Here is a 56,931-nt window from a genome sequence, read left to right on the forward strand (position 1 = left end):
AAGCCGCATATATAACGTTGTAAACCGAGCCGCCGACAGGCCGCGCCGCCCCTCCCGGCCCCGGTTCCGTACCCACGGAACACGTCGAGGACAGGCAACCGGCATCAGCCCCGCATGAGCTGATGCTTCCTCAGAAACAGCCCGACCGCACGTGGTTCCGCGTGCCGTCATCCCGCCCAAGGAGCGTCCCGCGCATGATGATCCAGCGCCGATCCCGTACCCTCGCCGCGGCCTGCGTGCTCGCCGCCACCGCAATGCTCACCGCGGCCGGCTGCTCGAAGTCGGAGACCAACGACACCGCCTCCTCCTCCGACGCGGGCCAGGCCGCCCAGGAGGCCACCACGGCCCCCGCCGGCAGCTCCGGCTCCGGCTGCTCCCTCCAGACCTACGGTGCGCCCAAGCTCGACCTCAAGAACGCGATCGTCGGCTTCTCCCAGTCGGAGAAGGAGGCCAACCCGTTCCGTATCGCCGAGACCCAGTCCATCAAGGACGAGGCGGCCAAGATCGGCGTCAAGAAGCTGCTCACCACCAACGCCCAGTCGCAGCTGTCGAAGCAGATCAGCGACATCCAGGACATGCTCTCCCAGGGCGCGCAGTTCCTCATCGTCGCCCCGCTCAACTCCGACGGCCTGGAACCCGCGTTGAAGGCGGCCGCGGCCAAGAAGGTCCCGGTCCTCACCGTCGACCGCAAGCTCAACGCCACCGCCTGCAAGGACTACGTGGCCTTCCTCGGCTCGGACTTCGTGGAGCAGGGCAAGCGCGCCGCCGACGCGATGATCAAGACGACCGGCGGCAAGGGCAAGGTCGCTATCCTCCTCGGCGCCTCCGGCAACAACGTCACCACCGACCGCACCAAGGGGTTCGTGGACGAGCTCGCGGCGAAGGCTCCGGGTCTCGAGATCGTGGCCCAGCAGACCGGCGAGTTCGCCCGTGACAAGGGCCAGCAGGTCATGGAGCAGCTGATCCAGTCGAAGCCCGAGATCACCGCCGTCTACGCCGAGAACGACGAGATGGGCCTCGGCGCCGTCACCGCGCTCAAGGCCGCCGGCAAGAAGCCGGGCAAGGACGTCAAGATCGTGTCGGTCGACGGCACCCGCAACGCCGTGCAGGCCGTCGTGAACGGCGACTACAACGCCGTGATCGAGTCCAACCCGCGCTTCGGCCCGCTGGCGTTCCAGACCGCGCAGAAGCTCTACGGCGGCGAGGAGATCCCCGAGAACGTCATCATCTCGGACCGCGCGTACGACGAGACCAACGCCAAGGCGTCGGTCGGCGGCGCGTACTGATCCGTCGTCCCGGCGGACGGTCAGGCGGTGTCCGCCGAGCCTTGGCCAGGGGCCCGGCGACCAGCAAACGGCGCCCCGCCGGGTTGCCGGAACGCCCGAATCGCTCCGCGACGAGGAGGTTCCAGCGCCCTGCGACGCACCGCACCGGACGCCGCGCCCTGACCGGCCGTGACTCGCCGGACGTGGCCTGAGGCCCTCCCGCGGCCGCCGTGGCGCGAACCACGCCACGGCGGCCGGGATGTCCGTCGCCCACCAGTACCGGGGCCCCCGTCCCCGTACCCGCCCTTTCGGCACCTTGGAACTTGGAAGGCCAGGATTCATGGCACCACCCGAAGCAGTAACCCAGCCGCCCGAGCCCGCAGCGTCCGTCCCGGGCCCCGCCCAGGAAACCGGCTCGGTCCTCGAAGCCCGCGGCGTCAGCAAGCGGTTCCCCGGCGTCGTCGCCCTGGACGACGTGTCGTTCTCCCTGCGGGCGGGGGAGACCCACGCCCTGGTCGGTGAGAACGGCGCCGGCAAGTCCACCCTCATCAAGGTGCTCACAGGGGTCTACCGGCCCGACGGCGGCGAACTCCGGATGAACGGCGCGGCCGTCCGCTTCGCCCGGCCCTTCGAGGCACAGCAGGCCGGCATCTCCACCATCTACCAGGAGGTGAACCTCGTCCCGCTGATGAGCGTGGCGCGGAACATCTTCCTCGGACGCGAGCCCAAGAACCGCGTCGGAATGATCGACTTCGGCCGGATGCACCGCGAGACGACCGAGCTGCTCGACGGCTTCGGCGTCCGCGTCGACCCCAAGCGTCCGCTGAACACCCTCGGCATCGGCACCCAGCAGATGGTCGCGCTCGCGCGTGCCGTCTCGGTCAACGCCCAGGTCGTCATCATGGACGAGCCCACGTCCTCGCTGGAGCCCCGCGAGGTCGAGACGCTCTTCCGGGTCATCGCCAACCTCCGTGAGCGCGGCATCGCCGTCCTCTACGTCAGCCACCGCATGGACGAGCTCTACCGGATCTGCGACCGGGTCACCGTGCTGCGCGACGGCCGTCACATCCACACCGGCGACCTCGCCGACCTGAACCGGATGCAGCTCGTGTCGATGATGCTCGGCCGTGACATGGCCGAGGTCAAGCGGTCGGGCCTCACCAACTTCACCGAGGGCGGTCACGACGCCACCCGTACGCCGGTCCTCACCGCGTCCGGTGTCTCCAGCCGCCACCATCTCCACGACATCTCCCTGGAGCTCTACGGGGGAGAGGTGCTCGGACTCGGCGGGCTCCTCGGCTCCGGCCGCAGCGAGACGGCGAAGGCCCTCTCCGGCGCACTGCCGGTCGACGCGGGGAACATCGCCGTCGACGGCAGGAGCCTCGGCCGGCTCACCCCGGCCGCCGCCATCAAGGCCGGGATCAGCCTCCTCCCCGAGGACCGCAAGGCCGAGGGCATCATCCCCGGTCTGTCGGTGCGCGAGAACATCGTGCTCGCCGCGATGCCCCGCCTCTCCCGGGCCGGAGTCGTCTCCCGCGCCAAGCAGGACCGGGTCGTCGAGATCTTCATGAAGCGCCTGCGCATCAAGTGCTCCAGCCCCGAGCAGAAGGTCGGCGAACTCTCCGGCGGCAACCAGCAGAAGGTGCTGATCGCCCGCTGGCTCTGCCTGGAGCCCAAGGTCCTGCTGCTCGACGAGCCCACCCGCGGCATCGACGTCGGCGCCAAGGCCGAGGTCCAGAGTCTCATCGACGAACTCGCGGGGGAGGGCCTGGCGGTGCTGCTCATCTCCTCCGACATCGAGGAGCTCATCGAGGGCGCCGACCGCATCGTCGTCCTGCGCGGCGGAGCCGTGGCGGGCGAGCTCGCCGGCGACGAGGTGGCCGAGAGCCGGCTGCTCGAAGTGCTCGCCGACCACGCCCCGGACGCGTCGCCCACGAACGCGCCGGCCACGCCGGAGAAGACCCCGGTCGCACAGGAGGAACCCCGATGACCCAGGCCACCCTGGCCCCGCCCGCAGCGAACCCGCTGGCCCGGCTGCGCACTCCCGCGTGGTGGCAGGAGTACGGCGTCTACGCGGCCGTCGCCGTGCTGCTGCTCTTCAACGCGCTCTTCACCGACCACTTCATGACGACCGACAACCTGCGTACGCAGCTCGTCCAGGTCGCCCCGATCGTCATCGTCGCCCTGGGCATGGCCCTGGTCATCGGCACCGAGGGCGTCGACCTCTCCGTCGGCTCCACCATGGCGGTGGCCGCGGCCCTCCTCCCGCTCTACCTGGGGTACGGCCTGGTACCGGCGCTCGGCATCGCCCTGCTCGCCGGAGCCGTCGTCGGAGCGGTCAACGGATCGCTCGTCTCCCTCGTCGGGCTCCAGCCCATCGTCGCCACCCTCGCGCTCTTCGTGGGCGGCCGCGGCCTCGCCCTGGTGATGGCGGACGGCCAGCTCAAGCAGATCGAGAACCCCGACCTGCTCGCGCTCGGCACCGACTCCTTCCTCGGCATCCCGCTGGTCGTGCTCATCGCCGGCGTCCTCGCCGTCGCCGTGGCCTTCCTGGTCCGGCGCACCACCTTCGGCCGTCAGATCGTCGCCGTCGGCGGCAACCGCGCCGCCGCCGGACTCGCCGGACTGCCCGTCAAGCGCGTCCTCATCGGCGTCTACGTGCTCTGCGGCGTGCTGGCCGCGCTGGCCGGCGTGCTCGCCACGGCCCGGCTCACCGCCAGCGACCCGTCCTCGCTCGGCACTCTGATGGAGCTCTCCGCCATCACCGCCGTCGTGGTCGGTGGAACCCCGCTCACCGGCGGTTCCGTCCGCGTGCTCGGCACCGTCGCCGGAGCCCTGCTGATGCAGCTCCTGCGCGCCACCCTCGTCAAGCACGACCTGCCCGACTCCACCGCCCAGATCGCCCAGGCTGCCATCATCATCGCCGCCGTCTACGTCGCCCGGGAGCGCCGGTCCCGATGAACGAAACCTCCTCCGCCCCGGTGGCCCGGACCACGGCCCCGCAAGCGACCCCCGCTCCGGCCAAGGCGCCCGAGCCCCGTCCCCGGGACGGTGCCGGCTCCACCGGCCCCACCGCGGGACAGCGCGTCCTCGACATCCTCCAGCGCCAGGGCGTCCTCGCCGTGCTGGTCGCGGTGATCGTCGTCGCTTCCGTCATCTATCCGACGTTCCACAGCCTGGACAACGCCCGCGGCGTCACCGTGCAGGCGTCCTTCCTCGCCGTGGTCGCCCTCGGCATGACCATGGTCATCATCACCGGCGGCATCGACCTTTCGGTCGGCTCCGTCTTCGCCCTCGGCGGTGTCCTCGCCGCCTGGGCATCGCAGTACGGCTTCCTGCCCGCCCTGCTCGTACCGCTCGTGGTCTGCTCCGCGATCGGCCTGCTCAACGGGTTCCTCATCGCCCGCGCGGGCATGGCCCCCTTCATCGTCACCCTCGCCACCCTGCTCGGCGCCCGCGGTCTGCTGCTCTCCCTCACCGACGAGGGCGGTACCACCTACCTCGTACCCAAGGACTCGGCCTTCGCCGACCTGGGACAGGGCGCGGTCTGGGGATTCGGGTACCCGCTCCTGATCGCCCTCGTGCTCTTCGGGATCGGCGGACTCGTGCTCCAGCGGACCTCGTTCGGACAGTCGATCTTCGCCGTGGGCGGCAGCAGCGACGCCGCGACCCTGATGGGCCTCCCCGTCGCCCGGACGAAGATCCTCGTCTACACGCTGAGCGGTCTGCTCGCCGGCCTCGCCGGCGCGCTGAACGCGGCACGGCTCACCTCCGGCGTCACCATCGTCGGCGTGGGCATGGAGCTCGACGCGATCTCCGCCGTCGTCATCGGGGGAACGCTGCTGGTCGGCGGCGCCGGATCGATCAGCGGAACCCTCTGGGGCGTGCTGCTGCTCGCCGTCATCCAGAACCTGATCAACCAGATCGGTACCCTCAACTCCTCCTACCAGTCGGTGGTCAGCGGCGGCTTCCTTATCGTTGTCGTGGTGGCGCAGCGCTATCTGGCGCGCAACCGCAGAACCACGTGAGCGGAGCCGTTTCCCATAGCCGAACCGAGTGAAGGAGTGCCGTGGGCGTCAGCCTCAAGGACGTCGCGCAGCGGGCGGGCGTGTCGATCAAGACCGTGTCCAACGTGGTCAACAACTACCAGCACGTCACCCCGAAGATGCGGGCCAAAGTGCAGCAGGCGATCGATGAACTCGGCTACCGGCCGAACCTCACCGCCCGCCACCTGCGCAAGGGCCGTACGGGCATCATCGCGCTGGCGGTCCCCGAGTTCGGCAACCCGTACTTCGCCGAACTGGCCGGAGCCGTCGTCGACGCCGCCGCCCGGCACGACTACACCGTGCTGGTCGACCACACGGCAGGGCTCCGCGAGAAGGAACTGCTGGTCAGCCAAGGGTTCAGGTCGCACGTGATCGACGGGCTCATCATGAGCCCGATCCATCTGGAGACCGAGGACCTGATGGCACGCGAGGAGACCGCCCCCCTGGTCCTGCTGGGGGAGCGGGAGTACGAAGCGCCCTACGACCACATCGCGATCGACAACGTCGCCGCCGCCCGCACCGCGGTACGCCATCTCCTCGATCACGGACGCAGCAGGATCGCCTTCCTCGGATCCCGGACCGGCCGCGAACGCCAGCCCGCGCACCTCCGCTTGCGCGGCTGGCGCGAGGAACTCACGGCCGCCGGCATCGAACCGGACGAGGCCCTGGTCGTGGTCACGGACGGATTCGGGCGTGAGGACGGGGCCATCGCGATGGCGTCCCTGCTCGACCGGGGCGAACGGCCCGACGCGGTCTTCGCCTACAACGACCTGATCGCGATCGGCGCCATGCGCACCGTCACCGCGCGCGGGCTGTCGGTCCCGGACGACATCGCCTTCGTCGGCTTCGACGACATCGAGGAAAGCAGCTACGGCACCACCACCCTCACCACCATCGCCCCCGACAAGGAGGCCATCGCCCGCCTCGCCGTCGACAGCCTCGTCGAGCGGCTCGCGGGCGAACCGGTGACCGAACCGCGGCGTCCACGCCCCGGCTACCGGCTCGTCGTCCGCGAGTCGACGGTACCCCGGCCGCCCGGCCCGGCCGCCTGAAAGGCCGCCCGGCCGGGCGCTCCACCGGCACGCACCGGGGCACCGGGCCCCGGCGGCGCGGGCCGCCCTGCCGGCTTGCGCCGGGCCGCGCGGCCACCCACCCGTCCACGACGGCCGTCGGCCGCCGTCCCTCCGGCCGACCGCTGCGCCCACCCGCACCGGCCGGCCGCTTCCACCAAGGAACGCCGATGCCCCGCCCCACCGCGCACCGCACCCCCTTCGGCTCCGCTCCCGGGAACGCCGAAGCAGACCTCTGGACGCTGGATTCCGGCACCGGAGTGCGGGCCGAAGTCCTCACCTACGGGGGCGTCCTGCACCGTCTCACCGTGCCGGACACCCACGGCGAGAGCCGACAGATCGTCAGGTCTCTTCCGACGATGAACGAGTACGGGAAGGACCACCCCTACTTCGGGGCGCTCGTGGGCCGTTACGCCAACCGCATCGCACACGGCAGGTTCGTACTCGACGGCACCACCCACGAGATCCCCGTCAACGACCGCGGCCACGCGCTGCACGGCGGACCCGAAGGCTTCAACACCAGAATGTGGGAGGCGTCAGGCAGGGAGGACGGCGACACCGCCTTCGTCGACCTGCGCCTGCACAGCCCCGACGGCGACATGGGCTTCCCCGGCGCCCTCGACGTCCGCGCCACCTACGCCGTCGACGCCTCGGGTACCTTCTCGCTCGACTGCACCGCCACCACCGACCGGGCGACCGTCGTCAACCTCACCCAGCACGCCTACTTCAACCTGGGCGACGACGACATCCTCGGGCACACCCTGGAGGTCGACGCCGACCACTACCTCCCCGTGGACCCCGAGGGCATTCCCGAGGGAGACCCGGCCGAGGTGCGCGGCACCCCGTTCGACCTCACCACCCCCAAGGTGCTGCGCGAGCGCCTCGCCCTTCCGCACGACCAGCTCGCCTCGGCCGGCGGGTTCGACCACTGCTGGGTCCTGCGCGACGAGGCCTCCGGCGCCGGCGGGCTGCGCCGCGCCGCCCGGCTCACCGCGCCCGACGCCTCCCGCGTGATGGAGGTGTGGACCACGGAACCCGGCATCCAGGTCTACACGGGCAACCTGCTGGACGGTACCTTCACCGACGGCGAGGACCGTGTGCACGACCGCCACGGCGCGGTCTGCCTGGAGACCCAGCACCTGCCCGACTCGCCGAACCGCGCCGGCTACCCCACCACGGTCCTGCGCCCCGGCCAGACGCTCCGCACCCGCACGGAATGGCGCTTCCCGCACCTGAGCACCGGCCGCTGACCACCTGGCCGCCCCGCACCCCGCACACACGAGAGCGCCGGTGCGGGCCCCGCGGACGGGCCCGCACCGGCGCTCACCGGCGTCCTACTTCAGGTACGGACCGGCGGTGCCCACCTGCCCGGGAGCGGCGTTCCTGCCGCCCAGGTCGAGCACGTACACCCGGAGGTTGCCCTTGCCCGGCGCGGCCACCGTGAGCGTGCCGTCGGACACCGTCCGGACGTCCCCGGTCACCGCGTCCTTGTAGGTGCCGTTCGGGATCCCGGTGTACGAAGCGCCTCCGGTGACGGTCACCAGGGCGAAGGAGTCGACCCCGCTCGCCGCGTCGGTGTACCGGCGCTTGTACGCCATCGAACCGCTGATGCCCTCGGTGGAGTACTGGCCCGTCTGGAGCGCCGGGACGGCCCGTCGGATCTGGTTGAGCCGCTGTACGTGCTTGACCAGCGGCTGCGCGAGGGTGTCCGCGACCGTGCCGCTCGCGGAGGAGACCTTGCTGAAGTCCGAGGCCGTCACGGCACCGGCGACACGGTCGCCGAAGTACGCCCGCCCGGTGGTCGCCAGCGGGCAGGTGGGCCCGCAGTCGATCTTCTTCCCCGCCTGGAACTCGACCTCGGAGCCGTAGTACAGCGTCGGGATGCCGCGGAACGTCCACATCAGGGCCATGTTCTCCGCCCACGCGTCCGTACCGCCCGCGTACCGCTCGCTGCTCTTGTTCGGCCCGTAGTCGTGGCTGTCGACGTAGACGACGTTGTAGGTGGCGTCGTTGTAGCTGTCGTCGGAGTCCTTGCCGTTGCCGTAGGCGTTGTTGGCGTCGCCGAAGTTCATGTGCATCCGCATGTCGATGACGTTCATCCCGGAGAACTGGCTGTGGTCCGGGGTGTGGTAGGCGTTCCCCTTCAAGAAGGCGTTGTCGGAGACCGGCTGCTGTCCGGTGCCCAGCTGCTCCTCGTAGGTGTACATCTCCAGGGAGGCGGCGGCGTCGTCCGCGCTGTAGTCCTTGCGCTCCTTCCAGGTGTAGAACTGCGCGGAGTGGTTGACCGAACCGCGGTTCCACTTGTCGTTGACGAAGGCGCCGACCTCGCCGAAGACGAAGAAGTTCTTCGCGGCTTCGGCACCGAACCGCGAGGTGACACGCTCCTGGATCGCCGGCAGGAAACGGCGGTTCCAGGTGGTGCGGGGGATGTGCACGGCGGTGTCGATCCGGAAGCCGTCGACGCCCATGTCGATGTACTTGTCGTAGGCGCCGATCAGGTAGTTCTGCACCGGGGCGCTCTCGGTGTTGAAGTCCGCGAGGTCTTCGTGGAGCCAGCAGCTGCGCGAGTCCTCGCCCTCCCAGTTGCCGATCCAGCAGTTGTGGTAGTACACCGTCGGAAACATTCCGGAAGTGGCGTTCGGCCACTGGCAGTTGTATACCTTGTAGCCCTCGGCGGACGTACTCCCGGTGGGCTTTCCCCAGTTGAGGCAGGTGTTGCCCGCCGGTTCGGCGGTCGACCACAGGTCGCCGTTGTAGTAGGACTTGCCGGACTTCGTCTCGACCGTCAGCCCGTCGTACTCGAAGCCGTCGTTCTTCTCGTCGTAGTACCAGCTCCACTGGGAGTCCCGCACGCCGTACACCGTCGGGGTGAACAGCCCCTTGGCGCCCCACCGCGAGGAGTGGTTGTAGACGACGTCCTGGTAGATCTTCATCCCCTTGGCGTGCGCCGCGTTGATGAGGTCCTGGTACGAGGCTCCGGCGGACTCCAGGCGCGGGTCGACCTTGTAGAAGTCGTACCCGTGGTACCCGTGGTAGTCGTAGTCCGATCGGTTGAGCACCACGGGGGTGATCCACACCGCCGAGAAACCCAGTCCCTTGATGTAGTCGAGCTTCTGGACCAGGCCCTTGAAGTCGCCCCGGAACATGGGGTCGTTGTTGGCCGCGTTGCCGGACTTCACGTCCTGGCTGCCGCCCCGGTCGTTCGTGCTGTCACCGTCGTTGAAGCGGGCGGTGAGAACGAAGTAGATCGGGTCCTTGCGGGGATCGGTGCCCAGCGGCTGCCCGGAGGCCGCGGCGGGCGGCCTGTCGCCGGTGGTGGCGGTCGCCGGCGCCGAGGCCGTCGAGACGTTCCCGGCCGCGTCCACCGCCCTGACGGTGTAGCTGTACGCGGTCCGCTCCTCCAGCCCGGTGTCGGAGAACACCGTGGAGCCGGTGTCCGCCACCAGAGTGCCCTTCGTCCCGCCGGTGCGGGTCACCTGATACTTGATCACCTTCGTTTCGTCCGTGGAGGGTTCCCAGGTGAGGACCACCGAGACGCCGTCCGCGGCGGCCGCCGCCTTCGCCGGAGCCGTCGGGGCCGTGGTGTCCGGGACCGCGGCGGCGCACGGGTCGGCCGCGTTCGCGGTGACCTTGTGATCCTGAACGGTGGTGCGCCCGGTCTTCAGGGCGTAGTCGGCCCCGTTGTTGTTGTCCCACACACCGTTGCCGTTGTTGAACGTGGCGTTGAGCCCGGTGGCCGTACCGAGGTCCACGGTCCGCCGGACCCATCCGGTGCAGGCCGCTTCCATGCCCGCCCCGGGTACGGTGGTCCACGCGCCGCCCACCGGCTGGTAGTGGAGGTTGGTGGTGGTCCAGCCCACCGTCGCGGTGGAGTAGTAGACCTCCGCGCTGTTCGTCCCGGTGGGGGAGGGGCTCGGAGTCGTACCGCTGTCCGCGCACGGGTCGCTGTGGGCCACCACGCCGTCCTTGACGGTGATGTCGCCGGTGCCCAGCGCGTAGTTGTTGCCCGAGTTGTTGTCCCAGACGCCGCTGCCGTTGTTGAAGGTGGCGGCCAGGCCGCCGGCGCTGCCGAGCGGGACGGTCAGCTTCACCCAGTCGGTGCAGGCGGCGGTCATCGCGGTCCCGGGCACGGTGGTCCACGAACCCCCGTCCGGTGCCCAATGGAGCTTGTACGCCGACCAGTTCTTCGTCTTCGTCCAGTAGAAGACGGTCGCCGAGTTCTCGGTGGCGGCGACCGGCGTCGCGGACGGCAGCTGCTCCGGCGCGGGTATCGCGGTAAGCAGGCCGAGCAGTGCGGCCGCCGCGACGGCCGCCGCCACGGGCCGTCCGAGCAGCCGCAGGGGGGAGCGTTTCATCATGTCTCCAGGGGGAGGCCGTGGCGGGGGAGGCCGCGGCTGCCGACAACACCGGTGCCCGGTACGGGCATCGGCCGAGATCCCGCCGGAGAACCCGGACGCGCCTCGGGGTTCGGGCGAGCGGAAGGATGCTGACGGCAATGGCTGTCAGAATCTTTCTGCAATCTCTTGCGTGCAGGAAATTACCCGTGCGTGTCAGGCACGTAAAGAGTTCTCACAAGGAAGGACCCGGGAGGGTGCCGTCCGCTGTCGTGCTTCCCGGGTTCCCGTCAACTCCTTTCGCAGAAGCCTCAGTCGTCCAGCAAGCCTGCTCCGAGCCTGTCGCTCGCGCCCTTCATGCCGGGCAGCAGGGAGAAGTGGCCGCCGCCCCGGGTGACGCTGAAGTCCGCGAGGGGCTCGCCGTCCGGGCGCGCCGCCGCACCGCCTCGAACTGCCGCCCGACGTCCCGCTGGTAGCGGCAGAGGTTCAGCCCCATGCCGAGCGCGCCGTCCGGCGCCGGGCCGCGGTCGACGTGGGAACTGCGGCGCGGCGGAAGTGAGACGGCCATCTCGGGCGTCCTTGGGTTCGCCCGGCGGATGTGCGGGTCGAAGGAGATCTTCCGGCCGTCCGGGTCCGACCGGCAGTCGGGAAAATCCGTCTCCTCGGTGCCGGTCGGCGGAGCGCCCGCCACCTCGTTCCGGCCGACGGCTCGCTCCTGCTCGGACACCGTCAGCCGGTCCCACGCCTCGACCCGCAGCCGGGTCGTCCGCGGTGCCTGGTAGCAGCAGCCCCAGGCCCGGGCGGGCGCTCCGCTGCGCGAACGCCCAGGTAGCCCGGCCCTGCCGGCGAGGCGTGCGCGCGGGCGCACATTCATGCGCGTGGGTCACCGGCCGTGCGCCCTTCGGGCAGGCGCGCCCCGAGCGCATCCCCTGATCGGCTGACTACACAGCGTGTTTAACATGTTTCATAGGGTAAGGGGAATATAGCCGGGGTCCGGTCCCGGTCGGGGGCGGACCTGACCTTCCATCAGCAGGACCGGTCCCTGGGAGAACCTCGGTGGAGAACACGGAAACCGTACGCAGCTGCCCCTTCGACTTCGCGCACCAGCTGGAGTTCGACCCCCAGCTCAAGGAGTTGCTGACCACCGCACCGGTGTCCCGCATCCGGATGCCGTACGGAGAAGGGGACGCCTGGCTGGTCACCCGGTACGACGACGTCCGGACGGTCACCACCGACCGGCGCTTCAGCCGCAGCGCCGTGACGGGACGGGACTTCCCCCGGATGACCCCCGAACCCATCGTCCAGGACGAGGCCATCAACCTCATGGACCCGCCCGCCAGCAGCAGGCTCCGCAGTCTGGTGGCCAAGAGCTTCACCACCCGCCGCATCGACGCCATGCGCGTGGGCACCCAGCGCATCGTCGACGGACTGCTCGACACGATGGAAGACGGCGGAACCCCGGCCGACTTCATGGCGGCGGTCGCCGCGCCCCTGCCGCTCGTGACCATCTGCGAAGTGCTCGGCATTCCCGAGCCGGACCGGCCCTGGCTCCGCTCCCACGCCCTCACCATGATGAACGTCGGGGCGGCCGGCAAGGAGGACGCCGTCCGCGCCAAGGCGGAACTGCGCGCCTACTTCGGCGAACTCACCGCACGCCGCCGCCGGTCGCCCGGCGAGGACCTCATCTCCACCCTCGCCACCGCGCGGGACGGCGACGAACTCCTCGGTGACGACGAGCTGACCGTCATGGCCATGGTCCTGCTCATCACCGGACAGGACACCACCACCTACCAGCTCGGCAACATCGCCTACTCGCTGCTCGTCCGCCCCGAACTCGCCCGGACCCTGCGCGACTCCCCGGAGCGCCTGCCCCGCACTCTGGAGGAACTCCTGCGCCACATCCCGTTCCGCAAGGGCGTCGGCATCCCCCGCATCGCCCTGGTCGACGTGGAACTCGGCGGCGTCAGCATCCCGGCCGGCGACGTGGTGCACGTCTCCTACCTGACCGCCAACCGCGACGCCGAGAAGTTCGAGCGTCCCGACGACCTGGACCCCGACCGGCCGTCGATCCCCCACATGACCTTCGGCTGGGGAGCCCACCACTGCCTGGGGGCCCCGCTCGCCACGATGGAACTGGAAACCGCGTTCTCGTCCCTGCTCCGCCGGTTCCCGCGCCTGCGCCTCGACGCACCGGCGGAGGACATCCGCTGGAACACCACGTCGATCTGGCGCTACCCGCTCGCCCTGCCCGTCACATGGTGACGTGAGCCTCCACTCCCAGACACGAGGAGAACCCATGGCGACCCTGTGCCGCCCGGCCATCGCTGTGCCCGAACACGTCATCACGATGCAGCAGACCCTGGACCTCGCCCGCGAGACCCACGACGGCCACCCCCAGCGCGAACTGGTCCTGCGGCTCATCCGGAACACCGGTGTGCAGACCCGCCACCTCGTCCAGCCGATCGAGGAGACGCTGCGCCACCCCGGCTTCGAGGTGCGCAACAGGGTGTACGAGGCCGAGGCCAAGAAGAGGGTCCCCGAAGTCGTGGGCCGGGCACTGGAGTACGCCGAGGCCGATGCGGCCGAGATCGACCTCATCGTCTATGTCTCCTGCACGGGCTTCATGATGCCGTCGCTGACCGCCTGGCTGATCAACACCATGGGTTTCCGGCCGGAGACCCGGCAACTGCCGATCGCCCAGCTCGGCTGCGCCGCGGGCGGGGCGGCCATCAACCGCGCCCACGACTTCTGCCGGGCCTACCCGCGGTCCAACGTCCTCATCGTGTCCTGCGAGTTCTGCTCGCTCTGCTACCAGCCCACCGACATCGGCGTCGGATCCCTGCTCTCCAACGGCCTGTTCGGTGACGCCGTCTCGGCAGTCGTCGTCCGGGGCGAGGGCGGCGCCGGGATGCGACTCGAACGCAATGGCTCGCACCTGGTGCCCGACACCGAGGACTGGATCTCCTACGCGGTCCGCGACACCGGATTCCACTTCCTGCTCGACCGGCGGGTTCCCGGCACGATGGAGATGCTCGCCCCCGTGCTCCAGAACCTGGTCGATGTGCACGGATGGTCGGTGCAGGCCATGGACTTCTTCATCGTGCACGCGGGCGGCCCGCGCATCCTCGACGACCTCTGCCACTTCCTGCAGCTGCCGCCGGGGATGTTCCGCTACAGCAGGGCCACTCTCACCGAGCGGGGGAACATCGCGAGTTCGGTGGTCTTCGACGCGCTGGCCCGGCTCTTCGACGACGGCGGCGCGGACGACGACGCGCAGGGCCTCATCGCCGGATTCGGCCCCGGCATCACGGCGGAGTGCGCGCTCGGACGCTGGGTGCGCCGGTCCGACCACGAACTCGGCCGGGCGGACGAACACCTGGCGTCGGGCGGAGCGCTGCCCACGCCGGACGGTGCGCTGCTCGGCTGAGCGGGCGCGCCGAGAGTCCGGGGGAGCGAGGCCGCCGCGTCGGCGGTGCCCCGTTCCCGTCGTCCAGCCGGACGCGTGTCGGGACCGTGCCGCGCACGCGAGCCCGTGCGGTACCTCCACGGCGCGGGCGGCACGGCCCCGCTTCCACGCGGCGACGCGGGACACTCACTCGAAGCGGGTGGTGTCCCCCGCCCCCTTGCGCACGACCGTGACCTCGCCGTCCGAGAAGTCGATGACCGTGGTCGGTTCCGTCCCGCAGTCACCGGAGTCCACCACCGCGTCCACCTCGTGGTCGAGCCGCTCCTTGATCTCCCACCCCTGGGTCAGCGGCTCCTCCTCGTCGGGCAGCAGCAGCGTGCTGGAGAGCAGCGGCTCACCCAACTCGCCCAGCAGCGCCTGGACCACGGCATGATCGGGGATGCGGACGCCCACGGTCTTCTTCTTCGGGTGCAGCAGCTGGCGCGGCACCTCCTTCGTGGCGGGGAGGATGAAGGTGTAGCTGCCCGGCGTCGCCGCCTTGATCGCGCGGAAGACGTCGTTGTCGATCTGGACGAACTGGCCCAGCTGGGCGAAGTTCTCGCACACCAGGGTGAAGTGGTGGCGGTCGTCGAGACGCCGGATCGACCGGATGCGGTTGATCCCCTCCCGGCTGCCCAGTCGGCACCCGAGGGCGTAGCAGGAATCCGTGGGGTACGCGACCAGGGCGTCCGAACGGATGAGATCGGCCACCGTGCTGATCGTGCGTCGCTGAGGGTTCTCGGGATGCACGTCGAAATACTTAGCCATCCGCCGAGTCTACGGGGTGCTTCCGGGCCGCCCCGTGAGGCCGGTACGACGCCACGCTCCGGCGGCGGCCCACCGGGTGCTGCGGCAGAGTGGCGGTATGAACGACCTCAACGCCCTCGCGGACGAGCACCTCGCCGCGGCGCGCAGCTCCCCGCACGGGCGCAGCGCGCACCGTCTGCTCCAGCAGCCCCCGCTGCGGCAGACGGTGATCGCCCTCACCTCCGGCTCCGCGCTGGACGAGCACAACGCGCCGCTCGCCGCCTCCCTGCTGGTGCTCCGCGGCGCGGTCCGCATCACCGCGCCCTCCGGCGACGTGGAGCTGACGGCCGGCGGTCTGGGACCGATCCCCAGGGAGCGGCACGGGCTGCTGGCGCTGGAGGACGCGGTGGTCCTTCTCACGGCCGTCAACGACTGACGGCCCGGGCGGCGGGCCCGGCGGCCGGGCGTGCCCCCGCCGCTCCCTCGGGACCGGCCGCGCCCGAGCCGGGGGCAATGGCCCCGGCGGCGGCCGGAACCGGGCTCCCGGGGTGGCGGTGTACTCCCGCGAAACCGAGGCATGAGACAAAGGACGGCACCGGCGGCGTGACCGTGCGACCAGCACGGGCGTCCCGCGTGCCCCATCCCGTCCACGTCCCCCGGAGCGACGCGTGTTCCGCAAGTCCGTTGCCCCTGCCCGCGAGGCGGGCGACGCCCACCCGGCCGGCCGGGTCGCCGCCTGGTCCGCCGCGCTGCGACGGACCCCCGTCTCGCTGTGGAACGACGACATATCCGACTGGGCCGCCGCTCAGACGTACTACGCCATCCTCGCCCTGCTGCCCGCCCTGCTGGTCACCGTCTCCGTCATCGGCCTGGCCAGCCCCGACGCCACGGCCGCGCTGATCACGGACATCACGGCCTTCGCCCCCGCGGAGTCCGGCGCTGCGCTGCGCCAGCCGCTCATGGCCGCCACCGAGCAGCGCGCCGCGGGCTGGGTCCTGGTCGCCACCGGAAGCGTCAGCGCCGTCTGGTCGGCCTCCAGCTATCTCGCGGTCTTCCGCCGCGCCCTGCACGCCATGCACCACGAGCGCGACACCCGTCCGGCGCTGCGCAACGCGCACACCATCGTCGCCTCGGCCATCGGCCTGCTCCTTCTGATGCTGACCAGTGCGTTCGTGCTGGTGCTCACCGGTCCGCTCGCCCGCTGGGCGGCCCGGCGGCTCGGGCTCGCGGAGGCGGGACAGGCCCTGTGGTGGTTCCTCAAATGGCCGGTCCTGCTGGTGCTGGTCACCTGTCTCATCACCGTCCTCTTCCGGACGGGACCGCGCTCGGTGCGCGGCACGCGGCAAGGGCTGCCCGGCGGGGTGCTCGCCGCCGTGCTCTGGCTCGTCGCCTCCGCGGGATTCGCGCTCTACGCCACGCACGTCGGCACCTACAGCCGGTTGTACGGCTCCCTCGCGGGGCTCGTCGTCTTCCTCATCTGGGTCTGGTTCACCAACCTGGCCCTGCTCGCCGGAGCCCAGTTCAACGCCGAGCTGGCGGCGGAGCGGAAGTCCCGGGGGCCACGGCCCACGGTGCCGCGGCAAGGGGGCGGCGAGGAGGCCGACGAGGGGTCCGGGGGAGGTGACTGACCAGGCGGTGCAGGGTGCCCGCCGGATCCGTCGGGCATGGCCGTACGGACCTTGTGGGAGCGCTCCCAAGGTGGCATGCTCCCGGCCATGGGACAGCCCGCGTACGTACGCTCCTACCGCCCCGGCGACCGTGCCGCGCTCGCCGACATCTGTGTCCGGACCGCCGACAACGGCGGAGACTCCCGGCACATCTACGCCGATCCGGAGCTGATGCCCAGCCTCTTCGCCGCGCCGTACGCCTACCTCGAACCCGACCTCGCTTTCGTGCTGGACGACGGTTCGGGCCGGGCGGTCGGATACGTGCTGGGCACGGCCGACACCACGGCCTTCGCCGCAGCCTTCCGGGAGCGCTGGCTGCCGCTGGTGGCCGGCCGCTTCCCGGCCTCCGACGCGCCGCCCAGCACGCCCACCGAGGAGATGATCGCGCTCCTGCACCGCCCCGAGCACATGCTCGGCCCGCACGTCGCCGCGTACCCGGCGCATCTGCACATCGACCTGCTGCCGTCCTGGCAGCGCAAGGGCCACGGGCGGGAGCTGATGCGGTCGTTCCTCGACGCGCTGCGGGCCAAGGGGATCACCGACGTGTACCTCTCGATGCTGACGGCGAACAAGCCGGCCAGGATCTTCTACGACCGGCTCGGATTCCACGAGATCGACGTGCCCGACCCCGGGCCGCTGACCTACCTGGGCCGGACCACTGACAGCGCCGGTCTCTAGGGCGTGTATCGAAAGTCCCGCCTGTCCGACGGCGCCCGGCACGCACGCTCGCCGCGTTGTCGGGATCACCCCGATACATCCAGTATCGGGGCGACCCTCCGCCTTGCGATCGCACGCACCGGACGTCGCCGGACCCGCCCTCCGGGCGAACGGCGCCACTTTCGACACACGCCCTAGAAGACTCGTGAAGATCTTGGGCTTCTGGCCGGAGGTCTTCGAGGTGGTGGCCGGCCGGCTCACGGGGCGGCGCGGTACCCGGCGACGATCGGCATCGTCTCCCGAAGCACCCGGGTGCTGTCGTTGGCCGTGTCCCCGAGGCGGCGGCCCTTCCAGGTGCCCCGGGCGCTGGAGAAGCGGCTGACGCGGTGACAGTGCCCACCGCAGGCCGAGCGGTAGGCCATGATCGTGTAGTACGCGCGGTCCTCGGTGACCCAGCCGGTGTTGTACGGGCGGGTGCTGCTGACCTCCATGGCCCCTTCGGACCCCTCGTCGAGCGTCGTACGGTCGTGGGCCAGGCCCAGGTTGTGGCCGATCTCGTGGCTCGCCGAGTCGAGGGGAATGCCCTGGACGTCCACGACCGCGTAGGCGTACGCGTCCGAGTCGGCGGTGAGCCGTGGTGTGTAGTCCCCGGTGCCGCCGCCCCGCCCGGACGCGTCCACCACCAGGGTCACCAGGTCCGCCCCGAAGCGGTCCCGGCGCTGTCGCGCGGGCGGCCCGAGGGCGGGGTCGGTGCCCTCGCGGAGCCCCTCGTACGCCGCGTCGAACTCGTCGGAGCCCTCGTACCCCTTCGCCGTGTACGGATGCACGATCCGGATGGAGCCGCAGACCCCGCTCGCGAGCAGGGACTCGTTCATCCGTGTGGCGATCTCCTGCGCCGACACCGGCACCCGGTGCACACCGCCCACCGCCGCCGCTGCCTTCGGCGTGTACACGGTGAGTACGTCGACCACCGGGCAGGCCGCGGCCGGCCTGCCGGCCACCTCGCGGGGGCTGTCCGGCGCGGCCACGGGGGCCGTGCCGCGCGCCGACGGCGCGAGGCCGAGGGCGGCGAGGAGGGGCAGGGCCAGGGCCGCCTTGAGAGCGGTCGTGGGCATGGGGGCGTCCTTCCGTACGGGGTGGGGCGTTCCGGTCGCAAGGAGTGTTGCTTCATCGAAGCCGGGCGAAACCGGGTTACGCCCGCGTGAAGACGTGCGAGACGGCTTCCCGTCGGCGTCCGGAGCGCCCTGTCGGGGGACCGTGGACGCCGGGCCGGGGACGAGGGGTGCGAGGGTGAGGAGTTGGGCAGGTACATCTGTGCGAAGGGGGCCAGCGGCCGGCGGACGAGCGCGGATCAAGGGGTGGGGAACGTGACGGAACAGGGCGGGTGGCGCTTCTCGGACGACCGGGGCCGGGCGTCGGAGGCCGGGCGGACCCCTTCGCGGGTGCTGGCGTACGTCCAGGCGGGCGCCACTCTCTGGGACTTGGGCGTCCGGTCCTACGGTGTCTTCGGCTCCGGCCACGACGGCGCCGGGATCGATCCGGCGAAGAGCGGGGAACTCCCGCCGGACGAGGTGGCCTACCTGGGGGCGGGCGCCGCGCTCGACGCCGACACCCTGCTGCGTGACGCGCCCGATCTCGTGGTGGCCGTCAGTTACGGCGGCGGCCAGGTGTACGGCCTCGACCCGGACACCGCCAAGCACCTGGAGGAGCAGGTCCCGGTCGTCGTGATCGACGTCGGCCGGTCGCGCACGCTGGCCGGTACGTCCGACCGCTTCGCCGAGCTGGCGCGCTCGCTGGGTGGGGGCGAACTCCCCGGGGCCGAAGAGGAGTTGAAGGCCGCACGGGCCCGGCTGCGTGCCCTCGCGCCGGGCGGTGACGCCCGGGTGGCCGCGCTCTCCCCGGCCGACCTCGACCAGGCCTACGTCGCCCGCCCCGCCCTGTGGCCCGAGCTGGCGGCCCTGGACGAACTGGGCGTCGGCCTCGTCGACCCGCCCGCGGGCCCCGGCGTCAGCTGGCACACGGCCCCTTGGGCCGAAGTGGCGGCGCTCGCGCCGCACGTGCTGCTGACGGACGTGCGCGTCAACGCGGCGCCGCTGGAGAGCCTCCGCGCCCAGCCGCACTGGGCCGCGCTGCTCGACGCCGGAGCGCTCGTCGTGCCGTGGAACCCGGAACCGCTGTGCAGCCCGCACGCGCACGCGCGCTTCCTCTCGACGGTCGCCGACGCGCTGGAAACCGTGCGCGAGGGCTGAGGGGAAAACCCGTTCGACGCAGGTCGGTGCCGTACACGATCATGCGCTCATGCCCCTTGCAGAGACACTTGCCCGGGTCGACGCGGACCTGGCCGTCGGCCGGATCCCCGTCGCGCGCCAGCGCCTGCGCGGTCTCGTCTCGTCCTTCCCGCACGACCTGACACTCCGCCGTCGCCTGGCGGAGGTGTACCGGCTCTACGGTGACGCCACCGAGGCCGGACGCTGGATGTACCTCGAAGAGGACCGGAACGCCGACGAGACCGCCGCCTTCGAGGCCCGCTACGGGTCTCCCGGGCGGCGGATGAAGGCCCTCGCCTGGCGCGGTCCCGAGGCGACGGCTGCCACCGCTTTCGCGGAGGGACAGCTGGTCGCGGTGCGCACCGCCTGTGCCGGCGAGCTGGGACATCACGTCGACTGGGACGACCCCGCCTCGTACCGGGGTGGCGGGGGAGGCGAGTCCACCGAGCCGCGCACGGCCGGCGGCGTGCTGGCGGGTGCCGGCTGCCTGGTGGTGGTGCTGGCAGCCCTTGCGATCTGGGTGAACGGACTCGTCGCCCTCTTCGGCTGAGGGAGTCCGGCCCCTTGAAGGCCGGACTCCCTCAGCCGTGCCACCGGCTGTCGGCCGGTCAGCCGGTCGCCCTCCAGGGACCGTTCGGGTCACCGGGGACCTGGTCGCGGGTGTACCACTTCGCCCGGTACGCCGTTCCCCGGTAGACCGCCACGTCGTCCGTCCGGAAGATCCTGGACGGGGTCCAGACAGCGGTGCCGTCCTCGGTGACGCCGATCTCCTGCCAGGGTCCGTACGGGTCGCCCGGGGGCTGGTTCCGGGTCCACCAGGACGCCAGGTACCGGGCGCCGTGGAAGGTGACGGTGGCGCCGGTGTCGTAGGTCCCGTCGGGGGTCCAGACCGCGGGCGGGACGCCGTCGATCGCGACGGTGGCGGGCACGGCCGCGGTGAACCCCCAGACGTCGGTGGCGGTGACGGTGACCGGATAGCGGCCGGGCGTCAGGGCTTGGACGGCCGTCAGGTCGACGCGGACGGTGCCCGGGACGTCGAGGACCGGTTGCAGCCCGGCCAGTACGGCTGCCTCGTCCACGGTGTCGCCGACGGTGAAGGCGGCGGTCGTGGAGGACAGGACCAGGCCGGGTCGCGGTGCCACGCGGACGGTCTCCGCCACCGGGTCCGACGTGGAGCGGCCGTGGGTGGCGGTGATCAGCACGGTGTACCAGCCGGGCGTGCCGAAGTCGACGCCGGAGAGGTCGGCACGCAGGACTGCGTCGGCCGGGTCGGCGGTGGCCCCGGCGTCGGCGAGGAACACGGCGGTGCCGGCGGGCCCGTGCCCGGCCTGGTAGGCGACGGTCCGCTCGGCCACCGAGACGGTCGGCGGCTCCGGGACGGGGGCGGTGGAGCTCTCGCCGAGGGTGAGGGTCGTGACCGCGCCGGCGTGGTCGGAGGCCCAGGAGTTGGCGGCCACGTCGTCTTCGGAGGGCCAGCCGACCGTCAGGGCGTGCGCCTCGTCGACATGCAGGCCGCCTCCGGCGTACCAGACGTAGTCGACGCGGTCCTGCGGCTCGTCCTCGCCGTTGGGGTTGGTGGAGACGAGGGGCGACCAGGTGTTGCCCGGGTCGGTCTCCGGGCTGGGGTTGACGGTGCGGAAGGAGTCGGTCAGGCCGAGGCCGGCGAACACGTCCGGCACCGGCCAGTCCACGGCGCCGGCACCGCAGTGCGAGTCGCTGGTGGCCCCGGTCCAGTCGGCGGACGAGGGCGAGGCCAGGTCGCCGAGGAGCAGCACCGGGGCGTCGCCGGAGAGGTCGGCCGCCATCTCCCCGGCCACGGCGCGGGCCTGGGCGTACCGCGTGGTGGTCCGCTCGTGCGCCGCGAGGTCGGTGGCCGCGTCGAAGCAGGCGCGGTAAGGGCCGTAGTCCGCCTCGTCGAGGCGGGCGTTCCAGACCCGGACAGGAGTACCGGCCACGTCCAGGGTGACGGCGGCGGCCGGGGCGGCGTCGGTCGGGGCGACCCGGTCCGCGTCGCCGATCGGGTAGGCGGAGACGACGCCCAGATCGCCGGTGGCGTAGACGTTCCAGCCGAGGGCGGCGCCGACCTCGCGGGCCATCGCCGCGCCGCCGTCCTGGAACCCGGCCAGGGTGATGCCCTGGGTGGCGATCACGGCGACGTTCTTGGCGACCGCGCCGGTGACGTGGCTGCCGCCGTCCCAGGCGTTCCAGGACGCGGTCTGCAGCTGCGGGGCGGCATCGGCCGCCGCGACCGGGACCTGGAGGAGGAGGCGGGCCGTGGTCGTGCCGTCGGTGGCCTCGACGGTGAGCGCGCCCTCGTTCTGCGGGACCTCGGCGGGCGCGGTGCCGGTGACGACGCCGTCGGCGCGCACGTCCAGCCAGGGGTCACCGGAGACCTTGGCGAAGACGACCCCGGCTCCGCCCGGCCGTGTCCAGCCCGCCTGCCACAGTCCCGCGAGCGGCTGCCGGACGGCGGAGGAGACGGGGGTGGCGGGCAGCCGGAAGGTGTCGGTCATGAAGCCGGTGGTGGACAGCGGGCCCAGCTTGGTGAGCCGCACGTCGTCGAAGGAGACCGTCGCGGAGTCCAGGACCAGGCCCAGGACACCCGTGGCGGTGCGGGGGAGCGTCACCCCGGAGAGGACGAGCCGGTCGTCGACCAGGAAGTCGGCGGTCGTGCCGTGCACCTCCAGCGCGAGGCGCGCCTCGGTGCCGGTGCCCAGGTCGGAGCCGGACGGGGCGCCGGTGAGGGCCGAGACGGCGGTGGGCGACTGGACGAAGGCCCGGACGCCGTCGGGTGCCGTGGTGCCGCTGCGGACCGCGAACGCCGGGTAGGGGCGGACGCCGTCGACCGGAGTGTCCGCGATCAGCGCGAACCACGGGTCGTCCGGCCGCAGCACCCCGTCGAAGCGGGCGGTGGTCTCGAAGAGGTAGTCGTCCAGGTGCGGCCCGAAGGTCAGCACCGGCTGGTCCCCGGCGGCGGGGGAGCGGCCGGTGAGCCGTCCGCCGGCCACCGTCCAGGGCTCCGATCCGGTGGCCTGGTTCCAGCAGGCGACCGCGTCGGGCGCGGAGAAGTCCTCGTCCAGGACGACCGTGCCGGCCGGAGCGTCCGCGGCGTCGGCGACGCCGTCCTGGGACGCGGCGCAGTCGGGCGCTCCGGCGGGAGGGGCGCTGTTGCGCCCGGAGAAGGCGGCGACCTGATCGGCCGTGAGCGCGTGGCTCCACACGTCGGCGGTGGAGATGCTGACGGGCGAGGGGGTCTCGATGCCCCCGGCGGCGGCCGAGTCGGCGCCCAGCGTCCAGTTCTGCGCGCCGGACGCGGGGACGGTGAGCGCACCCGCCGCCGCGGTCTCCGAGGCGAGTACTCCGTCCACGTACAGCTTGACCGCCCGGCCGTCCCAGGTGGCCACCGCGTCGTACCAGCGACCGGGGACGACCGGGGCGCGGGTGTACGTGTAGCCGCCGACGTTCACCGAGAACGCGAGCCGTCCGCTGTCGATCTGGAGATCCGCCCCGCCGGACTGGGCGTTCGAGCAGATCGCCTTCTGCCCGGTGGCCGGGACCGTCGCGCCGTTCCAGCGGAAGCGGCACCCGACGGAGAAGCCTTTGGTGAGTCTGGACCACTGGCCGGCGAACGGATAGGTGTACGCGTCCGACGTGCCGTTGAAGGTGGCCACCGGCTTTCCGGCGCCCGGGTCCCCGGTGATCTGCGGTACGCCCTTGACGGTGGGCGCGAGCCCCTGGGCGCGGTCGGCGGGGGTGCGGTCCGTGAAGTCGACGGCGAGGACGTCCGGGGCGGGCACCTCCGTGGCCGCCGCGAGGGCGGGGGCGGCCACGGAGGCGGGCCCGGTGAGCAGGGTGGTGGGGGTGAGCAGCAGAGCCAGTGCGGCCAGTCGGGCCGCGAAACGGTGGGTGCGCGGTCTCATGCCCCCGCCCCTCGGACCGTCGCCACGCGGCCGGCGTACCGCTGGGTCCAGCCGGTACCGGTGTCGGCGGTGATGACGACGTCGTAGTACCCGAGCCGGGTCGGCCAGTCGACGACGGTCGCGGCCCCTCCGGCGACGCTGTGGCTCTGGGTGCCGCCGAGGTGGTCGTGGGCGGTGAGGGTGTAGCGCACCGGCTGGGTACCGTCGTTGCGCAGGGTGAGGCGGACCCCGGCCCCCGCGCCGGGGACCAGCTCGGCGTCGACGCGCGGGACGGGGATGTTCCTCTGGGCCGCGGGGACGAGCCGGCCGGCGAAGGAGCGCACGAAGCCGTCGGGACCGTACACGGAGAACGCGTACTTCCCGTCCGTCCTCCTCGCGTCCCAGGTGTGCAGGCGCGGGGCCGCGGCGGAGACCGTGTACGGGGTGTTGGTGAACGGCAGGTACGAGTCGGGGAAGACCTGGAGGCTGACCGCCTTGCCGTCCGGGCCGCCGGAGAGCGTCATGGCGGCGGTCACCGTGCCCGCCGAGCGGTTCTCGGTGAGCGTGGCGTGCGGATGGAAGGAGAGCCCGCGCGGCTTCATCCCGTCCGGGGACATCGGCGGGGGTGTGCCGTTCACCGGGTCGGCGATGTCGGCCGGACCGGGCTGCGGATGGGCGAAGTCGATGGCGCTGGTCAGGTCGCCGGAGACGGCGCGCCGCCACTCGGTGATGTTCGGGCAGGTGAACGGCTTGCCCAGGTGGGTGGCCCAGGTTTCCAGGAACTTCACGGTCGAGGTGTGGTCGAAGACCTCGGAGGCGACGTATCCGCCGCGCGTCCACGGCGAGACCAGCAGCATCGGCACCCGCGGCCCGAACCCGTACGGCGTGGTGCCGGAGAACTCGCCGGCCGTGCCGGGCTCGGGGCGCGGCGGCAGGACGTGGTCGAACTTCCCGTCGTTCTCGTCGTAGGTGATGATCACCAGGGTGTGGTCCCGGACGGCGGGGTTGCCGTGGAGGATGCGGAGCACCTTGTCCATGTAGCGCTCGCCGTGCACGGTGTCGAAGTTGGGGTGCTCGCTCCACGCGGCCGGCATCACCACCCACGAGACCTCCGGCAGAGGGTGCTCCGCGCCGGGCTCGCAGGCGGCGGCGAGATCGCGCAGGACCGCGTCGAGGTTCGCGTCGGAGTCGTCGTTCGGTGTCGTCGTGCCGGAGTACAGGAAGGAGTTGGCCTTCCAGACCTTGCCGGTGCCGGGCTCCAGGTCCTCGGGCGCGGCCGAGCGGGGGTCGAAGGCCCGGAAGCTGTTGGTGACGTTGCAGCCGTAGTCGCCGACGAAGCCGCTCTGCAGGGCACCTCCGGGGCCGTTGCCGCTGTTGTCGCTGTAGACCCGCCAGTCGATGCCGGCCTGCTGCAGCTGCTCCGGCACGGTCAGCCAGCCGCGGCTGTAGTCGTTCTGCCCGGCGTTGGAGGTCTCGCCGTGCGAGGTACCGGTCATCAGGTAGTAGCGGTTGGGGATGGTCGGGCCGTGCAGCGAGCTGAAGTTCATGTCGCAGACGGTGTACTGGCTCGCCAGCGAGTACATCCACGGCATGTGGTCGGGGGTGTAGTAGCGCATGCAGCTCGCGCCCTTGTCCTGCACCCAGGTGTTCCAGCGGCCCTCGTTCGCGCCGTAGAAGTTGTGGTTGTCGCCCCAGGTGGCGGTGGAGGCGGACGGCGCGACGACCGTGCCGTCGGCAGCCCGTTGCTGGAAGACGCTCGTGCCGTCCTGGAAGGTCAGCGCCTGCTTGTCGTCGTGCCCGCGCACGCCGGGGAGTTGGCCGAGGTAGTGGTCGAAGGAGCGGTTCTCCTGCATCAGGATCACCACGTGCCGCAGGTCCGACATGTCGCCGCTGTAGCCCCGGGGCAGGACGTACTCGGCCGCCTCGGCGGTGGGCGCGGCGGCTACCCCGGCGGCGGATCCGGTGGCGAGTGCGCCGAGCGCGACGGCGGCACCGCGCAGCATCAGCCGCCGGGAGAGCTGGAGTTCGGCGGCGGGCGCCGTGAAGACCGGGGCGTCCGGTCCTCCGGTCCCGTCCTCGGGCGGCCCGTCCGTGAACCCCTGACCCGCGCACCCCGATTCCGCGAGCGCGTGTTGCGGCGGGAGGAGCGCGGGAGGCGGCAACTCGGCAGTCGTGAGCGTCATTTCAAGGGCCTCCGGGGGGAGAGGAGTTCGGCCGTGGGCACGCTTCGTGGGACCGTCGGGCGCCCGGGCCGGTCCGCGAGGTGTGCCCGCGAGAACGTAGCCCGACGAGGTGAACGCCGGGCGACCACGCGCGGATGACCGGCGCACCCCCTGGTGATGATCACGTCGGGTGTCGGGTGTCGGGTGCCGTGCGTCGGGTGTCGGGTGTCGTGCGGTATGTGTCGTGCGGTGTGTCGTGTCGGCGGCACGGCCCGCGGCTCCGGGCCGGTGCCGGTCCGACGTCGGTGCCGCGTCCCGGGGCCGTGCGCACCCGGGCGCCCGAACCGTGACAGCCCCGGCCCGCGCCCCGTACGGGCGGCCAGGGATCGCGTGCCCGGGCCGGGCTGGGGAAAGTGGTCGGAACCGGCATCCGTCCCGCCCGCTCCAACGGAAGAGGAGGGAGGGGGCCGGCCCATCCGTCCCACCCCCCCAGGAGCCAGCCATGCAGCAGGACAAGCACCCCGACTACCGGCCCGTCGTGTTCCGGGACCGGTCGGCCGGATACGCCTTCCTGACGCGTTCCACCGCGTCCAGCGAGCAGACCATCGACTGGGACGACGGCCGGAGCTACCCCGTCGTCGACGTCGAGATCTCCGCCGAGAGCCACCCCTTCTACACCGGCCACGCCCGTGTCGTCGACGCGGAGGGACAGGTCGCCAAGTTCGAACGGCGGTACGGAGAATCCGGAGATGACGACGGTTCCTGACGCTCCGCCCCGCGCGCTGCCGGGCGGCCCGGGAGTTCCGTGGGCGAGACCGGGGCAGGTCCGCAGAGGGAATGGTGACCGGGCCGCAGGCCGCCACCGGTTGGGCCGATCTCCACTCGCACAGGTGAACGTCAGTCACCCGTTCGGCGGTGTCGAATGCATCCGCGCTGTGTGTTGCGCCGTTCGCATGACAGGGTACGGGCCGATCAGGGGAGCGGGGCGACGGGTGACGAGCGGACGGGCGGCAACGGGCGCCGGTGGCGGCGTACGTACGGCGGTGCTGGAAGGCGTCGCGGGATGGGTGCCGGGAAAGCCGGTGGGCAACGACGCGTTGCCCGAAGCGTGGGGCGTGGACGACGCGTGGGTGCGGCGTCGAACCGGCATCGTGAGCCGGCACCGGGCAGGTCCCGGCCTCTCCACCGGGGACCTCGCCCACGAGGCGGCCCGCCGGCTCGTCGACGGTGCCGCGCCCGGCCGGGTGGACGCGCTGGTGCTCGCCACGGCCACCCCGGACCACCTCTGCCCGGGCACGGCGCCCGCCCTCGCGGCCCGGCTCGGACTGGGCACGGTCCCCGCCTTCGACATCGCGGCCGTATGCAGCGGCTTCGTCTACGGACTCGCCGTCTGCCACGGGCTGGTCGCCTCCGGCCTGTACCGCCGGATCCTCCTGGTGGGCGCCGACGTCTACTCCACCTGGCTGGACCCCGGGGACCGTGCGGCCGGAGTGGTCTTCGGCGACGGGGCGGGGGCCGCGCTGGTCGCCGCCGGACACAGCGGCGACCCCGGTGAACTTCTCGCCTTCGACCTGGGCAGCGACGGTACGGGCCACGACCTGATCACCGTGCCCGGCGGCGGCGCGCGGGCCCGTGCCACCGGCGGGCCGCCCGCCGAGAAGGACGCCTTCTTCCGGATGCGGGGCCGCACGGTCTACGAGCACGCCGTGCTGCGGATGACCGCTTCCTGCCGGGCACTGCTGACCTCGGTGGGCTGGGACCCCGCCGACGTCGACCACTTCGTGCCGCACCAGGCCAACGGCCGCATCATGAGCGCCGTGGCCGAGCGTGTCGGCATCGGGCCGGACCGCTGCGTCACCCATCTGGACCGGGTGGGCAACACCGGCGCCGCCTCCATCCCGCTGGCGCTGGCGGACGCCGAGGGACGGGGGCGCCTCCGCGCGGGGGACCACGTGCTGATCACCGCGTTCGGAGGCGGACTCACCTGGGGCTCTGCGGCACTTCGCTGGCCGGGGGCCCCGCCGACGACCACGACGGAAGGAACAGAGCATGTCCCAGTTGGCTGACGAAAGCACCAGGGCCACTTCTCGGGACCGGGCCGCCGAGTCGGCGAGAGCGGCCTGCCGCACTGCGCCGGGCGGCGCGCACCCCGGAAGCCGGGCCGGTTCGGCCGTCGCCGTCACCGGTCTCGGGGTGGTCACCCCGGCCGGAGCGGACGAGCACTCCTTCTGGACAGGGCTCTGCTCCGGCCGGTCCACGGCCCGACGCTGCGACGAACTCGCCGGACTGCCCGTCGACTTCGCTTGCCCGGTGGACAGCATCGACCTCGACGCCGCGATCGGCGGACGCTCCGTCTGGCGGATGGCCCGGTTCGTGAAACTGGCCCTCGTCGCCGCCCGGCAGGCGGTGGCCGACGCGGGGCACGACCCCGCGCGCTGGGACGGCGGCCGGGTCGGCGTGGTGCTCGGAGTGGGGGTGGGCGGTGTCTCGGTCCTCGTCGACAACGCCCGCAGGCTGGCCGACGACGGACCGGACGCCGTGTCACCGCTGCTGGTCCCCATGATGATCCCGAACGCCGCCGCGGGGGAGGTGGCCATCGCGCTCGGCGCCCGCGGACCGAGTCTCGCCCCCGTCACCGCCTGCGCCTCCGGTGCGACGGCCATCAGCGTCGCCCGCGATCTCCTGGACAGCGGCCAGTGCGACATCGTGGTGGCGGGCGGCGCCGAATCCGTCCTCACCCCCCTCGTCGTCACCGCGTTCGCCCGGATGGGCGCCCTCTCCACCCGGTCCGACGACCCGGCGAGCGCCTCCCGCCCCTTCGCCGCCGACCGGGACGGCTTCGTCATGGGCGAGGGCGCCGCCATGCTCGTACTGGAACGCGAGAAGGACGTGACCGCCCGGGGCGGGCGCACCCGCGCGCTGCTCGTCGGGGCCGGTTCCAGTACGGACGCCTACCACCCCACCGCACCCGAACCGGACGGCCGGGGCGCGCAACGCGCGGTGGAGGAGGCCCTGCGGCAGGCCGACTGGGCGCGCGGCGAGGTCGACCACGTCAACGCCCACGGCACGTCCACCCTGCTCAACGACGCGATGGAGAACGCCCTCATCGGCCGCCTCTTCCCGCACGCGCCCACGGTCACCGCCCCGAAGGGCGTCGTCGGGCACACCCTGGCGGCGGCCGGAGCCATCGAGGCCGTGGCCACCGTGCTGACGCTGGAGCACGGGCTCGTACCGCCGATCGCCAACCTCGACTCGGTGACCGACGCGTTCGAGCTCGACTGTGTGGTGAAGGAGCCGCGCGGTCAGATCGTCGAGACCGCCGTGAGCCACTCCTTCGGCTTCGGCGGGCACAACGTGGCGCTGGCCTTCCAACGCGCCTGACGGGTGGTGAGCGGCGCGCCCCGGGACGGGCGCGTCGGCGAGGGGCCGGGTCTCACTGCAGCCAGGCCCCGTCACGCATGACGACCCGCCCGCCCCGTTCCGGTTCGCCGCGCCAGGCGCGCACGGTCCTCGGGACCACGCGTACGTACAGGAACGCGCCCTCCTCCCCGCGCGGATCCCAGCCGAACTTGTCCACGAACGCCTCCGCCGCGCCGTCGGGCACTTCGTCGTCGGGGAACCACTCCGCCTCGCCCTGGAGGATCACCACGTCGGAGGTGTCCGGCAGGGACAGGCGCACGCGCGGTTCGGCGCGGACGTTCCGCGCCGTCGCGGACGTGGCGCCGGTGCACATCCACGCCGCCCGCCCGTCCCACAGGAACCACAGTGGCACCTGGTGCGGGCCGTGAGCGGGATGAGACGTCGCCACCCATACGTCCCGCTCGGTGGCGAGCCGCTCCAGGGTGGCGCGCACCCGCTGCGCCGTCCCGCGACGGACGGTTACGTGGGTCTCCGAGATCTCCATGAGGGCAGACCTTAGCCAGGAGCGGACGGAGCGCGCCTGGGGCGCGGGACCTACTTCCAGCGGCCGATGGGGCCTCAGCCGCCGTCCCGGACAGCGGACTTCGCCGGGACGCCGGCGCGTCGCCGCGCCTCGCTCGGGATCAAGTGCCGTCGGACGCCACCGGGCCCGTCACGTGTTCGCGACGCCCCCGAACGGCCGGACCTCGGCACGCCGATCGCCCTCCCACGCTCGTTGCCGTCCCGCGTCGGCCCCTCGGCACCGCAGGTCGCGCCGTGAGGACAGCTGACCGGGCGGCAGTCGGGGCCCGACTCCCGACCCGCATCCTCCAGTGACCTTTTCGGGCGTGCAACGGCCGGCCGCCGGGACCGGACCGAGCCCGACACGCCCACGGACGGCAGACCGACGGACCGGCCTTCTCGGCCGCGGGCACCTGGGGCCGATCCGTGTGCGCGGCGCGTGCCCGGTGGTGCGGAGGCCGGGCCCGCGCCCCGGGTACCGGTACGACGGCGGGTGTCCTCGCCGTTCCACGATCGTTCAACGAACATGACCCCTCGACCTGCCGCGGCGCTGCCGCCTGCCGTCACGGACGCCCTGACCGCTGTGCTCTTCGGCCCCGACTTCCGTCGTGAGCACGCCTTCTGGCGCCGGCTGACCACTACCGAGTCCTTCCGCGACCGGCCGGACACCACCGGCCCGGAGGGCCGACTCGCACGCGCCTACCACCGGTTGCGGCTGATCAACCGTTCGCTCGACAGCGCGGCACGGCTCGCCTCCGACGTACGTGCCCTCACCGCGATGCACGAGTGGCTCGGGCCCGTCGACCCCACCCTCGCCACGGTGGCGGGGATTCACTACAACCTCTTCCTCGGCAGCCTGCTCGACCACGACCCGGAGGGCCGCCGCGACCTCTCCGGTCCCCTGCGCATGGACGAGGTCGGCACCTTCCTCTGTACGGAGGTCGCACACGGCAACGACGCGACGGAGGTGGAGACGACCGCGACCTACGACCCCGCGCGCGACGGCTTCGTCCTGCGGACCCCGCACGCGGGCGCGCAGAAGTTCATGCCCAACACCAGCCCGGTGGGCGGTCCCAAGAGCGGGCTGGTCGCCGCCCGGCTCGTCGTCGACGGGACCGACCACGGCGTCTTCCTCCTGCTGGTCCCGCTCACCGACGCCGTCGCGGCCCTCCCGGGCGTACGGGTGCGCAGGCTGCCGGCCCGGATGGGGTCGCCGGTGGACCACTGCCTCACCTCGTTCGACGGCTGCTTCGTGCCCCGTGCGGCGCTGCTCACCGGGGTGCAGGGGTACGTCGGGGACGGCGGTGAGTTCGGCAGCGCGCTCCCGAGCAGGCGGCGGCGCCTGCTGGTCTCCATCGCCAGGGTCACCCCGGGCAAACTGGCCATGAGCGCCTGCGCGGTCGGCTCGGCGCGTGTCGCGCTCGCGGTTGCCGTGCGCTACGCCGGGCACCGCACGGTCGCCGGGCCGCGCGGCTCCGGCGCGGTCCCCGTCTACGCCCACCGCACCCACCACGGGCCGCTGGCCGAGGCGACGGCCACGGTGTTCGCGATGAGTCTGCTGCACCGCAGGGCGCTCGACCGGTGGGCGGCGGGCGAGGCGGACCGGGGTGCCGCGGAGCGGCTGGTGGCCGTCGCCAAGGGTTGGATCACCTGGCGGGCCAGGGACGTGATCGTGGAGTGCCGTGAACGCTGCGGCGCGCAGGGGTTGCTGGAGCACAACGGGCTCGCCGCGCTGGTCACCGGGATCGAGGGCACCATCACCGCCGAGGGGGACAACCTCGCCGTGCACGCCAAGGCTGCGGCCGAGATGATGCTCTCGGCCCCGGAGCGCGCCGACGACGGAATGGCGGGGGAGCCGGGGAAGGCTGAGGAGGCACCCCGCGACCTCCGGGACCCGGTGTTCCTGCGGGGGCTGCTCGCCGCGCTGGAGGCGCTCCGCTTCGCGCGGGCCCGGTCGCGGATGGGCGCCGCCCCGCCCGGGGATCCGCTCGGGCGCTGGAACGCGGCCTCGGGGGACGCCGTGCGCGGTGTGGAGGCGCACGCGGTCGGACAGGCGGCCGAGGCGTTCGCGCAGGCCCTCGCAGCCCTGCCCGAGGGGCCCGCGCGCGAACGGCTCGCCGAGGTCGAGCGGTTGTTCCTGCTGCGGCAGGTCGGGCGGGGCAGCGGGGAGCTGCTGGCCGACGGGCGGGTGACGGCCGAGCAGGTACGCGCTCTGCCCGACCTGCACGAGGAGGCCGTGGCCACCGTCGCCGGGCACGTTCCCACGCTGGTGGAGGCGTTCGCGCTGCCGGACGAGCTCTTCGCGGACCGGCCGATCGCGGGGTCCGCGTACGCCGACGCCTACGACGATCCCGAAGGCCCCTGGCACCGGGTGCCCGCCCGCCCGGCCGGGGAGGCCGCCCGGTGAGCGGTGGAGCAGGCCGTCCGGTGGCCGGCGAGAAAGGGAACGCGTCGACCGTTTCACGAGGACGCGTCCGACGGGTACGCGAGGCCATGGGCTCACTGGGGGTGAAGGCCGTCCTTCTGGCCTACTGGGGAACGGCCTTCGTTGTCTCGATGGGGCAGAAGAAGCCGCAGGTGGGCGTAGAGGAATCGGTTCGCCGGAGGGCGTAACCAGATGGGGCTCAGCCAGTTACCGAGATGGGCCCGCTGAACGCGCCCGCCACCCCCCAGGTTTGTGCCGAATACAAGAGGAAGATCATGAAGGCCATTCATCCGAAGATCGTCGGCGTGCTGACCGATACGTTCAAGGTGCCCCCGGCCGAGATTCACCCGGAGTCCACGATGGACAGCCTGGAGATGGACTCGCTGGCGGTGGCGGAGTTCGCGGTCATCATCAAGGAAACCCTCGGCATCCACACCCCCGTCGACACCCTCCACCGGGACGCCACCCTCGCGGACATCTCGGAGTTCATCCGTACCGCCTCCCGCCACGGGGAGCCGGTGAGCAACACCCGATGAAGAGGCCCGAGATCGCCGTCACCGGACTGGGCATGATCACCCCGGCGGGCAACGACACGGCCTCCACCTGGGAAGGCGTACTCGCCGGGGTGTCATCGGCCCGTACGGTCCCCGAACTGGACGGGTGCGCGGTCGACTTCGCCTGCACGGTCACCGGCATCGACCTGGACGACGCCGTCGGTGGCCGGACCGCCTACCGGATGGGCAAGTACGTCAAGTTCGCGGTGCTCGCCGCCCGGGAGGCGGTGGCCGACGCCGGTCTCGACCCGGGCGGCTGGGACGGCGCCCGGGTCTCGGTCGTGGTGGGCACCAGCAGCGGCGGGTCGGCGGCGCTCTCCCAACAGGCCGTGGTGCTGGACCGGCTGGGGGCCGAGGCATCCTCGCCCGCGGGCATCCTGCTCACCATCCCCAACATGCCCGCCGCGGAGATCGCGATCCAGCTCCGGGCCACCGGCCCCAGCCTGGCTCCGTGCACGGCCTGTTCGTCCGGGGTCACCGCCCTGTCGGTGGCGCGGGACATGCTGATGAGCGGCCAGTGCGACATCGCCGTCGCCGGGGCGACCGAGTCGATCGTCTTCCCGGTGGCGATGACGGGTCTGGCCCGGTCCGGGGCGGCGGCTCTGCCGGACGGCGACCCGTCTCGGCTCTGCCGCCCGTTCGCCGAGGACCGCGCGGGCCTCGTCATGGGCGAGGGCGCCGCCATCATGGTGCTGGAACGGGCCGAGGACGCCCTGGCCAGGGGGGCCGTCCCCAGGGCGTTGATCGCGGGCACGGGAGCCACCACCGACGCCCACCATCCCACCAGCCCACACCCCTCCGGCAAGGTGGCCAGGGCGGCTGTCGACGCCGCCCTGCGGGACGCCGACTGGCGCGCCGAGGACGTCGGCCACGTCAACGCACACGGCACCGCGACCCCGCTCAACGACGCCACCGAAGCCGCCCTCATCGCCCGGGCCTACCCGCACCGGCCGCCGGTCACCGCACCCAAGGGCGTGCTCGGCCACTGCATGGGCGCGGCGGGCGCCATCGAGGCCGCGCTCACCGTGCTGACCCTCCAGCACCAGCTCGTCCCGCCGATCGCCAACCTGGACGCCCCGGCACCCGGGTTCGACATCGACTGCGTGACCAAGGCGCCCCGGCCCGTCGCCGTCCGCCGGGCCGTCAGCCACTCCTTCGGGTTCGGCGGCCACAACGCCGTGATCGCGCTGCGGCTGCCCTGACCCGGGATCCGTGAGCAGCGGGGCGCCGCCGGACGACCTCCGGCGGCGCCCCGCAGCCGTACCCGGCTCCGGGCCGTGGCGGTGGTCGTACGGCACCGAACAGGCATCCGGCGGGCGCGGAGGGGCGTGATAGCTTCCCAGTGCCAGTCGCACTCCACACATGGGGTCAGGGAATCCGGTGAGAGTCCGGAACTGACGCGCAGCGGTGAGGGGGACGGGCGGGGCCACGGCCACTGGGAGACCCACGGGTTTCCCGGGAAGGCGCCCCGTCCGCACGAACCCGAGTCCGAAGACCTGCTGGCACCCTGCGACCCGAACGGGCCGCAGTACTCCGTACAACGGGCCCCGCGCATGGGCCCAGAGACGCCGAGGTACCCCGTGCCGCCCATGGCCGTGTTTCGAAAGTCCCGCCTGCCAGGCGACGCCTGGCACGCGCCCATGGCCCGATCCGTCCGTTCCGCCGCCCTGCTGACGGCGGGGCTCCTGCTGATGACCGCCTGCGGCGGCACCGGCGACGCACCGGCCACCGCCGGTGCGGCCGCAGACGGATATCCGGTGACGCTCCACAACTGCGGACGCACCGTCACCGTCACCTCCGCCCCGCACCACGCGGTCTCCCTCAACCAGGGATCGACGGAGATCCTGCTCTCCCTCGGCCTCGCCGACCGGCTCGCGGCCACCGCCACCTGGACCGACCCCGTGATGAAGGGCCTGGAGAAGGCCGACGCGAAGGTCCCGAGGCTCTCCGACAATGCCCCCTCCTCGGAGAAGGTGCTGGCGCAGGAACCCGACTTCGTCAGCGCCTCGTTCGAGTCCACCCTCGGCAAGGGCGGGGTCGCGCCCCGCGAACAGTTCGAGGACCTGGGCGTCCCCACGTACGTCTCGCCCTCCGACTGCGCCGGCAAGGACAACAGCGGCGACGGCGACGGCGCCCGCTCCACCGCCCTCACCCTGGACAGCGTCTACGGCGAGATACGCGACCTGGCCCGGGTGTTCGGCGTGCCGGAACGCGGCGAGAAGCTGATCGCCGGCCTGCGGGCCCGCGTGACGGAGGCGACCGACGGCACCGACGCCTCCGGCACCACCCTGATGTACTGGTTCGCCAACGCCGAGGCCCCGTACCTGGCGGGCTGCTGCGGGGCGCCCGGCATCATCACCACCGAACTCGGCGCGAAGAACGTCTTCGACGACACGCACGAGGAATGGCCCCAGATCAACTGGGAGACCATTGCCGACCGCGATCCGGACGTCCTCGTCATCGGCGACCTCACCCGCAAGTCCCAGACGGCCGAAAGCGCCGAGAAGAAGATCGAGTTCCTGGAGTCCAACCCGGTCACCAAGAACATGCACGCCGTACGGAACAAGCGGTACGTCCTGCTCAGCGGCCAGGCCATGAACCCCACCATCCGCACGGTGGAGGGCATCGAGCGCGTCGCGGCGGGGCTGCGCGAGTTCGGCCTCGCCGGATGACGGCCGGCGAAGACCCGGCGGGAACCCGTACCGTCGCACCGGCCGGCAACCGCCCGGTGCCGGCCGGCGCCCGTTCCGTACCGTACGGGCGACGCACCGGCCTGCGGGCCCTGCCCGAACCGCTCCTGTGGTGCGGCGGAACCGTCCTGCTCCTTGCCTCCGTCGCGGTCGCCGTCACCATCGGCCCGGCCCGGATCTCCGTCGCCGACGTGTGGTCGGTGGTCGCCGCCCACCTCGGCCTCGGCGACACGGAGCTGAGCCCGATCCGGGACGGCATCGTCTGGGACCTCAGAATGCCGCGCACCCTGCTCGCGGCCGTCTGCGGCGCCGGCCTCGCGGTGTGCGGGACCGTCATGCAGTCGCTGCTCCGCAACCCGCTCGCCGATCCCTTCGTCCTCGGCGTCTCCTCGGGGGCGTCCACCGGCGCGGTCGTGGTCGTGGTGCTGGGCGTTGGCGGGGGAGCGGTCTCCCTCTCGGCGGGCGCCTTCGTCGGGGCGCTCGCCTCGTTCGCGCTCGTCCTTCTCCTCAGCCACAGCCTCGGCGGCACCACGGACCGGGTCGTGCTCTCGGGCGTCGCGGTGATGCAACTCTTCTCCGCGCTCACCTCGTTCACCGTGATGACCGCCGCCGACGCGGAGCAGACCCGCGGCGTCCTGTTCTGGCTGCTCGGCTCCCTCAGCGGTGTCGGCTGGACGGACGTCCAACTCTGCACCGGCGTGGTGGTGCTCACCCTGACGATCTGTCTGGCCCACGCCCGTACGCTCGACGCCTTCGCCTTCGGCCAGGACGCCGCTGCCACCCTCGGCGTCCACGTCGCGCGGACCCGGACCGTGCTGCTCTGCACCACCGCGCTGCTCACCGCCGCACTGGTCAGCTCGGCCGGGACGATCGGCTTCGTCGGCCTGGTGCTGCCGCACGCCGCCCGGGCGCTCGCGGGTGCCGGACACCGCAGACTGCTGCCCGTCACCGCGCTGGCCGGAGCCGTCTTCCTGGTCTGGGTCGACACCCTGGCCAGAACGGTCCTGGACCCGCAGGAGGTGCCGGTCGGCGTGGTCACCGCGCTCATCGGCGTACCGGCCTTCGTCCTGGTCCTTCACCGCACCCGGAGGGTCGTATGACCGCCCCCGTCGAGGGACTGCGGGCGGACCGGGTGCGCCGGGCGGCCGGCGGACGCCTCATTCTCGACGGAGTGACCCTCGCCCCGCCGCCCGGCGCCACCGTCGGTCTGATCGGTCCCAACGGCTCCGGGAAATCCACCCTGTTGCGGGTGCTCGCGGGTGTCCTGCCGGCGGAGGGCGGCCTCGTCACCCTCGACGGCGAACCGCTGACCGCGACCGGCCGGCGCACGGTGGCCCGGCGGGTCGCCGTGGTCGACCAGCACGCGGAGACCCAGGTCGAGCTGAGCGTCCTCGACGTCGTACGCCTCGGCCGCATCCCGCACCGCCGCCCCTGGTCCGCCCCGGGACCGGCGGACGACGAGGCCGTCCGGCAGGCCCTGGACCGGACCGGACTGACCGACCGCGCGGGGCAGTCCTGGCACACCCTCTCCGGAGGCGAACGCCAACGGGTCCAGATCGCCCGCGCCCTCGCCCAGCAGCCCCGCGAACTCCTGCTGGACGAGCCCACCAACCACCTGGACATCCAGCACCAGCTCGACCTGCTGACCCTGGTCTCCTCACTGCCCCTCACGTGCGTGGTCGCCCTGCACGACCTGAACCTGGCCGCCATGTTCTGCGACCTGGTCACCGTGCTGGACGGCGGGCGGGTGGTCGCGGCGGGCACCCCGCACGAGGTGATCACCGAGCGGCTCATCGCGGACGTCTACCGGGTACGGTCCGTGGTCACCCGTGACGGCCCGCAGGGGCGCCCCAGCGTGCGGTTCCTGCCCGCCGCCGGGGTGTGACCCGGGCAGGGCGCGGTGGCAGGGGGCGCGGGCAGGACGCGGGGGCGGAACCGTCACTGCGGTCCCGCCCCCGCGCCCAGCCCGTGGTGGCACTCGGTCTGCCGCCGGAGCGGCCGGACGTCAGCTGCGTCCTCCCGGCCCGAAATCACCGCCCATGTCCTTGCCGGTGCGGGATTCCGTACCGTCCGCGTAGTCGATCTTCTCCTTGCGGACCTCGGCGGAGACCTCCTTCTGCTCGGTCACCCGGTCCCTCTCCAGCCGTACCCGTTCCACGGCCACGGCCTCCTTGCGCACGGTCGCGCGCTCGGCGTGCAGGGTCACCTCGACGTCCTGGTCGCCGATGGCGGTCTGCCCGGTCACCTTCTCGCCCGGCGCCAGCGGCTCCCGGACCACGCGAACCTCCTCGTGCGAGACGGGCACCGTGCGGGTGACCTCCTCCGTCACGACGTACTTGTGCAGACGGGCCTTCCCGCTCTCGTACTCCTCCGTGCCGACGCGCAGCTGCTCCTCGGAGCGGATGAGTTCCTCCTGGCCGGCGAGGTCGGCCTTGGACATGTCGGGGGCGGACCTCGCGCCGGCGCCCGCCAGCGGCCGTGCCCCGGCCGTGGCGTCGGTGTCCCGGTGCGTGCCGGCGCCCGTCGTGCCCGCACCCGTCACGCCCGCGGTACCGCCGGTCGCCTTGCCGGTGCCGGTGCCGGTGCCGGTGCCAGTGGTGCGGGCCGCGCCCGCCGCCCCGGCGCCGGCGGCCGCTCCGGCCGCGCCGCCCATCGCGCCCGTGCCGGCCGTCGTCCGGCCGTCCGCGCCCGTGCCCGTACCGGCTGTGCTCCTGGGCTTCCTGGTGAGTCCGTAGTGGCGGTAGAGCTCCTCCTCCTCGGCGACGGAGAGATGGGCGTCCGCGTCGACCCTGGGGGCGTCCTTCACGCTCTCCTTCGGGTGCGCCACGTGCAGGTCCGCGCCGACCCGACGGGCCCCGGCGAGCGGAACGAAGCTCTCCTTCATCCCGAACATGCCGGTCTTGACCGTGACCCAGTCGGGCCTGCCGGTGTCGTCGTCGACGTACACCCGGCCGACACTGCCGACCTTTTCGCCCCCGTTGTCGTAGACGGTGAGACCGTCGAGCTCTCCGGAATCCGTGAAACCGTCAGCGGCTGCCATGACCGATGCCTCCTCGCCCGGACGCGTCCTGTGGTGGGTCCACTCAGGTGCGGCACGCCCGGTTCCATCGCGCCTCACCCGGATGGCCCCTGCAACCCACCGGCCGTCGGGGGCCCGGCGGACAGGGGGCGTCGCGCCCGCCCCGCCCCGCGACCGCCGGGAAAGGTGACCCGGGCCACCCGTTAGGCCAGACGGGTGACGACCCGGGTGGCGGGCGGCACACCGGCGCGCCCGGGAGCCGGCCATGAGGCGTACGGCCGGTGCCCGGCGGCACCGGGGCCCCGCATAGGATCGACCGGCCGTAGTCGTCCGTACCGCCGACCGGCCGTCCTCGTCCGCACCGGTGGGCCGTCCGACACGGCCGGCCGCCACACACCCCGGGAAACCGCCATCGCCTCCGTACCCCTTCCGCGCCCGGTCCCGCAGGGCCGCCTGCGCACCCGGCACGAGGACGGCCACCGGCTGGGCCACCTGGTCTGGCGGCTGGCCCCCGGCAGCCGGGTCTGCAGCAGCGCGGTCCTCGGCGGCGGCATCGGCACCCGCGCCTGGATCATCAACGCCCAGGTGCAAGGCGGGTACCCGAGGCTCGACCCAGACCGCCACCTCGCGGAGATCGCCGCGGCGGAAGGACTCGTCGGACCCGGCGCCGGACTCATGACCGCCGCCGACGTGAGCGCCTGCACCGAGGCGCACGACGAGGGCGTGACGGCCACCGTCACCAGCGGCCTGGGCGTACGAGGCTGGGCGGCCGCCCCGGCGCCGGGCGCGGACACCCCGCCGCCGCCCGGAACGGTCAACATCGTCGTCGTACTCCCGGTCGCCCTCAGCGACGCCGCCCTGGTCAACGCGGTCGCCACCGCCACCGAGGCCAAGGTGCAGGCGCTCCTGGACGCGGGGCTCGACTGCTCCGGAACCCCCACGGACGCCGTCTGCGTCGCGGCGCCCGCCCCGGGCGCCGAAGGCCCGGAGCCGTTCGCCGGTCCCCGCTCGCGCTGGGGCGCACGCCTGGCGAGGGCCGTGCACGCCGCCGTACTCGAGGGCGCGCTGCTCCACCTGCGCGACGCCCGCGAGCCGAGCCGGCCGGGCGGTGGCGCCTCGCTCGTGTAGATCCCCGCCGCTCTCAGACCACCGTCACCGGGTGGCGCACCACGGCGTCGAAGAGGTACCCCTGCGTGTTGTACGCGGCGGTCTCCGGCTGGGTCCGCCCCGACCGGTCCGTGGCCCGCGCCAGCAGGACGCCCGGCCCGGTGCGGTCCGGTACCCAATCCGCCGACCAGCGCACCCAGCTCCCGGCACGCGGCTCGTCGCGCAGCCGGGCCCGCCGCCACCGGCCACCGCCGTCCGTGCTGATCTCCACCGACCGGACCGGGGCGCCGCCCGACCAGGACCGCCCGGTCAGCTCGACCCGCCGGCGCGCGGTGAAGGACGCGCCGAGCGGAAGCTCGAAGGCGCTCTTGAGGGTCTGCCGGGTCAGCGGTGCGCTGCCCTCCGCGGGATGGCCGGGCCCGAACAACCGGTAGAGGGTGGTGTTCCACGGGGACACCAGCGGCTCGGTGCTCACCTCGATGTCGCCCACCCACTTGATGTTGGAGACCCCCACCCACGACGGCACGACCAGCCGCACCGGGAAGCCGTGGTCCGGCGGCAGCGGCTCGCCGTTCATCTCGTAGGCGAGCAGCACGTCGTCCAGGGCCTTCGACACCGGCAACGGCCGGCGCACCCGCCCCAGGTTCACGCCGTCGGTCACCACCTCCGCGTCCAGACCGCGGGGCAGTACGTCGACGGCGTGCCGGCCGATGCCCGCACGGCGCAGAACCGTGCGCAGCGGAACCCCACGCCAGCGCGCGGTCCCGATCGCGCCTAGGGTCCACGCCGTGCCGCTGACCTGCTGGTTCTGCTGGGTGGTGTAGAAGCTGCGGGCGTTGCCCGCGCACTCGATGAACGTGGTGCGGGTGACCGACGGCAGAGCGCGCAGGGCGTCGTACGAAAAGTCCACCGGTTCGCCGGTCAGTCCGTCACCCCAGACGGTGAGCTTCCAGTCGGCTACCTCGACGCGCGGTGTCGCGGTGTGGTTCCGTACGAAGAAGCGGTCCGTGGGGGTGAGCAGCCCGGTCGTGCGCAGCGCGGCGAAGTGGGTCTCCGCGTTGGTGCCCCGGATCGTGAACAGGTCGGCGGGCAGCGGCTTCACCACACCGGGCAGCGACTCCGCCGCCTGCGCGGGAGTCGCCGCCGAGGCCAGCGGGACGGCCACCGAAGCGGCGGCCACCAGCCTCAGCAGATCCCGCCGGCCGATCCCGGCGGCCCGCGCCCTGCCGTCCGCCCACTGGCGCATGCGCATCCGGTCGTACGCGGACTCGGACAGCGGGGTGTGAACCATGGGCGCTCCTCGGGGGGAATGCGGAGGGGTGGTGCCGACGCGGCTTCACCCCGGGCCGGATACGGACCGTAGGGGGAGCCGTGCGCGCCGGGAAGACGTTCCACCGCCCTGCCACGAACCCGCAATGAGGCGGCAACAGTCGGGCCGTGGATGCCACGTCCGGCGTCCACGGGTGCTCGGGGAACGGGGCCGTCGAAAAGGTTTGCCCGTGTCACCGCCGTACGACGAATATGACGCCATGACCTCACCCACCATCACGGCAGCGGCCTCGGGCACCTGGACCCTCGGCGACCGGAAGATCAACCGGGTCGGCTTCGGCACCATGCGGCTGCCGCAGACCGGCGCCGCGTTCGATCCCGACGCCGCCCCGCGCGACCGTGACCAGGCGATCCGCGTGCTGCGACGCGCGGTCGAACTCGGCGTCAACCACATCGACACCGCCGCGTTCTACTTCTCGCGCCTGCGCTCCGCCAACGAGCTGATCAACCGGGCGCTGGGACCCTATCCGGACGACCTCGTCATCACCACCAAGGTGGGCCCCGGCCGCGGTCCTTCCGGTGAGTGGCTGCCCCACGCCACTCCGGAGCGTCTGCGCGAACAGGTCGAGGAGAACCTGCGCCAGCTCGGCCGCGACCACCTCGACGTGGTCAACCTCCGTGTGCTGGGGCCCCATTCGATCGCCGAACGCTTCGGCGTGCTGGCCGACCTGCGCGAGGAGGGGCTCATCCGTCACCTGGGCGTATCCAACGTGACCCCCGAACACCTGGCCGAGGCGCAGAAGATCGCCCCCGTGGTGTGCGTACAGAACCTCTACGGCATCGGAGTACGCCCCGACCAGGACGACTTCGTCGACAGCTGCGGCGAACAGGGCATCGCGTTCGTGCCGTTCTACTCGATCGCCGGTGCCGGTCGCGAGGCGGGGACCGGTGCGGCGCGGGAGCGGGACGAGGTGACGGCTGTCGCGCGGGCGCACGGCGCCAGTGCCGCGCAGGTCCGGCTGGCGTGGACCCTGCACCGCGGCCCGCACGTGCTGGCCATCCCCGGCACCGGCGATCCGGCACACCTGGAGGAGAACGTGGCCGCCGGGGCCCTGCGGCTGACCGAGGAGGAGCTGACCCTCCTGGACGCCGCCCATCACGCCACCGGGTCTTCCGCCGGCGCCTGACCGTACCGCTGACTCCCCCTCCCGGTCACCGGGAGGGCGGCACACACGAAGGGCGCGGCCCGAAGGCCGCGCCCCGTGCTGTCCTCTCCCGGACGGCGCCCGCCCCGCCGGGTCACTCCTCGGTCAGCATTCCGTCGCGCAGCTTGCGCAGCATCCGGCTGAGCAGCCGGGAGACGTGCATCTGGGAGATGCCCAGTTCGGCGCCGATCTGGGCCTGGGTCATCTCCAGACCGAAGCGCATGTCGATGATCCGGCGTTCCCGCGCGTCCAGGTGGTCCATGAGCGGGGCGAGTGCCTGGAGGTTCTCCACGCCCTCCATGGCGGAGTCCGGCTCGCCCAGCACGTCGGCGAAGGTCCGGCCGTTCGTGTGCGGGCGTCCCGACTCGCCGCTGTCGGTGGGCATGTCGAGCGAACCGGCGGTGTAGCCGTTCGAGGCGACGATCCCCTCCGTGACCTCCTCCGGCGACAACTCCAGATGGTCGGCGAGTTCCTGGACCGTCGGGTCGCGGTCCAGCTCGACGGCGAGGGCGTCCTTGGCCTTGGCGAGGTCGACCCGCAGCTCCTGAAGCCGCCGGGGCACGTGTACGGCCCAGCTGGTGTCCCGGAAGAAACGCTTGATCTCGCCGACGATGTACGGCACGGCGAAGGAGGTGAACTCCACTTCGCGCGAGAGGTCGAACCGGTCGATGGCCTTGATCAGCCCGATGGTCCCGACCTGGATGATGTCCTCCATGTCTCCGCTGCCCCGGTTGCGGAACCGGCCGGCGGCGAAGCGGACGAGGGAGAGATTCATCTCGATCAGCGTGTTCCGCGCGTACTGGTACGCGTGGGTGCCCTCCTCCAGCTCCTGGAGGCGGTCGAAGAAGACCCGCGAGAGCTGACGCGCGTCCTGGGGGGCGACCTTCCCCGCGTCCTCGATCCACGGCAGCCCGTCCGTCACCTCCGTCCTGTCCGTCGTGGTGATCCGTGCCGTGTGTGCGGTCATCCCGTCACGCTCCCCTGCTCGAATGCCCTCAGGTACTGGCACCTTCCCCGGGCTGCACGCCTCATGCGCCGTCAGCGAAAGGGATGGGGACAGGAGTTCGGAAATGGCCAGGAATCGACGGTGTCGGCATTGACTCGTCGTTTTTGCGGTGGCCGCCGGTTCCGTGGGCCCACGGAACCGCCCCGCCGGTACGGGGGAGCCCGGCGGGGCGGTCGCCGTCAGAGTCCCACAGGCGGGCGCCGGAGGGAGCCGAAGCGGCCAGGGTTCCCTCTTCCGGGGGGAGGCGCGCAGGGTGTGGACCTCCGGGCCGGCCATCGAGGGCCCCTCGTTCCGGTCGTGCCGGGCCGGGGAGCGGGGGCAACGCGATCGAGACGAAAGGCCCTGGGCGTTCCGCCGGGCCCGACGGCCGGAGCCGGGAATACGCGGTCGCCGCAGGCGCTTTCCGCCAGATGCGGCGCCATCGTCCGGCGTCAGCCCCCGAGGACCACCGGAGCGAGGAAAGCATGTCCGAGGCTTACGTCACCGATCACCGCGGAGCCCCCACGAGCAGGGGGAGCGGCCCGGTGGGCGCCCCCCTCCTCCGGCAGGAGAATTCCGGCCATTCCCTTCACCCGCTGGACAACCCGTCCCTCTCCGCGCTGAGCGGCCCGCAGGCGCACCTGGCCGAGTGGCGGGGCCGGGTCGTCCGCTACCCCGCCGACGTGGCGCCCTGGTTCGCGCTGCCGGAGGAGCCGGACGCGGGGGACTGGGCGGACGCCGCCGCGCTCGCCGGGCCCGGCGCCCCGGTCATGCTCATGGGCGTCCAGCAGGCGCCGCCGCGGGACTGGGAGATCGGATTCGAGGCCGAGGGCGTGCAGCTGACCGGTGAGGGTCTGCGTCCGGAGGCGTACCCCGAAGCGGTGCGGCTCGGTGCGGCGGACGTACCGGAGATGCTTGACCTGGTCGCCCGCACCCGGCCGGGGCCGTTCCTCCCGCGCACCGTCGAGCTCGGGACCTACCTGGGCGTCCGGCGTGACGGGGCTCTGGTCGCGATGGCGGGGGAGCGGGTGCGCCCGGCCGGCTGGAGCGAGATCAGCGCGGTCTGCACCGACCCGTCCGTACGGGGCCAGGGTCTCGCGAGCCGGCTGGTGCTCGCCGTCGCCCAGGTGATCACCGAGCGCGGCGACATTCCGTTCCTGCACGCGGCGGCCGAGAACACCGGTGCGGTCCGGCTCTACGAGTCCCTCGGCTTCCGCCTCCGCCGGACGACCCTGTTCCGGGGCGCGACGACCCCGTCGGACCTGCCCGCCCCGGCCGTGGGCGTCTGACCGCCGCCCGGCCGCCCCGGCGGAGCCGCCGGGCGGAGAAGGGGCGGCGGCGAGCGGACCTGCACGCCGCCGCCCCTTCTCCGTCACCTTCTTTCCCGCGTTCCTCGTGCGGGGTTACGGGACTCCTCGCACGGCCTGTGGGGCTCCTCGCCGTCCGGAGCAACGACACCGGCCGTGGAGCCGGCGAGGGAAGCGGACAGGTACTCCCAGGCGACGGCGTGGGAGTACCTGTCCGCTTCCGTGATCTCCCGGTATTCGTCCGCGGTGGGGTGGCGGTCGGCCAGGGCGAGGGCGGTTCGTGCCACGGGACGGAGGGACCGGCAGCCCCGGCGGCCCGGCCGGCCGGTGTCCGCCCGGGGCCGTCCCGGGCCGTTGCGCACCCTCCCGCGTACCGCTCCCCGTGCTGCCTCGCCCCGCGTACCGCCCCTCCCCGCGCACCGCCGCACCTCCGTGAAAAAGTCCCACCTCGACATTTGTCCCGCTGTGACATTTTTGGGTGTACGGTGCAGACATGAGCACGGAACAGAGGGAACCGGAGAGGCGGGGCCGCAAGGCCCGCCGGACCCGGGACACGCTGGCCCGGGCCGCCTTCGAGCTCGTACTCGACCGGGGCCTGCGCAACGTGACGGTCGAGGAGATCGCGGAAGCGGCCGACGTCGACCGGCGCACCTTCAGCCGGTACTTCCGGAGCAAGGAGGACGCGGTCCTCGACGCCGTACGCGGCGACGGCGACCGCATCAACGAGGCCCTGCGTGCCCGGCCCGCCACCGAGCCCCCGCTCACCGCCTACCGGCGTGCCGTACTCGACTGGCTCGACGACACCGCCGCCGGGCCCTGGCACCTGCGCCCCCGGATCTTCGACCTGCTGGTCCTGGCCGAGGAGGAGCCGACCCTCTACGCGGCGTACCACCACATCAGGGTGGACGCCCAGGAGGAGTCCGTCGCCATCCTCGCGGACCGGCTCGGCGTGGACCGCCGCGAGGACATCCGCCCCGCGGTGACGGTCGCCGCCGGGGCCGGAGCCCTGCTCGCGGCGCAGGCCGCCTGGGTCCGCGGCGGTCTCCCGGACGCCCTGCCCGAACTCGTGGTCCAGGCGTTCGACGCCCTCTCCGCGGACCTCCTGACCCCGGCCCCGCACGGACCGGCGCACCGCAGCAGCACAGAAAGAAGCACCTCATCATGAGCACTGCCCTCTCCACCTCCTACGTGACGGAGTTCACCGGCAAGGTCGCGCTGGTCACCGGCGGCGCCTCCGGCATCGGCCTGGCCCTGTCGCAGCGCCTCGCGGCCGGCGGCGCGGCGGTCGTCGTCGCCGACTACGACGAGGAGAGCGCCCGCAAGGCCGTGGCCGAGCTGACGGCCACCGGCGCCCGCGCCGCCGCCGTCCGCCTGGACGTCACCGACCCCGCCTCGGTCGAAGCCGGTGTCCGGTTCGCCGTCGACACTTTTGGCGCCCTGCACCTCGCGGTGAACAACGCCGGCATCGGCGGCCCCGCCGCCCCCACCGGCGAGTACGCCGTCGAGGACTGGAACCGCGTCGTCGCCACCAACCTCAGCGGCGTCTTCCACTCGATGCGCTACGAGATCCCCGAGCTCCTCAAGGCCGGCGGCGGTGCCATCGTCAACATCTCCTCCATCCTCGGCACCAACGGCTTCGCCCAGTCCCCGGCGTACGTCGCCGCCAAGCACGGCGTCGTCGGCCTGACCAAGACGGCGGCCCTGGAGTACGCGGCGCAGAACATCCGCGTCAACGCCGTGGGCCCGGGCTTCATCGACACCCCGCTGCTCCGCAACACCGACGGCCCGGCGCGCGACCACCTGATCTCGCTCCACCCCGCGGGCCGCCTCGGCACCTCGGAGGAGGTCGCCGAGCTCGCCGCGTTCCTGCTCTCCGACCGCGCGTCCTTCGTCCACGGCAGCTACCACCTGGTCGACGGCGGCTACTCCGCCTCCTGACCACCCGCCCCGGAGACACCAGGGGCGACGGGGGCACAGATCAGAAGGGCACGCCACCGGCGGACCGGCCGAGACCCGGCCGGAACCGGCGGCGGACCCGGTACAGAACAGAGAGAGAACCATGAAGGCAGTCCAGTACCGCACCGTCGGCGCGGCACCCGAGGTCGTCGAGATTCCGAAGCCCGTGCCCGGACCCGGCCAGATCCTCCTGAAGGTCACCGCGGCCGGTGTCTGCCACTCCGACATCGCCGTCATGAGCTGGTCCGCCGAGCAGCTCACCTACCCGCTGCCGCTCACTCTCGGCCACGAGGGTGTCGGCACCGTGGTGGAGCTGGGCGACGGCGCCGAGGGCGTCTCGGTCGGGGACAACGTCGCCGTCTACGGCCCCTGGGGCTGCGGCACCTGCGTGAACTGCGCCGAGGGCCGTGAGAACTACTGCCTGCGCGCCGACGAGCTCGGCATCATGCCGCCCGGACTCGGCAACCCCGGCGCCATGGCCGAGTACATGATCGTCGACAACGCCCGCCACCTCGTGCGGATCGGCGACCTCGACCCGGTCAAGACCGTCTCCCTGACCGACGCAGGCCTCACGCCGTACCACGCGATCAAGCGCTCCCTGCCGAAGCTGACGCCCGGCGTCACGGCCGTCGTCATCGGCACCGGCGGCCTCGGCCACGTCGCCATCCAGCTGCTGCGCGCGATGACCGCCGTCAAGGTCGTCGCCCTCGACGTCACCGAGGAGAAGCTGGAGCTGGCCCGCAAGGTCGGCGCCCACGAGACCGTCCTGTCCGACGAGAATGCCGCCGCCAAGGTCCGCGAGCTCACCGGCGGCGCCGGCGCCAAGGTGGTGCTGGACTTCGTCGGCGTCGACGCGACCGTGAGGACGGCTGGAGCGGTCGCCTCCGTCGACAGCGACGTCACCATCGTCGGCATCGGCGGCGGCCTCCTGCCCGTCGGCTTCGGGGTGCTGCCGTTCGCCACCTCGGTCTCCGCGCCGTACTGGGGCTCCCGCAAGGAGCTCGCCGAGGTCATCGAGCTGGCGCACGCCGGTGCCGTCGACGTCCACGTCGAGACCTTCTCCATCGACGAGGCGCCGCTCGCCTACGAGCGCCTGCACGACGGCAAGATCAACGGCCGGGCGGTCATCCTGCCCAACGGCTGACACACACCCCGGGTCCCGCCCCCCTCCCCCCGGGAGGGCGGGACCCGGCCTCTTCGTGGTTCGTACGCCGGTCGTACGAGCACGGAGCCACCCGACGCGGGCCGCCGGACCACGGCGACGGCCCGCGTCGGCATGTCAGCAGCAGCGCGCGTCCGCGTCGGGGCCCCCGCGAGAAGTCCCACCGGGCCGTCACGCGGTCATACTGCGGCCATGGGATTCGCCGCGCTGCTCACGCTCCCCACCCTCGTGGTGGGTCTGACCGTGCTCGCCTTCGTCGACCAGCTGATGCTGCGCGGCTCCCGTGCCGGTGTGCTGCCCTGGCGGAACGGCGCCCGGCGGGGCCAGGTCTCCGCGACCGGGTTCGAGCAACTGCACGCCACCTTCTCGCCCGGCAAGCAGAGCGAGCTCAAGGAACGCGCCGCTGCCCTGCTGATGCGCGACGACGAGGAGGACGGCGCCCCGCCGCACCGTTCGACCGTCGACCTGGACGGCGGCCGGGCCGTCATCCGCCTTCCGGCCACGGCCCCGGAACGTGACTGAACCCGGCAGGACGCCGTATCCCGAGGGACGCCCGTCCGCGCGTTCCTCTACACTCGCACCATGATTTCGTGCTCCTGCTTCCGCTGATCCGTACCGGCGAGGACCGCCGCAGCCCCGCGGCGTGCGCGCTGCCCCGGCACCTCCCGCCGACCGGAATCCCTGCCCGCCGCACGCCCGTCCTCGACGCGGCGCACCGGGCCCTTCTCAGCGAAAGCACAGGAACGACACCCATGTCCGCATCGCGCGACCGCTCTCAGATCACCCTCCAGGACGTCACGCTGGCCTACGGCGACAGGACCGTACTGGCGGGCGTCTCCCTCACCGTCGGGCCCGGCGAACACGTCGCCGTCATCGGCGAGAACGGCTCCGGCAAATCGACCCTGCTCCGGCTCATGTCCGGCGCCGAGGCACCGGACGCCGGAGAGGTCGTCACCCGGTTCCCCGACGGCGTCGGCCACCTCGCGCAGACCCTCGCCCTCGCCCCGCACCACACCGTGCAGGACGCCGTCGACACCGCCCTCGCCGAACTCCGCGACCTGGAACACCGGATGCGCGAAGCCGAGGCCCGACTGTCGGGGCTCGCCTCCGGGGCGGACGAACTCGACGCCTACGGAGAGCTGCTGACGGCCTATCAAGACCGTGGCGGGTACGAGGCAGACGCTCGCACCGACGCGGCGTTGCACGGTCTCGGACTCGCGCACCTGCCCCGCGACCGTCCCCTGGCCACCCTCTCCGGCGGCGAGCAGTCCCGGCTGGCTCTCGCCTGCGTGCTGGCCGCCGCACCGGAGTCGCTCCTGCTCGACGAGCCGACCAACCACCTCGACGTGTCCGCCGTGCGCTGGCTCGAGGACCACCTGCGCGCCCACCGGGGGACCCTCGTGGTGGTCACCCACGACCGCGCGTTCCTGGAGGCGACCACCCACGTCGTCCTGGAGGTGGACCGTGACCGGCGCACCGTCACCCGCCACGGCGACGGCTGGGAGGGGTACCGGACGGCGAAGGCCGCGGCGCGGCGCCGTTGGGCGCAGGAACACCAGGAGTGGCTCACCGAACTCGCCCGCACCGAAGAGCTGGTGGAAGCCGCCGGCCGGCGGCTCCGGTCCACCGGCAAGGACCCGGCGGAGGGCTTCGGCAAGCACCGCCGCTCGCACGACACCAAGCTCTCCGGGAGGGTCAGGGCCGCGCGGACGCGCCGTGACGCCCTGCTGGCCGCCCCCGTACCGCCGCCGCCGGAGCCCCTGCGCTTCACGGCGGGACTCTCCCTCGCGACCGGAGTCGCAGGAGCCGCCGACGACACCGATGCCCTCGGCACCCCGGTGCCCCTGCTCGCCCTGGATTCCGTCTCGGTGGGGGAGCGGCTGCGCCTCCCCGCCCTCGACGTGCTGCCCGGACAGCGTCTCCTGGTCACCGGCCCGAACGGCGCGGGCAAGACCACCCTGCTCCGGGTGCTCGCGGGCGACCTCGCCCCCGACTCCGGGACGGTCGTCCGGCGTGGCCGCGTCGGCTATCTCCCCCAGGACCTGCCGGCCAGACTGACCCGCCGCTCCCTCCTCGCCACCTACGCGGCCGGCCGTCCGGGCCTGCCCGAGGAGTACGCCGGGGACCTGCTCGCCCTCGGACTGTTCCGCGCCGAGGACCTCGGTGTGGCGGTGTGCGACCTCTCCGTCGGCCAGCAGCGCAGACTCGCCCTCGCCCGGCTGGTGACCCGCCCCGCCGACGTCCTCGTCCTGGACGAACCGACCAACCACGTCGCCCTCGATCTGGTCGAGGAGCTGGAAGCCGCGCTCGCCGTGTACGAGGGGGCGGTCGTCGTGGTCTCCCACGACCGGGCCTTCCGCCGCCGGTTCACCGGCGACGTGCTGGAACTGTGCGACGGACGCCCCGCCGGGGCATCCCGGGCGACGACCGGGGCGTAGTACCGGCCGGAACGGGCGACGGTCCGCCGTGCCCGGCCCGCCGGAGGTACCTACGCCTCCAGGTGGGCCAGCAGCCGTTCCACGAAGACCCGCTGACCCGTCACCAGCCGTGAGGCCGCCTGCTCGGGGGTGCACCAGGCGACCCGGTCGATCTCCGGGAACTCCTGGATCACCCCGGAACCCCTGGGCCACTCCATGGCGAAGGTGCCGTACACCGCCTCCGCGGTGTCCACCACACCCTCCACCGCCCAGATGGTCACCGTCTTCCCGCTCGCCTGCCGGGACTGGCCCAGCGGTACCCAGAAACCGTCCGGCACGGGCAGGCCCACCTCCTCCTCGAACTCCCGGCGGGCCGCCGTCTCGGCCGCCTCGCCCGGCTCGTACTCGCCCTTGGGGATCGACCACGCCGCGTCCTCCCGCCCCGCCCAGAACGGGCCTCCCATGTGGCCGAGCAACACCTCGATTCCGTTGTCGTCCGTTCCGGTCCCCGTCCGGTAGAGAAGGACCCCCGCACTGCGCTTGCTCATCGACATGTCGTCAATTCTCCGTACATCGCGCAACCCTCGCCACCGGTTCGGGCAGACCGGGCGGCCCGATGACCGCCCGATCCGGCGGCTGACGCCGCGTCGTAAAGATTCCGTGAACCGCTCCGTGACCCATTCCGTGAACCGCGTCGTGCACCCCGGGCCGACGCGTCCCGGCCGTACTCTGTTGTCCCCGCCGTCGCTCCCGCCCCCTGGCGTCGCTCGTGCACCCCCGGCATGCTGTCCGCCACAAGCGCTGATGAACCGTCCAACCCGCCTCTCAGCAGGAGGACTTGTGCGTCGACGTCCAGGGCCAGCCGTCCGCTCCGCGCGGGCGCTCGTGCTGTTCGCCACCGTATGCGGGGCCGTGGTGGGGGCCGTCGCTCCCGCCGCGGCCGATACGACACCCGACCCCCACCCGCACACCGCCGCCGAGGTTCTGAGACCGGTGGCCCCGCCCGGCGCGAGCGCCCCGGCAGGCGTCGGGCGTTCTGCCGTCGACGACCCCGTCATCGACGACCACGGCATCGAGACCGCCCGCACCTCCCGGCCCGTCGCGCCCGGCGTCGGCCTCACCTCGTACGACCGGCTCGAAGCCACCACGTGGCTCCGTGTCGACGCGCTCACCGTGGACCTGCGCGAGGACGTCCGCGCCGACTACCTCTCCACCGGGAAGGTCAGCGACCGGCGTACGGTGTCCGAGCTGGCGGCCGGCCACGACGCCGGAGCGGGCCGCCGCATCGTCGCCGCCGTCAACGCCGACTTCTTCGACATCAACGAGACCGGCGCACCGGTAGGACCCGGCGTCCGGGACGGGGCCCTCGACCACTCGCCGGCCGCCGGCTCCACCCACGCCGTCGGCATCGGGCCCGCGAGCGCGGGGCGGGTGCTGGACCTGTACTTCGAGGGCACGCTCACCCTGCCCTCCGGCGACCACCCGCTCGGCTCCTACAACGCGGCCGACGTCCCCGCCGGATCCGTCGGTGCGTACACCTCCGCCTGGGGCGACGCCGACCGCGCGCTGACCGTCAACGCCTCGGCGCGGCCGGTCGCCGAGGCCGTCGTACGGGACGGCCGGGTGGTCTCCGTCTCCGCGACGCCCGGCAGCGGCCCCGTCCCCGAGGACACCACCGTCCTCGTCGGACGCGAGGCCGGGGCGGAGCTCCTGACGGCGCTGCGGCCGGGCGACCCGGTCGGGCTGACGTACCGGGCGCGCACCGACGACGGGCCGCTGCCGCGCACCGCCGTCGGCGGACGCGAGCTGCTCGTCGTGGACGGCGTGGAGCGGAACCACGACGGCGAGGGCAACAACGCCGCCGCGCCCCGCACCGCGGTCGGATTCTCCCGGGACGGTCGCACCATGCACGTCATCACCGTGGACGGCAGGCAGGCCGACAGCGGCGGAGTGACCCTCACCGAACTCGGCCGGATGATGCGCGAGGCCGGGGCCTGGAGCGCGCTCAACCTGGACGGCGGCGGCTCCTCCACCCTGGTGGCGCGAGAACCCGGCAGCGACGCCCTCCAGAGGGAGAACAGCCCCTCCGACGGCAGCGAACGCACCGTCCCCAACGGCCTCGCCCTCACCGCGCCGGACGGCAGCGGCACCCTGAACGGGTACTGGGTGGAGACCCGTACACCCCCGGCCGCCGCCCCGGGCGACGACCCCGTCGCGGGCGGTCACCCCGACCGGGTCTTCCCCGGCCTCACCCGCGCCCTGACCGCCGCCGGGTACGACGAGACGTACGGCCCGGCGGCCGGCATCCCGCACTGGCGCACCGCCGCCTCAGGAGCGGGCACGGTCGACGCGCGCGGCCTGTTCACCGCCCGGCACGGCGGCACGGCCGAGGTCCTCGCCGAGCGCGGCGGGGCCCGGGGCTCGGTCCGGCTCACCGTGCTCGACGAGCTGACCCGGGTGAGCCCCACCACCGAGCGCCTCGGCCTCTCCGGCGACGGCGCCGCGGGAACCTTCGGCGTCGTCGGCTTCGACGCCCACGGCGACAGCGCTCCCGTCGAACCCCGCGACGTCACGCTCGACTACGACCGCGCGCTCTTCGACGTCCACGACGACGGGCGGGGCTCCTTCACCGTCACCGCCCGCGCCGGCGAGGGCACGGCCGGGCTGATCACCGTCTCCGTCCACGGCGCCACCACCGTGCTCGCCGTCACGGTCGGCCTCGCCGACCAGGCGGTCTCCGGCTTCGACGACGCGGACGCCTGGAAGTTCAGCCAGGCCCGCGCGAGCGGTTCGCTGGCCCCCACCGAGGAGGGGCACACCGGCACCGGACTGAAGCTCGACTACGACTTCACCCGGTCCACCGTGACCCGGGCCGCCTACGCGGCCCCGCCGCAGCCCGTCGCGGTGCCCGGCCGGCCCCGGTCCTTCACCCTCTGGATCAACGGGGACGGCAAAGGCGCCTGGCCCACGCTCCACCTCAAGGACGCCGCCGGGACGGACCAGCTGCTCCGCGGCCCGTACGTCACCTGGACCGGCTGGCGCCAGGTCACCTTCGCCGTGCCCGCCGGTGCCCCCACGCCCCTGTCGGTGTACCGGTTCTACCTGGCCGAGACCGCCGCCGGCGCCCAGTACACCGGCGGGATCGTCATCGACGACCTCGTCGCCCAGGTGGTGCCGGCCGCCGACCTGCCCGCCCGGGCGCCGGTGGCCGACCCGCTGATCGACACGGCGGCCGTGACGGAAGGCCGGGACTCCCGGTTCGCGGTGATGTCCGACGCGCAGTTCGTCGCCCGCGACCCCGACAGCGCGATCGTCGCCCAGGCCCGGCGCACCCTGCGCGAGATCAAGGCCGCGCACCCGGACTTCCTGGTGATCGACGGCGACCTGGTGGACGAGGGGTCGCCCGCCGACCTCGACTTCGCCCGCCAGGTGCTGGACGAGGAGCTCGGCGACGACCTGCCCTGGTACTACGTGCCGGGCAACCACGAGGTGATGGGCGGCTCGATCGGAGCCTTCACCGACCGGTTCGGCCCGGCCCACCGTACGTTCGACCACGACGGCACCCGCTTCATCACCCTCGACACCTCCAGCCTCAGCCTGCGGGGCGGCGGCTACGCGCAGATCCGGGAGCTCCGGGAACAGCTGGACGCGGCGGCGGCCGACCCGGGCATCGGCTCCGTCGTGCTGATCGAGCACGTGCCGCCGCGCGATCCCTCGGTCCAGCCGGCCAGTCAGTTGAGCGACCGCAAGGAGGCGGCCCTGGTGGAGGAGTGGCTCTCCGGGTTCCGCCGCACGACCGGCAAGGGGGCAGCCTTCATCGGCGGTCATGTCGGGGTGTTCCACGCCTCGCACGTCGACGGCGTGCCCTACCTGGTCAACGGCAACTCGGGCAAGACTCCCTCCGGTCCGGCCGACGAGGGCGGGTTCACCGGCTGGAGCCTGGTCGGCACGGACCGGGTGACCCCCGCCGGACAGGCGGCGGCCCGGCAACGGCCCTGGGCGGGCGGACCCGACTGGATCTCCGTACAGACCCGGGCGCATGTCGACGACCTCATCCTCGACACCCCCGCCGCGCTCGCGCCGGGCGGCCGGGCCGAGGTGTCCGCCCGGATCACCCAGGGCGCGCGCACGGTGCCGGTCGCCTTCCCGGTGAGCGCCGACTGGACCGGCTCCCCGAACCTCCGGATCGGGGACACCGCCGGAGCACCCGGCCGGCCCGTGGCGCTCCTCGACCCGGCCACCGGCACGCTGACCGCCCTGCGGCCGGGCACGGTCACCCTCGCGGTGACCGTCGACGGGGTCACCCGGAGCGCCCGCGTCACGGTCGCCGCGGAGGCCACCGGAGTGCCGTCGGCGGCCTGACCGCGAGCGGTGGGCCCGGCTGGGTCCCGCCGGGCCCACCGCTCACGCCTTGCGGTACTCGTACGCCTCGCCCGCCGCGCCGCCGCCAGGTCGCCGCCCGCCGAGGCCGTGACGACGGCGGCGACCGCACCCTCCACGAACGGTGCGTCCAACAGCTCCGCACCCGAAGGGAATTCGTCGCCCTCGGCGAGCAGGCCCTGGTCGGCGCCCCCGGTCGCCGGGTCGAGTTCGGTGAGCCGGTCGGCCTCACGGTCGACGGCGGACGCCCGGAGGGTGCTCCGGGGAGTGTCCGGCGCGCTCGCGCGACCCGGCCGTGAGGCCTGCGCGAGGGCGTGAAGGATCAGACCGCCCGGTCGGCGAGCCCCAGCGTGCCCGCCGCCTGGATCGCCAGCCAGACCTCCGACAGCGCGCCGGTGGACGCGAGGTCGCGTTCCGCCAGCGTCCCGAAACGGCGGAGCCGGTACGCCAGGGTGTTCGGGTGGATGTGCAGCGCCGCCGCCGCGGCCTCGGTCCGCCGGTCCCGCTCCATCCACGTACGGACCGAGACGAGCAACTGGGAGTCGTGGGCGGCGTCGTACCGGAGGACCTCGCCGAGCACGTTCTCGACCAGCGCGGACAGCACCGCCGGGTCGTCCGGCAGCCACCGGCCCGTCAGATCGTCGCCGTAGCGGACCACGGGCCGTCCCGACTCCGCCGCCTTCGACGCGGCCCAGACCGCCTCCCGCTGCGCCACCCTCAGCGCCGCGCCCGGCCGGAAGGGGCGGCTCATCCCGGTCGCCGCCAGGGGCAGGGTGCCCACCGCGTCGGCGAGTTCCGGCGCGCCGAGCACGTAGCGGTCCTCGCCCCGGGTGAGGAGCAGGTGCGGCCGGTCCTCCAGGACGTGCAGCAGGGCCTCGTCGGTGGTGTGGCGCACCACCATCAGGACGGTGTCGCCCTCGATCGCGTGCCGGGCGAGCCTGCGGCGGGCGGCGTCCGGGTCGAGCACCTCCTGGAGCAGCTCGGCGAGGGTCTCCGCGCCCTCCCGGCGGAGCGTCTCGCGCTCGTTGCGCACCATCGCCAGGCGCAGTGCGGCCACCGTGGCGATGTGCTGGGCCACCGCGAGACCGGCGGGCCGGGCGCCCTCGCGCTCGTACGCGACGAGGAAACCGGCCGGACCACCGGGCGCGGGGACGGGCAGCACGAAGCCGCCGGGCACGGTCGGCGGCGCGTCCACGGAGTCCGGCAGCACCGACGGGTCCGGCACCGGGACGTCCGGCAGCAGAGGGCGACCCTGGGGCGTGCAGAGGTACACGTCGTAGCCGGAGAGGCGTTCGAGCCGGCGGAGCAGGGCGGGGGTGTCGAGGTCCTCCGCCACCAGCCAGCGCAACGAGCCGAAGACCTGGAGCTGGGCGCCGAGGCGGTGCCGGGCGTCCTCCTGTACCGCCGCCGCGACCTCCTGCGCGACCGCGATGAAGGGAACCGAGAGCGGTACCTCCAGCACCGGGAAGCCCCGTTCCTCGGCAGCCCGGAAGAAGTCGTCGTGCAGGACGGGCATGTGCAGCTGAGCGGAGAGCGCCAGTCCGGAGACCCCGGCGTCGTCCAGACGTTCGAGGTACGCCCGCTGTGCGGCGGCCGTGGCCGGGACCGCCAGCCCCGCCGTCATGATCAGCTCGGACCCCAGCAGCCAGGGCGTCGGATCGTCCAGCTCGCTGGCGTGCGCCCAGGAGACGGACCGCCCCAGCCCCGCGGCGCCCGCCTTCACGGAGAGCTGGAGCGCGGGGAACGAGAGGAGGTCCTCCACGGTGAGTTTGTCGCTTGCCACAGAAAGGAGCCTATCGCTCTGTGGCTGACACAATTGTCGCCGGTCACACGGGAGGCCAGACTGTGGGCTCGTCACTGCTGCACGACAGGAACGGAAGGTGACACGCCCGTGACCAGCTCGATCACCGAAATCGAGACCCATGGGGTCGAGCGCATCCCGGACGGGGACCGCACGGCCCGCCCGATCGACCTGTTCCGTCTTGCCTTCGGCGGTGCCAACACGTTCGCGACGTGCGTGCTCGGCGCCTTCCCCATCCTTTTCGGCCTCTCCTTCTGGCAGGGCCTCGCCGCCACCGTCCTCGGTCTGGTCGCCGGGGCGCTGCTGCTGGCACCCATGGCCCTCTTCGGCCCGGCGAACGGAACCAACAACGCCGTCTCCTCCTCCGCCCACCTGGGCGTGCACGGACGCGTCGTCGGCTCCTTCCTCTCGCTGCTGACCGCCGTCGCCTTCTTCTCCATCTCGGTCTGGTCCTCCGGCGACGCCCTCGTGGGCGGTGCGCACCGGCTCGTCCACGTCCCCGAGTCCGACGTCGCGTACGGCATCGCCTACGCGATCTTCGCCGTCCTCGTGCTGGCTGTCTGCGTCTACGGCTTCCGCTTCATGCTGCTGGTCAACAAGATCGCGGTGATGGCCGCCTCCGCGCTCTTCGTGCTCGGCGCCTTCGCCTTCTGGGGCGACTTCGACCCCGGTTACGCGGGCTCCTTCGCCTCGACCGCCGATCCGCTGTTCTGGCCCTCGTTCATCGGGGCGGCGCTGATCGTGCTCTCCAACCCGGTCTCCTTCGGTGCCTTCCTCGGCGACTGGTCCCGCTACATCCCGGCCGGGGCGCCCCGCCGCCGAGTGATGGGCGCCGCGTTCCTCGCGCAGATCGCCACCCTGCTGCCGTTCCTCTTCGGCCTGGCCACCGCGTCGATCATCGCCTCCGAGGCCGCCGAGTACGTCGACCCGGCCGCCCCCAACTACGTCGGCGGACTGCTCGCCGTCTCGCCGGGCTGGTACTTCCTGCCGCTCTGCCTGATCGCCCTCATCGGCGGCCTCTCCACCGGCACCACCTCGCTCTACGGCACCGGCCTCGACTTCTCCAGCGTCTTCCCGCGCTTCAGCCGCGTCCAGGCAACCTTCTTCATCGGCGTGCTCTCCATCGCCTTCATCTTCGTGGGCCGCTTCGCGCTGAACCTCGCCCAGTCCATCT

45 protein-coding genes and 1 riboswitch (1 of these 46 running past the window's edge) are annotated in these 56,931 nt (G+C 72.8%); of the genes, 32 read left to right on the plus strand and 13 right to left on the minus strand.

Annotated elements, in window-relative coordinates:
- Positions 1-194 precede the first annotated feature (194 nt).
- The 6 genes from ACFZAX_RS10430 (at position 195) to ACFZAX_RS10455 (ending at position 7,631) form a co-directional block, all read left to right on the plus strand.
- On the plus strand, positions 195-1,286 hold the full coding sequence (locus ACFZAX_RS10430) for a substrate-binding domain-containing protein (RefSeq protein WP_390960615.1): 1,092 nt from the start codon (positions 195-197) through the stop codon (positions 1,284-1,286).
- 319 nt (positions 1,287-1,605) lie between these two features.
- Positions 1,606-3,255, plus strand: a complete 1,650-nt coding sequence (locus tag ACFZAX_RS10435) for an ATP-binding cassette domain-containing protein (protein WP_390960616.1) — start codon at positions 1,606-1,608, stop codon at positions 3,253-3,255.
- Positions 3,252-4,226, plus strand: a complete 975-nt coding sequence (locus ACFZAX_RS10440) for an ABC transporter permease (protein WP_390960618.1) — start codon at positions 3,252-3,254, stop codon at positions 4,224-4,226. The genes ACFZAX_RS10435 and ACFZAX_RS10440 overlap by 4 nt, the downstream gene beginning before the upstream one ends.
- Positions 4,223-5,293, plus strand: a complete 1,071-nt coding sequence (locus tag ACFZAX_RS10445) for an ABC transporter permease (RefSeq protein ID WP_390960619.1) — start codon at positions 4,223-4,225, stop codon at positions 5,291-5,293. Before ACFZAX_RS10440 ends, ACFZAX_RS10445 begins: the two co-directional genes overlap by 4 nt.
- A 41-nt stretch (positions 5,294-5,334) precedes the next feature.
- Positions 5,335-6,363 carry a substrate-binding domain-containing protein gene (locus ACFZAX_RS10450; protein ID WP_390960620.1) on the plus strand — a complete coding sequence of 343 codons (1,029 nt, stop codon included), beginning with the start codon at positions 5,335-5,337 and terminating at the stop codon, positions 6,361-6,363.
- Positions 6,364-6,551: 188 nt separating this feature from the next.
- Positions 6,552-7,631, plus strand: coding sequence for a galactose-1-epimerase (locus tag ACFZAX_RS10455; protein ID WP_390960622.1), 1,080 nt, complete (start codon positions 6,552-6,554; stop codon positions 7,629-7,631).
- A gap of 84 nt (positions 7,632-7,715) precedes the next feature.
- On the opposite strand, the gene ACFZAX_RS10460 is transcribed toward ACFZAX_RS10455, so the two are convergent.
- Positions 7,716-10,736 carry a carbohydrate binding domain-containing protein gene (locus tag ACFZAX_RS10460; protein WP_390960623.1) on the minus strand — a complete coding sequence of 1,007 codons (3,021 nt, stop codon included), beginning with the start codon at positions 10,734-10,736 and terminating at the stop codon, positions 7,716-7,718.
- A gap of 334 nt (positions 10,737-11,070) precedes the next feature.
- The gene (locus ACFZAX_RS10465) at positions 11,071-11,589 is read right to left on the minus strand and encodes a hypothetical protein (RefSeq protein WP_390960625.1); all 519 of its coding nucleotides are present in this window, start codon (positions 11,587-11,589) and stop codon (positions 11,071-11,073) included.
- A gap of 182 nt (positions 11,590-11,771) precedes the next feature.
- Here ACFZAX_RS10465 and ACFZAX_RS10470 point away from each other — a divergent pair, with 182 nt between their 5' ends.
- Both ACFZAX_RS10470 and ACFZAX_RS10475 read left to right on the plus strand, forming a co-directional pair.
- Complete coding sequence (locus ACFZAX_RS10470; RefSeq protein WP_390960627.1) at positions 11,772-12,977, plus strand: cytochrome P450; 1,206 nt, start codon at positions 11,772-11,774, stop codon at positions 12,975-12,977.
- A gap of 34 nt (positions 12,978-13,011) precedes the next feature.
- Positions 13,012-14,142, plus strand: coding sequence for a 3-oxoacyl-[acyl-carrier-protein] synthase III C-terminal domain-containing protein (locus tag ACFZAX_RS10475; RefSeq protein WP_390960628.1), 1,131 nt, complete (start codon positions 13,012-13,014; stop codon positions 14,140-14,142).
- A 165-nt stretch (positions 14,143-14,307) separates the two neighbouring features.
- Here the strand turns inward: ACFZAX_RS10475 and ACFZAX_RS10480 are convergent, their stop codons facing one another.
- Positions 14,308-14,928, minus strand: coding sequence for an L-threonylcarbamoyladenylate synthase (locus ACFZAX_RS10480; RefSeq protein ID WP_390960629.1), 621 nt, complete (start codon positions 14,926-14,928; stop codon positions 14,308-14,310).
- Between the two features lie 97 nt (positions 14,929-15,025).
- Between ACFZAX_RS10480 and ACFZAX_RS10485 the strand changes: the two genes are divergently transcribed.
- The 3 genes from ACFZAX_RS10485 (at position 15,026) to ACFZAX_RS10495 (ending at position 17,252) form a co-directional block, all read left to right on the plus strand.
- Entirely contained in the window at positions 15,026-15,343 is a 318-nt protein-coding gene (locus tag ACFZAX_RS10485; protein WP_390960630.1) for a cupin, read from the plus strand.
- 232 nt (positions 15,344-15,575) lie between these two features.
- Positions 15,576-16,535 carry a YhjD/YihY/BrkB family envelope integrity protein gene (locus ACFZAX_RS10490; RefSeq protein ID WP_390960632.1) on the plus strand — a complete coding sequence of 320 codons (960 nt, stop codon included), beginning with the start codon at positions 15,576-15,578 and terminating at the stop codon, positions 16,533-16,535.
- Positions 16,536-16,622: 87 nt separating this feature from the next.
- Positions 16,623-17,252: a GNAT family N-acetyltransferase gene (locus tag ACFZAX_RS10495; RefSeq protein ID WP_390960633.1), complete on the plus strand. Its 630-nt coding sequence runs from the start codon at positions 16,623-16,625 to the stop codon at positions 17,250-17,252.
- Positions 17,253-17,488: 236 nt separating this feature from the next.
- On the opposite strand, the gene ACFZAX_RS10500 is transcribed toward ACFZAX_RS10495, so the two are convergent.
- Positions 17,489-18,346 carry a M12 family metallo-peptidase gene (locus ACFZAX_RS10500; RefSeq protein ID WP_390960634.1) on the minus strand — a complete coding sequence of 286 codons (858 nt, stop codon included), beginning with the start codon at positions 18,344-18,346 and terminating at the stop codon, positions 17,489-17,491.
- A gap of 252 nt (positions 18,347-18,598) precedes the next feature.
- On the opposite strand from ACFZAX_RS10500, the gene ACFZAX_RS10505 reads away from it, so the two are divergent.
- A complete protein-coding gene (locus tag ACFZAX_RS10505; RefSeq protein ID WP_390960636.1) occupies positions 18,599-19,480 on the plus strand; it encodes an ABC transporter substrate-binding protein in 882 nt (293 codons plus the stop codon).
- Between the two features lie 49 nt (positions 19,481-19,529).
- Positions 19,530-20,048, plus strand: a complete 519-nt coding sequence (locus tag ACFZAX_RS10510) for a DUF6584 family protein (protein WP_390960638.1) — start codon at positions 19,530-19,532, stop codon at positions 20,046-20,048.
- Between the two features lie 58 nt (positions 20,049-20,106).
- Here ACFZAX_RS10510 and ACFZAX_RS10515 read toward each other — a convergent pair whose 3' ends face one another.
- Both ACFZAX_RS10515 and ACFZAX_RS10520 read right to left on the minus strand, forming a co-directional pair.
- Positions 20,107-23,418 carry a LamG-like jellyroll fold domain-containing protein gene (locus tag ACFZAX_RS10515; RefSeq protein ID WP_390960640.1) on the minus strand — a complete coding sequence of 1,104 codons (3,312 nt, stop codon included), beginning with the start codon at positions 23,416-23,418 and terminating at the stop codon, positions 20,107-20,109.
- Positions 23,415-25,580 carry an alkaline phosphatase family protein gene (locus ACFZAX_RS10520; protein ID WP_390960642.1) on the minus strand — a complete coding sequence of 722 codons (2,166 nt, stop codon included), beginning with the start codon at positions 25,578-25,580 and terminating at the stop codon, positions 23,415-23,417. Before ACFZAX_RS10520 ends, ACFZAX_RS10515 begins: the two co-directional genes overlap by 4 nt.
- A gap of 481 nt (positions 25,581-26,061) precedes the next feature.
- Here ACFZAX_RS10520 and ACFZAX_RS10525 point away from each other — a divergent pair, with 481 nt between their 5' ends.
- The 3 genes from ACFZAX_RS10525 (at position 26,062) to ACFZAX_RS10535 (ending at position 28,940) form a co-directional block, all read left to right on the plus strand.
- The gene (locus ACFZAX_RS10525; protein ID WP_390960643.1) at positions 26,062-26,325 is read left to right on the plus strand and encodes a type B 50S ribosomal protein L31; all 264 of its coding nucleotides are present in this window, start codon (positions 26,062-26,064) and stop codon (positions 26,323-26,325) included.
- Between the two features lie 226 nt (positions 26,326-26,551).
- A complete protein-coding gene (locus ACFZAX_RS10530; protein ID WP_390960644.1) occupies positions 26,552-27,625 on the plus strand; it encodes a beta-ketoacyl-ACP synthase 3 in 1,074 nt (357 codons plus the stop codon).
- A complete protein-coding gene (locus ACFZAX_RS10535; protein WP_390960645.1) occupies positions 27,609-28,940 on the plus strand; it encodes a beta-ketoacyl-ACP synthase II in 1,332 nt (443 codons plus the stop codon). The genes ACFZAX_RS10530 and ACFZAX_RS10535 overlap by 17 nt, the downstream gene beginning before the upstream one ends.
- Before the next feature lie 52 nt (positions 28,941-28,992).
- Here ACFZAX_RS10535 and ACFZAX_RS10540 read toward each other — a convergent pair whose 3' ends face one another.
- Positions 28,993-29,463 carry a pyridoxamine 5'-phosphate oxidase family protein gene (locus ACFZAX_RS10540; RefSeq protein ID WP_390960648.1) on the minus strand — a complete coding sequence of 157 codons (471 nt, stop codon included), beginning with the start codon at positions 29,461-29,463 and terminating at the stop codon, positions 28,993-28,995.
- A gap of 543 nt (positions 29,464-30,006) precedes the next feature.
- Here ACFZAX_RS10540 and ACFZAX_RS10545 point away from each other — a divergent pair.
- The 6 genes from ACFZAX_RS10545 (at position 30,007) to ACFZAX_RS10570 (ending at position 37,034) form a co-directional block, all read left to right on the plus strand.
- A complete protein-coding gene (locus ACFZAX_RS10545; RefSeq protein WP_390960649.1) occupies positions 30,007-31,887 on the plus strand; it encodes an acyl-CoA dehydrogenase in 1,881 nt (626 codons plus the stop codon).
- A 293-nt stretch (positions 31,888-32,180) separates the two neighbouring features.
- Positions 32,181-32,441: an acyl carrier protein gene (locus tag ACFZAX_RS10550; RefSeq protein WP_327174020.1), complete on the plus strand. Its 261-nt coding sequence runs from the start codon at positions 32,181-32,183 to the stop codon at positions 32,439-32,441.
- Positions 32,438-33,661: a beta-ketoacyl synthase N-terminal-like domain-containing protein gene (locus ACFZAX_RS10555; RefSeq protein ID WP_390960651.1), complete on the plus strand. Its 1,224-nt coding sequence runs from the start codon at positions 32,438-32,440 to the stop codon at positions 33,659-33,661. The genes ACFZAX_RS10550 and ACFZAX_RS10555 overlap by 4 nt, the downstream gene beginning before the upstream one ends.
- A 127-nt stretch (positions 33,662-33,788) precedes the next feature.
- Positions 33,789-33,978: riboswitch (cobalamin riboswitch) on the plus strand.
- A 121-nt stretch (positions 33,979-34,099) separates the two neighbouring features.
- Positions 34,100-35,131 carry an ABC transporter substrate-binding protein gene (locus ACFZAX_RS10560; protein ID WP_390961001.1) on the plus strand — a complete coding sequence of 344 codons (1,032 nt, stop codon included), beginning with the start codon at positions 34,100-34,102 and terminating at the stop codon, positions 35,129-35,131.
- Positions 35,128-36,249 (plus strand): iron chelate uptake ABC transporter family permease subunit, encoded by a 1,122-nt coding sequence (locus ACFZAX_RS10565; RefSeq protein WP_390960652.1) that lies wholly within the window; start codon positions 35,128-35,130, stop codon positions 36,247-36,249. Before ACFZAX_RS10560 ends, ACFZAX_RS10565 begins: the two co-directional genes overlap by 4 nt.
- Positions 36,246-37,034, plus strand: coding sequence for an ATP-binding cassette domain-containing protein (locus ACFZAX_RS10570; protein ID WP_390960653.1), 789 nt, complete (start codon positions 36,246-36,248; stop codon positions 37,032-37,034). The genes ACFZAX_RS10565 and ACFZAX_RS10570 overlap by 4 nt, the downstream gene beginning before the upstream one ends.
- Before the next feature lie 120 nt (positions 37,035-37,154).
- Here ACFZAX_RS10570 and ACFZAX_RS10575 read toward each other — a convergent pair whose 3' ends face one another.
- Positions 37,155-38,189, minus strand: a complete 1,035-nt coding sequence (locus tag ACFZAX_RS10575) for a DUF2382 domain-containing protein (protein ID WP_390960654.1) — start codon at positions 38,187-38,189, stop codon at positions 37,155-37,157.
- A gap of 390 nt (positions 38,190-38,579) precedes the next feature.
- Here ACFZAX_RS10575 and ACFZAX_RS10580 point away from each other — a divergent pair, with 390 nt between their 5' ends.
- On the plus strand, positions 38,580-39,296 hold the full coding sequence (locus ACFZAX_RS10580; RefSeq protein ID WP_390961002.1) for an adenosylcobinamide amidohydrolase: 717 nt from the start codon (positions 38,580-38,582) through the stop codon (positions 39,294-39,296).
- A 13-nt stretch (positions 39,297-39,309) separates the two neighbouring features.
- Here ACFZAX_RS10580 and ACFZAX_RS10585 read toward each other — a convergent pair whose 3' ends face one another.
- Positions 39,310-40,566 carry a molybdopterin-dependent oxidoreductase gene (locus ACFZAX_RS10585; RefSeq protein ID WP_390960655.1) on the minus strand — a complete coding sequence of 419 codons (1,257 nt, stop codon included), beginning with the start codon at positions 40,564-40,566 and terminating at the stop codon, positions 39,310-39,312.
- Between the two features lie 238 nt (positions 40,567-40,804).
- Here ACFZAX_RS10585 and ACFZAX_RS10590 point away from each other — a divergent pair, with 238 nt between their 5' ends.
- On the plus strand, positions 40,805-41,731 hold the full coding sequence (locus ACFZAX_RS10590; protein ID WP_390960656.1) for an oxidoreductase: 927 nt from the start codon (positions 40,805-40,807) through the stop codon (positions 41,729-41,731).
- A 112-nt stretch (positions 41,732-41,843) separates the two neighbouring features.
- On the opposite strand, the gene ACFZAX_RS10595 is transcribed toward ACFZAX_RS10590, so the two are convergent.
- Positions 41,844-42,716, minus strand: coding sequence for a SigB/SigF/SigG family RNA polymerase sigma factor (locus ACFZAX_RS10595; protein WP_390960657.1), 873 nt, complete (start codon positions 42,714-42,716; stop codon positions 41,844-41,846).
- A gap of 563 nt (positions 42,717-43,279) precedes the next feature.
- Between ACFZAX_RS10595 and ACFZAX_RS10600 the strand changes: the two genes are divergently transcribed.
- Positions 43,280-44,023 carry a GNAT family N-acetyltransferase gene (locus ACFZAX_RS10600; protein WP_390960658.1) on the plus strand — a complete coding sequence of 248 codons (744 nt, stop codon included), beginning with the start codon at positions 43,280-43,282 and terminating at the stop codon, positions 44,021-44,023.
- 83 nt (positions 44,024-44,106) lie between these two features.
- Here the strand turns inward: ACFZAX_RS10600 and ACFZAX_RS10605 are convergent, their stop codons facing one another.
- Positions 44,107-44,328 (minus strand): hypothetical protein, encoded by a 222-nt coding sequence (locus ACFZAX_RS10605; RefSeq protein ID WP_390960659.1) that lies wholly within the window; start codon positions 44,326-44,328, stop codon positions 44,107-44,109.
- A gap of 206 nt (positions 44,329-44,534) precedes the next feature.
- On the opposite strand from ACFZAX_RS10605, the gene ACFZAX_RS10610 reads away from it, so the two are divergent.
- From ACFZAX_RS10610 to ACFZAX_RS10630, 5 genes are all read left to right on the plus strand, one after another.
- A complete protein-coding gene (locus ACFZAX_RS10610) occupies positions 44,535-45,206 on the plus strand; it encodes a TetR family transcriptional regulator (RefSeq protein WP_390960660.1) in 672 nt (223 codons plus the stop codon).
- Positions 45,203-45,979 (plus strand): 3-oxoacyl-ACP reductase FabG, encoded by a 777-nt coding sequence (locus ACFZAX_RS10615; protein WP_390960661.1) that lies wholly within the window; start codon positions 45,203-45,205, stop codon positions 45,977-45,979. The genes ACFZAX_RS10610 and ACFZAX_RS10615 overlap by 4 nt, the downstream gene beginning before the upstream one ends.
- Positions 45,980-46,100: 121 nt before the next feature.
- Complete coding sequence (locus tag ACFZAX_RS10620; RefSeq protein ID WP_390960662.1) at positions 46,101-47,141, plus strand: alcohol dehydrogenase catalytic domain-containing protein; 1,041 nt, start codon at positions 46,101-46,103, stop codon at positions 47,139-47,141.
- 210 nt (positions 47,142-47,351) lie between these two features.
- Complete coding sequence (locus tag ACFZAX_RS10625) at positions 47,352-47,681, plus strand: DUF6191 domain-containing protein (RefSeq protein WP_390960663.1); 330 nt, start codon at positions 47,352-47,354, stop codon at positions 47,679-47,681.
- A 230-nt stretch (positions 47,682-47,911) separates the two neighbouring features.
- On the plus strand, positions 47,912-49,597 hold the full coding sequence (locus tag ACFZAX_RS10630; protein ID WP_390960664.1) for an ATP-binding cassette domain-containing protein: 1,686 nt from the start codon (positions 47,912-47,914) through the stop codon (positions 49,595-49,597).
- 50 nt (positions 49,598-49,647) lie between these two features.
- On the opposite strand, the gene ACFZAX_RS10635 is transcribed toward ACFZAX_RS10630, so the two are convergent.
- Positions 49,648-50,130, minus strand: a complete 483-nt coding sequence (locus ACFZAX_RS10635) for an NUDIX domain-containing protein (RefSeq protein WP_390960665.1) — start codon at positions 50,128-50,130, stop codon at positions 49,648-49,650.
- A gap of 286 nt (positions 50,131-50,416) precedes the next feature.
- Here ACFZAX_RS10635 and ACFZAX_RS10640 point away from each other — a divergent pair, with 286 nt between their 5' ends.
- On the plus strand, positions 50,417-53,938 hold the full coding sequence (locus tag ACFZAX_RS10640) for a phosphodiester glycosidase family protein (protein WP_390960666.1): 3,522 nt from the start codon (positions 50,417-50,419) through the stop codon (positions 53,936-53,938).
- A gap of 340 nt (positions 53,939-54,278) precedes the next feature.
- Here the strand turns inward: ACFZAX_RS10640 and ACFZAX_RS10645 are convergent, their stop codons facing one another.
- Positions 54,279-55,739 carry a PucR family transcriptional regulator ligand-binding domain-containing protein gene (locus ACFZAX_RS10645; protein ID WP_390960667.1) on the minus strand — a complete coding sequence of 487 codons (1,461 nt, stop codon included), beginning with the start codon at positions 55,737-55,739 and terminating at the stop codon, positions 54,279-54,281.
- A 108-nt stretch (positions 55,740-55,847) separates the two neighbouring features.
- Between ACFZAX_RS10645 and ACFZAX_RS10650 the strand changes: the two genes are divergently transcribed.
- Positions 55,848-56,931 carry the 5' portion of a cytosine permease gene (locus tag ACFZAX_RS10650; RefSeq protein ID WP_390960670.1) on the plus strand. 452 nt of this gene lie beyond the right edge of the window, so the window shows 1,084 of its 1,536 coding nt (coding positions 1-1,084); its start codon is at positions 55,848-55,850; the stop codon falls past the right edge of the window.

The organism is Streptomyces sp. NPDC008125, from assembly GCF_042957125.1.
Lineage (GTDB): Bacteria > Actinomycetota > Actinomycetes > Streptomycetales > Streptomycetaceae > Streptomyces.

What these genes read in the sequence shown, in the direction of transcription:
- ACFZAX_RS10440 (WP_390960618.1), top strand. Translation starts at nt 3,252, where the DNA reads ATGACCCAGGCCACCCTGGCCCCGCCCGCAGCGAACCCGCTGGCCCGG.
- ACFZAX_RS10455 (WP_390960622.1), top strand. Translation starts at nt 6,552, where the DNA reads ATGCCCCGCCCCACCGCGCACCGCACCCCCTTCGGCTCCGCTCCCGGG.
- ACFZAX_RS10620 (WP_390960662.1), top strand. Translation starts at nt 46,101, where the DNA reads ATGAAGGCAGTCCAGTACCGCACCGTCGGCGCGGCACCCGAGGTCGTC.
- ACFZAX_RS10445 (WP_390960619.1), top strand. Translation starts at nt 4,223, where the DNA reads ATGAACGAAACCTCCTCCGCCCCGGTGGCCCGGACCACGGCCCCGCAA.
- ACFZAX_RS10575 (WP_390960654.1), bottom strand. Translation starts at nt 38,189, where the DNA reads ATGGCAGCCGCTGACGGTTTCACGGATTCCGGAGAGCTCGACGGTCTC.
- ACFZAX_RS10565 (WP_390960652.1), top strand. Translation starts at nt 35,128, where the DNA reads ATGACGGCCGGCGAAGACCCGGCGGGAACCCGTACCGTCGCACCGGCC.
- ACFZAX_RS10465 (WP_390960625.1), bottom strand. Translation starts at nt 11,589, where the DNA reads ATGAATGTGCGCCCGCGCGCACGCCTCGCCGGCAGGGCCGGGCTACCT.
- ACFZAX_RS10625 (WP_390960663.1), top strand. Translation starts at nt 47,352, where the DNA reads ATGGGATTCGCCGCGCTGCTCACGCTCCCCACCCTCGTGGTGGGTCTG.
- ACFZAX_RS10515 (WP_390960640.1), bottom strand. Translation starts at nt 23,418, where the DNA reads ATGAGACCGCGCACCCACCGTTTCGCGGCCCGACTGGCCGCACTGGCT.
- ACFZAX_RS10495 (WP_390960633.1), top strand. Translation starts at nt 16,623, where the DNA reads ATGGGACAGCCCGCGTACGTACGCTCCTACCGCCCCGGCGACCGTGCC.
- ACFZAX_RS10585 (WP_390960655.1), bottom strand. Translation starts at nt 40,566, where the DNA reads ATGGTTCACACCCCGCTGTCCGAGTCCGCGTACGACCGGATGCGCATG.
- ACFZAX_RS10550 (WP_327174020.1), top strand. Translation starts at nt 32,181, where the DNA reads ATGAAGGCCATTCATCCGAAGATCGTCGGCGTGCTGACCGATACGTTC.
- ACFZAX_RS10545 (WP_390960649.1), top strand. Translation starts at nt 30,007, where the DNA reads ATGACCCCTCGACCTGCCGCGGCGCTGCCGCCTGCCGTCACGGACGCC.
- ACFZAX_RS10520 (WP_390960642.1), bottom strand. Translation starts at nt 25,580, where the DNA reads ATGACGCTCACGACTGCCGAGTTGCCGCCTCCCGCGCTCCTCCCGCCG.
- ACFZAX_RS10610 (WP_390960660.1), top strand. Translation starts at nt 44,535, where the DNA reads ATGAGCACGGAACAGAGGGAACCGGAGAGGCGGGGCCGCAAGGCCCGC.
- ACFZAX_RS10540 (WP_390960648.1), bottom strand. Translation starts at nt 29,463, where the DNA reads ATGGAGATCTCGGAGACCCACGTAACCGTCCGTCGCGGGACGGCGCAG.
- ACFZAX_RS10535 (WP_390960645.1), top strand. Translation starts at nt 27,609, where the DNA reads ATGTCCCAGTTGGCTGACGAAAGCACCAGGGCCACTTCTCGGGACCGG.
- ACFZAX_RS10635 (WP_390960665.1), bottom strand. Translation starts at nt 50,130, where the DNA reads ATGTCGATGAGCAAGCGCAGTGCGGGGGTCCTTCTCTACCGGACGGGG.
- ACFZAX_RS10460 (WP_390960623.1), bottom strand. Translation starts at nt 10,736, where the DNA reads ATGAAACGCTCCCCCCTGCGGCTGCTCGGACGGCCCGTGGCGGCGGCC.
- ACFZAX_RS10500 (WP_390960634.1), bottom strand. Translation starts at nt 18,346, where the DNA reads ATGCCCACGACCGCTCTCAAGGCGGCCCTGGCCCTGCCCCTCCTCGCC.
- ACFZAX_RS10560 (WP_390961001.1), top strand. Translation starts at nt 34,100, where the DNA reads ATGGCCCGATCCGTCCGTTCCGCCGCCCTGCTGACGGCGGGGCTCCTG.
- ACFZAX_RS10480 (WP_390960629.1), bottom strand. Translation starts at nt 14,928, where the DNA reads ATGGCTAAGTATTTCGACGTGCATCCCGAGAACCCTCAGCGACGCACG.
- ACFZAX_RS10430 (WP_390960615.1), top strand. Translation starts at nt 195, where the DNA reads ATGATGATCCAGCGCCGATCCCGTACCCTCGCCGCGGCCTGCGTGCTC.
- ACFZAX_RS10630 (WP_390960664.1), top strand. Translation starts at nt 47,912, where the DNA reads ATGTCCGCATCGCGCGACCGCTCTCAGATCACCCTCCAGGACGTCACG.
- ACFZAX_RS10590 (WP_390960656.1), top strand. Translation starts at nt 40,805, where the DNA reads ATGACCTCACCCACCATCACGGCAGCGGCCTCGGGCACCTGGACCCTC.
- ACFZAX_RS10570 (WP_390960653.1), top strand. Translation starts at nt 36,246, where the DNA reads ATGACCGCCCCCGTCGAGGGACTGCGGGCGGACCGGGTGCGCCGGGCG.
- ACFZAX_RS10510 (WP_390960638.1), top strand. Translation starts at nt 19,530, where the DNA reads ATGCCCCTTGCAGAGACACTTGCCCGGGTCGACGCGGACCTGGCCGTC.
- ACFZAX_RS10525 (WP_390960643.1), top strand. Translation starts at nt 26,062, where the DNA reads ATGCAGCAGGACAAGCACCCCGACTACCGGCCCGTCGTGTTCCGGGAC.
- ACFZAX_RS10555 (WP_390960651.1), top strand. Translation starts at nt 32,438, where the DNA reads ATGAAGAGGCCCGAGATCGCCGTCACCGGACTGGGCATGATCACCCCG.
- ACFZAX_RS10435 (WP_390960616.1), top strand. Translation starts at nt 1,606, where the DNA reads ATGGCACCACCCGAAGCAGTAACCCAGCCGCCCGAGCCCGCAGCGTCC.
- ACFZAX_RS10595 (WP_390960657.1), bottom strand. Translation starts at nt 42,716, where the DNA reads ATGACCGCACACACGGCACGGATCACCACGACGGACAGGACGGAGGTG.
- ACFZAX_RS10615 (WP_390960661.1), top strand. Translation starts at nt 45,203, where the DNA reads ATGAGCACTGCCCTCTCCACCTCCTACGTGACGGAGTTCACCGGCAAG.
- ACFZAX_RS10475 (WP_390960628.1), top strand. Translation starts at nt 13,012, where the DNA reads ATGGCGACCCTGTGCCGCCCGGCCATCGCTGTGCCCGAACACGTCATC.
- ACFZAX_RS10485 (WP_390960630.1), top strand. Translation starts at nt 15,026, where the DNA reads ATGAACGACCTCAACGCCCTCGCGGACGAGCACCTCGCCGCGGCGCGC.